Origin of the sequence: Streptomyces sp. RG80, from assembly GCF_040446465.1 — a bacterium.
Taxonomy (GTDB): domain Bacteria; phylum Actinomycetota; class Actinomycetes; order Streptomycetales; family Streptomycetaceae; genus Streptomyces.
This window is the reverse complement of record NZ_JBEAAJ010000021.1, coordinates 57,672-103,835: the sequence shown is the minus strand read 5'-3', so window position 1 is coordinate 103,835 and position 46,164 is coordinate 57,672. Positions and strand designations below refer to the sequence as shown.

Annotated in this window: 33 protein-coding genes and 1 pseudogene (1 of these 34 cut by a window edge); 13 read left to right on the top strand and 21 right to left on the bottom strand. The window is 68.6% G+C overall.

Translation table 11 applies throughout. The features are described 5' to 3' along the window. Nucleotides 1-301: 301 nt before the first annotated feature. A complete protein-coding gene (locus ABKA17_RS46235; RefSeq protein ID WP_353698472.1) occupies nt 302-478 on the bottom strand; it encodes a hypothetical protein in 177 nt (58 codons plus the stop codon). A gap of 295 nt (nt 479-773) precedes the next feature. Beyond that, nucleotides 774-1,589 (bottom strand): NPP1 family protein, encoded by an 816-nt coding sequence (locus ABKA17_RS46230; protein WP_353698471.1) that lies wholly within the window; start codon nt 1,587-1,589, stop codon nt 774-776. A 936-nt stretch (nt 1,590-2,525) separates the two neighbouring features. Here ABKA17_RS46230 and ABKA17_RS46225 point away from each other — a divergent pair. Next, nucleotides 2,526-3,765: pseudogene (locus ABKA17_RS46225) on the top strand (IS701 family transposase). Between the two features lie 362 nt (nt 3,766-4,127). On the opposite strand, the gene ABKA17_RS46220 reads toward ABKA17_RS46225, so the two are convergent. From ABKA17_RS46220 to ABKA17_RS46180, 9 genes are all read right to left on the bottom strand, one after another. Next, nucleotides 4,128-4,817: a helix-turn-helix transcriptional regulator gene (locus ABKA17_RS46220; protein ID WP_353698470.1), complete on the bottom strand. Its 690-nt coding sequence runs from the start codon at nt 4,815-4,817 to the stop codon at nt 4,128-4,130. Between the two features lie 323 nt (nt 4,818-5,140). Next, on the bottom strand, nt 5,141-8,191 hold the full coding sequence (locus ABKA17_RS46215) for a S8 family peptidase (protein WP_353698469.1): 3,051 nt from the start codon (nt 8,189-8,191) through the stop codon (nt 5,141-5,143). A gap of 890 nt (nt 8,192-9,081) precedes the next feature. Continuing rightward, nucleotides 9,082-9,777: a type 1 glutamine amidotransferase domain-containing protein gene (locus ABKA17_RS46210; RefSeq protein WP_353698468.1), complete on the bottom strand. Its 696-nt coding sequence runs from the start codon at nt 9,775-9,777 to the stop codon at nt 9,082-9,084. A gap of 43 nt (nt 9,778-9,820) precedes the next feature. Continuing rightward, nucleotides 9,821-10,552: a carbonic anhydrase gene (locus ABKA17_RS46205; RefSeq protein ID WP_353698467.1), complete on the bottom strand. Its 732-nt coding sequence runs from the start codon at nt 10,550-10,552 to the stop codon at nt 9,821-9,823. A 1,029-nt stretch (nt 10,553-11,581) separates the two neighbouring features. Then, nucleotides 11,582-13,777, bottom strand: coding sequence for an ABC transporter permease (locus ABKA17_RS46200; protein WP_353698466.1), 2,196 nt, complete (start codon nt 13,775-13,777; stop codon nt 11,582-11,584). A gap of 382 nt (nt 13,778-14,159) precedes the next feature. Next, nucleotides 14,160-14,972: an SDR family NAD(P)-dependent oxidoreductase gene (locus tag ABKA17_RS46195; RefSeq protein ID WP_353698465.1), complete on the bottom strand. Its 813-nt coding sequence runs from the start codon at nt 14,970-14,972 to the stop codon at nt 14,160-14,162. Between the two features lie 459 nt (nt 14,973-15,431). After that, complete coding sequence (locus ABKA17_RS46190; RefSeq protein WP_353698464.1) at nt 15,432-16,907, bottom strand: MFS transporter; 1,476 nt, start codon at nt 16,905-16,907, stop codon at nt 15,432-15,434. A gap of 153 nt (nt 16,908-17,060) precedes the next feature. Then, nucleotides 17,061-17,255 carry a ferredoxin gene (locus ABKA17_RS46185; RefSeq protein WP_353698463.1) on the bottom strand — a complete coding sequence of 65 codons (195 nt, stop codon included), beginning with the start codon at nt 17,253-17,255 and terminating at the stop codon, nt 17,061-17,063. Nucleotides 17,256-17,319: 64 nt separating this feature from the next. After that, nucleotides 17,320-18,522 (bottom strand): cytochrome P450, encoded by a 1,203-nt coding sequence (locus ABKA17_RS46180; protein WP_353698462.1) that lies wholly within the window; start codon nt 18,520-18,522, stop codon nt 17,320-17,322. A 112-nt stretch (nt 18,523-18,634) separates the two neighbouring features. Here ABKA17_RS46180 and ABKA17_RS46175 point away from each other — a divergent pair, with 112 nt between their 5' ends. Next, on the top strand, nt 18,635-19,264 hold the full coding sequence (locus ABKA17_RS46175) for a TetR/AcrR family transcriptional regulator (protein ID WP_353698461.1): 630 nt from the start codon (nt 18,635-18,637) through the stop codon (nt 19,262-19,264). Here ABKA17_RS46175 and ABKA17_RS46170 read toward each other — a convergent pair. The 3 genes from ABKA17_RS46170 to ABKA17_RS46160 all read right to left on the bottom strand — a co-directional run bounded on the left by ABKA17_RS46170 (nt 19,231) and on the right by ABKA17_RS46160 (nt 22,454). Beyond that, a complete protein-coding gene (locus ABKA17_RS46170; protein ID WP_353698460.1) occupies nt 19,231-19,824 on the bottom strand; it encodes an SDR family oxidoreductase in 594 nt (197 codons plus the stop codon). The two genes, ABKA17_RS46175 and ABKA17_RS46170, sit on opposite strands and share 34 nt — an antisense overlap. Before the next feature lie 163 nt (nt 19,825-19,987). Next, entirely contained in the window at nt 19,988-21,208 is a 1,221-nt protein-coding gene (locus ABKA17_RS46165; protein ID WP_353698459.1) for a cytochrome P450, read from the bottom strand. A 46-nt stretch (nt 21,209-21,254) separates the two neighbouring features. Beyond that, nucleotides 21,255-22,454 carry an NAD(P)/FAD-dependent oxidoreductase gene (locus ABKA17_RS46160; protein WP_353698458.1) on the bottom strand — a complete coding sequence of 400 codons (1,200 nt, stop codon included), beginning with the start codon at nt 22,452-22,454 and terminating at the stop codon, nt 21,255-21,257. Between the two features lie 380 nt (nt 22,455-22,834). On the opposite strand from ABKA17_RS46160, the gene ABKA17_RS46155 reads away from it, so the two are divergent. The 6 genes from ABKA17_RS46155 (at nt 22,835) to ABKA17_RS46130 (ending at nt 31,273) form a co-directional block, all read left to right on the top strand. Then, entirely contained in the window at nt 22,835-24,274 is a 1,440-nt protein-coding gene (locus ABKA17_RS46155) for an aldehyde dehydrogenase family protein (RefSeq protein WP_353698457.1), read from the top strand. A gap of 80 nt (nt 24,275-24,354) precedes the next feature. After that, nucleotides 24,355-25,095 (top strand): SDR family NAD(P)-dependent oxidoreductase, encoded by a 741-nt coding sequence (locus tag ABKA17_RS46150; protein WP_353698456.1) that lies wholly within the window; start codon nt 24,355-24,357, stop codon nt 25,093-25,095. A 371-nt stretch (nt 25,096-25,466) separates the two neighbouring features. After that, nucleotides 25,467-27,725 (top strand): MMPL family transporter, encoded by a 2,259-nt coding sequence (locus ABKA17_RS46145; RefSeq protein WP_353698455.1) that lies wholly within the window; start codon nt 25,467-25,469, stop codon nt 27,723-27,725. Nucleotides 27,726-27,859: 134 nt separating this feature from the next. Beyond that, nucleotides 27,860-29,179 carry a sensor histidine kinase gene (locus ABKA17_RS46140; RefSeq protein WP_353698454.1) on the top strand — a complete coding sequence of 440 codons (1,320 nt, stop codon included), beginning with the start codon at nt 27,860-27,862 and terminating at the stop codon, nt 29,177-29,179. Then, nucleotides 29,176-29,832, top strand: coding sequence for a response regulator (locus ABKA17_RS46135; RefSeq protein ID WP_353698453.1), 657 nt, complete (start codon nt 29,176-29,178; stop codon nt 29,830-29,832). Before ABKA17_RS46140 ends, ABKA17_RS46135 begins: the two co-directional genes overlap by 4 nt. Nucleotides 29,833-30,007: 175 nt before the next feature. Continuing rightward, the gene (locus ABKA17_RS46130; RefSeq protein ID WP_502994553.1) at nt 30,008-31,273 is read left to right on the top strand and encodes an AI-2E family transporter; all 1,266 of its coding nucleotides are present in this window, start codon (nt 30,008-30,010) and stop codon (nt 31,271-31,273) included. A 79-nt stretch (nt 31,274-31,352) separates the two neighbouring features. On the opposite strand, the gene ABKA17_RS46125 is transcribed toward ABKA17_RS46130, so the two are convergent. Continuing rightward, nucleotides 31,353-32,282 (bottom strand): alpha/beta hydrolase fold domain-containing protein, encoded by a 930-nt coding sequence (locus ABKA17_RS46125; protein WP_353698452.1) that lies wholly within the window; start codon nt 32,280-32,282, stop codon nt 31,353-31,355. A gap of 509 nt (nt 32,283-32,791) precedes the next feature. On the opposite strand from ABKA17_RS46125, the gene ABKA17_RS46120 reads away from it, so the two are divergent. Both ABKA17_RS46120 and ABKA17_RS46115 read left to right on the top strand, forming a co-directional pair. Beyond that, nucleotides 32,792-34,075 (top strand): sensor histidine kinase, encoded by a 1,284-nt coding sequence (locus ABKA17_RS46120; RefSeq protein WP_353698451.1) that lies wholly within the window; start codon nt 32,792-32,794, stop codon nt 34,073-34,075. 83 nt (nt 34,076-34,158) lie between these two features. Further along, a complete protein-coding gene (locus tag ABKA17_RS46115; RefSeq protein WP_353698450.1) occupies nt 34,159-34,719 on the top strand; it encodes an SUKH-4 family immunity protein in 561 nt (186 codons plus the stop codon). A 259-nt stretch (nt 34,720-34,978) separates the two neighbouring features. Here ABKA17_RS46115 and ABKA17_RS46110 read toward each other — a convergent pair whose 3' ends face one another. The 4 genes from ABKA17_RS46110 to ABKA17_RS46090 form a co-directional block, all read right to left on the bottom strand. Then, entirely contained in the window at nt 34,979-36,652 is a 1,674-nt protein-coding gene (locus ABKA17_RS46110; protein ID WP_353698449.1) for a CocE/NonD family hydrolase, read from the bottom strand. 261 nt (nt 36,653-36,913) lie between these two features. Then, nucleotides 36,914-37,282, bottom strand: a complete 369-nt coding sequence (locus ABKA17_RS46100) for a DUF1330 domain-containing protein (RefSeq protein WP_353698448.1) — start codon at nt 37,280-37,282, stop codon at nt 36,914-36,916. A gap of 674 nt (nt 37,283-37,956) precedes the next feature. After that, the gene (locus ABKA17_RS46095; protein ID WP_353698447.1) at nt 37,957-38,970 is read right to left on the bottom strand and encodes an aldo/keto reductase; all 1,014 of its coding nucleotides are present in this window, start codon (nt 38,968-38,970) and stop codon (nt 37,957-37,959) included. 49 nt (nt 38,971-39,019) lie between these two features. Next, nucleotides 39,020-39,649: a ScbR family autoregulator-binding transcription factor gene (locus ABKA17_RS46090; protein ID WP_353698446.1), complete on the bottom strand. Its 630-nt coding sequence runs from the start codon at nt 39,647-39,649 to the stop codon at nt 39,020-39,022. A 137-nt stretch (nt 39,650-39,786) separates the two neighbouring features. Between ABKA17_RS46090 and ABKA17_RS46085 the strand changes: the two genes are divergently transcribed. The 3 genes from ABKA17_RS46085 to ABKA17_RS46075 all read left to right on the top strand — a co-directional run bounded on the left by ABKA17_RS46085 (nt 39,787) and on the right by ABKA17_RS46075 (nt 43,126). Further along, nucleotides 39,787-40,851: a ScbA/BarX family gamma-butyrolactone biosynthesis protein gene (locus ABKA17_RS46085; protein ID WP_353698445.1), complete on the top strand. Its 1,065-nt coding sequence runs from the start codon at nt 39,787-39,789 to the stop codon at nt 40,849-40,851. A 299-nt stretch (nt 40,852-41,150) separates the two neighbouring features. Continuing rightward, the gene (locus tag ABKA17_RS46080) at nt 41,151-42,386 is read left to right on the top strand and encodes an acyl-CoA dehydrogenase family protein (RefSeq protein ID WP_353698444.1); all 1,236 of its coding nucleotides are present in this window, start codon (nt 41,151-41,153) and stop codon (nt 42,384-42,386) included. Then, nucleotides 42,383-43,126, top strand: a complete 744-nt coding sequence (locus ABKA17_RS46075) for an HAD family hydrolase (RefSeq protein ID WP_353698443.1) — start codon at nt 42,383-42,385, stop codon at nt 43,124-43,126. Before ABKA17_RS46080 ends, ABKA17_RS46075 begins: the two co-directional genes overlap by 4 nt. 87 nt (nt 43,127-43,213) lie before the next feature. Here ABKA17_RS46075 and ABKA17_RS46070 read toward each other — a convergent pair whose 3' ends face one another. Then, nucleotides 43,214-43,810 carry a TetR family transcriptional regulator gene (locus ABKA17_RS46070; protein ID WP_353698442.1) on the bottom strand — a complete coding sequence of 199 codons (597 nt, stop codon included), beginning with the start codon at nt 43,808-43,810 and terminating at the stop codon, nt 43,214-43,216. Between the two features lie 204 nt (nt 43,811-44,014). Continuing rightward, nucleotides 44,015-46,164: the 3' portion of a carboxylic acid reductase gene (gene car / locus ABKA17_RS46065; protein ID WP_353698473.1), read on the bottom strand. Its footprint extends 1,363 nt past the window's final position; the window shows 2,150 of its 3,513 coding nt (coding positions 1,364-3,513); its start codon lies off the right edge, out of view; it ends in the stop codon at nt 44,015-44,017.

Here is a 46,164-nt window from a genome sequence, read left to right as displayed (position 1 = left end):
GACTCTGCTCCGCAGGCGGCTCAAGGCGCTGCAGTACCGGCACTGCATCCTCGACGGATTCTTCGCCGAGACGGGCCTCGCTTTCGACAGACCGGACGGACCCTAATACGCCGAAGTCAGTAATCGACAAGGTTAGTGCGTGTTTCTGATCCCTGGTGCTTCGTGCGGCGCGATGCATTCAGAACCGGACCGTGCTTGAGCAGGCGTGACCGCCGAGCCGCAATAGGGGCAGGCAATGGGCATGGACCCTGATTTGCGGAGGCCGTCCGCGTCCATGTATATGGCCGTTTCCTGGCTTCCTTCATGCCGGTTTGAGTGGCAGACCTGAACGCTCGTGCAGGGATTCGAGTGCGGTGTGGTCCGCGGCCGCGACGCGCAAGGTGTCGGCGTTGTAGGGCTGAGCCTCCGCGAAACGCCCACCGAGATCTTCGCCGAGCAGGACGAACCGACGCGCCGACTCCTTCATCAGCCTGCCCACGGTCTGACGTACGTGGACGGATTTCCCAGGCCGCCGCCGAGCCAGCCTTGCGACTCGTCAACGACTCGGGCGACTCCGAGGCGGACCTTGAGCAGTACATGTTTCCGGAGGTTGGCGCGCCTGTCCCCGCCCGCGAGCACGAGACCAATTCCACATCCGACTCCAGCCCCAATCGGCGGCTGGAGTCGGCGCAGAGGAATCCCGCCGGTCCCGGTGCGGTTCGGCGCGGCATCGACACCTCGCGGCCGTGCATCACTCCCGTACGGGCGACCGGCTGGGTACGCCTGTCTGGGTGTCAGCTCCAGGCGTTGAAGCTGATGTCGGATGGCTTGGCCTTGTTCAGGGTGTTGCGGAAGCGGTCGCCTTTGTCCTGGAGCGGGAAGTTGGCCTTGCCCCAGTCCGAGTTCTCCAGCGCGTTCCAGGCCGCTCGCTTCGTGCTCCAGAGGCTGTCGTAGGGAACGAGGGCCGGCCGGTCCCAGTTGTCGGGGCCCCATGCCTCCGCCTGCTCCTGGTACTTGGCGAAGCGGAAGGCGTGCGTGCTGCCGCCGTCCTTGTGATAGACGACCTTGAAGCGCTTGCCCACCCGCTCCACGTCGTTGAAGCGCTTGGTGGTGTAGTCCCCGTGGGCGGAGACGGACACGTAACTGGGCCACTGGTCGTTGCCGTGGTACCAGACCACGGCGGCTTCCCAGTCGTGCCGGTGCCCGAAGGCATCGGCGCCAGCAACAACCTGGTCCTTCTCGAAGTACAGGGTGTAGACGATGCCGCACCAGCCGGTGCCCTTGTCGCACTTGGCCCGCGAGTAGGTGTTGGCGTTGCCGAGGTGGCCGGTCTTGCATCCACCTGTGATCGATCCGGAGTTCTTGAGACCGCCGTTGAGGTTGCCGTTCGCGTCGACGGCGGGCGCCGGGTAGCAGCCGTCCGAGTCGTAGTCGAAGAGCGGCTGGAACATCTCCTGCTTCGGAGCGCCGTCACCCATGTATGGCAGAGGCTTGATCCCTTCGGCGTGCGCGGCACCGGCCAGTCCGAGCGTCAGAGCGGTGACACTGCCCGTGATGAGCGCGGTCCTGAGGAGACGGGATGGTTTTCTGGTCGTGGCTATCTGTGACATGCGTTTTCTCTCCAGTTGCTCGGTCTGTCGGGAGGTCGGCGTTTTCTGCGCAAAGGACGGCCTCGACTTCCCGTGGTTTTCGGCAGGGGTGGAGCGGCCGGTTTGCCCCCCCGGCCGTCGCTTGTGAGGTCAGCCGCACTCGCGGAAGTGGTGCTCGGTGGTACGGACTCCGACGGCGAGGTACCTGCACTGCAGGTCGTTCTCCCGGAGGTCGTCGTCGGCGGAGGACGGCCTGTACGAGACGCCCGCGTTGAGGACGCGCCGGTGCAGGCCGCGTCAGTGAAGGCACGCGCGGGTAAGGGCTCGTCGCCCAGGGGGTAGAAGCCCGTTTTGGTGGTCTTCGAAGCGGTGTTGAGCTTCGAGCATCTCGTGACGCCGTCCCACCGGAGCTGCACTACCGGTGGTCGAAGGCACGTCGGCGTTGATGATTTGTACCTGAGGTTTCCTTGCCTGTTGACGAGGTTTCCTGTCCAGCGTGCCCTCCGGACTGGCGTGAAAGTAGAGGCATTTGACCCCAACACGGCAGAGGAGCTCTCGTCAACCGTGGGTTGGCGGGTGAGGCCGACCGGTGGCTGCTTGTCTCAACTACGCTGGAATGTCGCACGGTCGATGCCATGAGGGTTCCCCTCGTGCGGGCGAATTCTGTGTACCAACTGGAAGAATCGCCACATGCGACGGACCCAGAATTCAGAGGCGACGAGGGACCATCCGTGAACGTTGACGGAAACCGGCAATGCCAAGTGCTCTTTTGGGATCCCCGAGATTGAGTAGCTTTGGGTCTTAGTACTCCGGCAGCACTTTGACGTTTTCCCTGTTCAGGGGCAGTTTGGGTGAGTGTAGTGGGCTGATTGGCGGCCCGTGTCCTCATTCCCGGGCCGCCCCTCGATCGTGTGCAGCCGCCGCTGATAGTGGCAGCGGTCCGGGCAGCCTCCCGGTGTGATCGACGAGCGTGCAGTTGAGATCTGGGACGACGAACTCGAGGAACTGTTCCTGCGTACCGGCCACCGCTTCAGGCGGGTCGAGCCGCGCCGCAGGATGCGTGACTACATCCGTGGACTGCTGGGCCCGGTCGGCCGCAAGAACGGCTGGCAGCTGGCCGAATACGCCGGACACCGCACACCCGACTGCCTCCAGCGGCTCCTCAACGGCGCCCGCTGGAACGCCGACGAGCTCCGCGACGACCTCCAGCACTACGTAGCCGAACGGCTCGGCGAGCCCGACGGCATCCTCATACTCGACGACACCGGCTTCCTCAAGAAGGGCACCACCTCGGCCGGAGTGCAGCGCCAGTACTCACCGCCGGCCGCACCGAGAACTGCCAGATCGGCGTGTTCGCCGCCTACGCCACCACACGTGGGCGCGCTCTGGTGGACAGGGAGTTGTATTTGCCCGAGTCCTGGACCGGCGACCGCGACCGCTGCAGCGCCGCCCACATCCCTGACGAGCGGGCCTTCGTCACCAAGCCCGACCTGGCCAAGGCCATGGTGCTGCGGGCGGTCGCCTCGCCGCTGCCGATCACCTGGGTGACCGCGGACGCGGCCTACGGTCAGGAGTGGCGGCTGCGCCGCATGCTGGAGGAGACCGGCCTGGGATATGTCCTCGCGGTCCCCAAGTCCCAGCAGGTGCCGCACTTCGGACGCATCGATCACCTCTTCTCCCAGGCCCCCGACCAAGCGTGGGAGCGACGCTCGTGCGGTGACGGGGCGAAGGGCCCGCGCGTTTACCACTGGGCCGCCCTGCAGATCACATCCATCGAGGACTTCGACGGCGGGATGCCCACCCACCAGCGGTGGGCCCTGGCACGCCGCAGCATCAGCAAGCCCGCGGAGATCGCCCCTACTACCTCGGCTACGCGCCGCTCGGCACCACGGTCGAGCACCTGGTCCGCGTCGCCGGGATGCGCTGGGCCATCGAGGAGGCGTTCCAGGCCGTGAAGAAGGAGTGCGGCCTCGACCAGTACGAAGTCCGCCGTTACACGGGCTGGATGCGGCACATCACGCTGGCCATGCTGGCGCACGCGTTCCTGGCCGTCATGGACGCCGACGCTGCAGCAAAGGGGGCAGCAGAAACGGTTCCTGCCTCGCGCCCCTCACCGTGGCAGCAGTTCGGCGGCTCCTGGCAACTGTCCACTCACCCACCGGCGTTCACCAACACCTCATCAGCGCACGCGCGTTGAGATGGTCGCACGGGCGCAGACGGCGCCAAGCCGTCGCCCGCGGCTGCCACTATCAGCGGCGGCTGCACACGATCGAGGGGCGGCCCGGGAATGAGGACACGGGCCGACAATCAGCACAGTACACTCACCCAAACTGCCCCTGAACAGGGAAAACGTCAAAGTGCTGCTGGAGTACCAGCCCCGATCTCTCACGAGGGTCCGCTGACGGAGTCGGTGGAACTTTTTATCGTCGGCATGGTGGGCAGGGCTGCTGCCCGAACCGGTCGCACAGACGCAGTCCTGACCGGGGACGCGCCCCGCCCGGTTGCCGTCCAGCGGGGCGACGTGCTGTGGATAGGGGATGAGTGTCGTGAGGAGTGCCCTTAGCTCATGGGCTGATTCAGCTCGCCATCGATGAAGGAGGCTCTCGGCCGAGCAGCGGGTACGGATGGCTCCAGGCGACCGATCCAGTACAGGATCGCCTCAGACTGCCCCCGTACTTCGAGCTTGTGGTAGATACGGCTCAGGTAGTTCCGCACCGACTTCTCGGTAAGCACCATGTGCTGCGCGACCTCGCGGACTTTCATGCCGGAGGCGAGCAGATCCATGACCTGGCCTTCCCGCTGTGAAAGTGTCGAACGCCGGTCCGGGCGGATCTCCGTGACCGGTCGCGGCTGCTTCCTGTCGGATGTCCCTCTCACCGGGCCGGTGACCGACCTCACCCATGCGGCGGCGACGACGGGGTCCAGGAATCCGGTTCCGCGAAAGGTGCACCACAGTGCCTCGTTGAGCAGGAAGGCGTACCGGTTCTCCAGCAGATAGCCCGTGGCCCCATGCTCGAGCGCCAGCGACACATCGTCCCAGTCCAACGAGTGCGCCAGCACCGCGGTTGGTGGTAGCACACCCCCGAGTTCGCCGCAGAAACGCTTCAATTCGCGTGCCATTCCCTGTCCGTAGAACAGTAGGACATCGTCTTCCACTCGGACATCGGATGGTTCGGTGACCAGCCGGACGCAGTCCGCCGACAGATCGTTCGGAACGAGGCCGCTGTCGGTGACGAGCGCAAGTGACAAAGGAAGTCTGTAAGAAGATGACCCAGAGACCTCGCGGGGCGGCATTGCGACTCCAGTTGTGGGGGCACGACGGAGTCTTGGGGGCGACTCACTCCGCCTACAGCCAGAAAGGTTACGACCCCATGCCCTTGCGACCTCGGGTCCAGAGAACTAAAAACCACCTCCTCGACTCCTACCGGAGTACTATCCGCATGACCATCGCCTGCATCACTTCGAAGCAGATGCGCAACCACCGGGAATGTCGCCAGGGAGAAACGTCCGGGGTACGCCGACGCCCGTGAACCTCGCGGGGGTCACGGGCGGGCGCTTTCTGCTGTAGGTGGCTATTGCGGCGTCACGGCCAGCTTCGTCAGCCCCTCGGGCTGGGGCCCGTCGCCATACGCGATGATGCCGACATACCGCTCGCCTCGCGCGGCGTCCGGCCACTGCACCGTCAGCCGGCTCTGGGCGTCCGGCGTGACGGACTGGGTGGTGGGGGTGACGGTGGGCCGGACGGTCGGGGCCGTCTGGCCGACCTTCCACAGACGCAGCGTGTACTGCTGACTGTCGGTGCCCGTCGGCGTGGCGTACTGCACCACGTAGACGTCGTAGTCGCCGGGCGGCAGGTCGATGTAATCCTGCGAGCCGATCTGCGGCTCGGGAGACACTTCAACTCCGTTCTTGTCGAAGGCGAAGACGTCCACGATGCTTCCGGGCGCATGGTCCGCCGGGTCGACCGCGACTCGGGTGAAGGGGGCGCCTTCGGGGACGTGGACGGGGATCTTCGCGTCGGCGGAACTGGCTCCCGGGGCCGAGAAGAAGTCCTGGTCCTCACCGGTGACGGTGCCGGTGATCTTCTCGGCCTTGTACAGCTCCGCCCGCGCGGTCAGCTCTCCCTTCCAGCTAGCCCGTACAGTCAGTGGAAGGGACTGTTGCCCCTTGAGGGCGATCTCGCCCGGTGCGGCGACGCGGGCGGCGCGCAGTGCGATCGGGCTGGTGACCCGGTGTTGGCTGTGGGCGTCGCTCCAGGCGAGGGAGCCGCTGGAGAAGACGCCGTAGGGCGCGTTGGTGCGAGTGAAGGTGACCCGGTACGTCGCTGAGGCTCCCGGGCGCAGGGTAAAGCTCTGCGGGGTGACCCTGGCCTGGTAGCCAGGTGGTGTCCGGAGCGTCGCCCGGTAGGTAGCGGTGTCCTTGCCGACGTTGGTGACCGTGCGGGTGACCGTCTGCCGGGCGGCCAGGTCACCGACGGCGATGGACGGGTAGTTCAGATCGCTGGGGTCGAGGGGACGGGCCTTCGCGCAGGCGTCGACGCCGTCCACGGTGGTCGGCCGCTGTATCCCGCAGAGGTACGCCGTCCAGTCGGCGGACGTGGAGTCGTAGACCAGACCCGGGTCGGCGGCGAGGGTGGCTCGGGGAGAGCCGCCTCCGTAGTCGAGCGGGGTGGCGGAAGCGGTGGCCTGCCGGCCGATGGGCTTGCCCTCGTTGTCGGTGGTTGTCGCCGTGGTCATCAGCGCCGACTTGACCTCCATGGGCGACCAGTGGGGGTGCAGCTGTTTCAGCAGAGCGGCGAGGCCGGATATGTGCGGGGTCGCCATCGATGTCCCGTCGAAGAATCCGAAGCGGTCAGGGGAGTCGTCGTCAGGTACGACGCCCGCCAGGATGCGTTGGCCCGGGGCGGCGATGTCGGGCTTGAGCAGGTCGCCTCCGCTGTAGAGCTCGGGGCCCCCGGAGGAGAACGAGGTGACCTGCGGAGCGCGTACCTGGACGGTGCCCGAGACGAACCTCCCCGTGGCACCTGCCCTGGCCGCGTACTCCCTGACCGCCTTCCCCTCCTCCTGGCTCAGTTGGACCGAGGGCACGACGTAGTCGTTCGGGAAGATGTCCTGGGCACTGGTGGGTGTGTTCGCCACGGCCATGCCCACACCTCCCGCATCCGCGATCTCCCGGCCCTTGTCCCAAATGGCCACCCCGCCCCGGTCGCAGATGACGATCCGCCCCTTCACCTCGGCGGGGTCGAGCGTGCCCGGCGCGCACAGCGTGGCCTGCGCCGCGTCCGCGTCCGGCTTGCGCACGTCGTCAGCGGCGACCAACGGGGCTGTGGGGACCGGGGCCTGCAGCCTGACGTTGGTGAAACGGCGGCCGTCGCCCAGGATCAGCGTGGAGTCGTAGCCGGAGTCGTGCGTCTCGGCCGCGACGGTGGTGATCCATGGCGCGGTGTTCCCCACCGTCTCGGGTCCCCCGTTGCCGGCGGCCGCGGAGACGAACACGCCCGCCTTGGCGGCGTTGAACATGGCCTCCATGGATTCGGAGGTGGTGAGCCGTCCGCCGATGGAGTAGCTGATGACGTCCACGCCGTCCGCCACGGCCGTGTCGACCGCCGCGGTGAGGTCCGTGTCCCAGCAGCCGTCGTGCCAGCACGCCTTGTACGCGGCCACCCGGGCGGCCGGGGCGATACCGCTGACCTTGCCACGCATCCCCAGCTCCGGGAGCTCCACGGGGGTGGCGTAGTTGCCGGCGGCCGTAGTGGCGGTGTGGGTGCCGTGGCTGTCCAGGTCCCGGGGGGACGGAATGTCGTCGGAGGTGGGGTCAGGGACGCCCTCGCGGAACCACCGGGCGCCGATGAGCTTGTTGTTGCAGGTCACCTTGTGGGCGGGATCGTCGCCCGCGTCGCAGGTGCCGTGCCACTTCTCGGCGATGGCGTCAGCGTCGGGGCGGGGTTCGGAGAGGGAGGCGAGCATCGGGTTCGTCGGGTCGATGCCGCTGTCCACGACGCCGATGATGCTGCCCTCGCCGGCGTGTTCGGGGCCGCCGAGCTTGGACCAGAGTCCGTTCTCACCGCCCAGACCCAAAAAGCGTGGGATGTCGGGAGGGGAGACCGAGCCGTCGGCCGTGTTTGTGCTCTCCTTCGGACCAGCCGTGCGGCCTTCGGCGTCGGGTGCGGATCGCCGATGTCGGGGATGGTCGGCGCGGGCTGTCGCCGGGGTATGGGCGTCCCACGTCGCCGCCGCTGACGTGGACAGGTCGGGTGCCTGGGGCAGTGGGACGGCCTTGTCGGGGGTCAGTGCGACCACCCCGGGAGTGGCGGACAGCTGCGCCGCCTGGCGGGCGGTCAGTTTCGCGGCGAAGCCGTTGAAGGCGTAGCTGTACTCGTAGAGCTTCCTGACGCCGGGGACGTCGTCGAGCACGTTGTCGCGGCGGTTGTCCAGGTGCCGCACATAGGCCTTCACTGCGTTCGTGCTCGTCCTGAGGCGGTTCCCGGGAGACGGGGCGGTGCGGGCCAGACCCTTCAGACCGCCCTGGTAGGTGGAGACGGGCGGCTCTGCGAGCTTGACGACGTACATGCGGGCCTCGGCGTCGCCGGGCGTGCCGTTGTGGTCGGCGTGGGCGGGCGCCACCGTACAGACGATTGCCAGGGATACGGCCAAAGGTGCCGTCAGGCGTTGAACAGTCGACCTGCCGTGCCTGTCGCTGCGTTTCAACTCGGTTCCGTTTTCGTTGACTTGGGATTCGGACCGCTGCCCAGCAGGCACGCTCGGGACCTGAGCGGCGACCACTGTCCAGTGTTGGTCCAGGGGGCGTGTCAACCATGTCTTTCGCAAACGGATCCGCACTAGGGGCATTTGCCCCCAACATCAACTCCTCTTCCCCGTAAGGAGCGTTGAGCACGGTCCCCTCACATCCAGGTGCATCTCGTGTCCGGCCCTGGGCAAGGCCACCGAGCCGGCTGAACGGGTCCGCTGACGGACGACATCGGCCCAGCCCGAACCGGCGTCGAGGCGTTTCCGCTTGAACACCCCTCATGGCCTCCAGCTCGTGCCCGGGGAGATGCCGGAGCGGCAGCGCCAGTTCGACGCAGTAGTTCTCCGTCCCGCAGACGGCTGCGAACGCCGGTGCGGTGGCCGCGTGCACCGCGCCCTACGCTCGTCCGCCGCCTGTCAGCGAGGTGGCGCGCCGTTGTCGCAGCCGTCGGGAACGAGTCCCGGCCGGTAATCCTTGAAGGCGTCTCGGGCCGCACGCTTCGCGCCCCGATCTGGCGCGACCAGGCCGACGCCCGGCTCGGCGCCAGGACTGTCACGGGACACGAGGCGATCTTCGAGGTGTCAGCCGGCCGCGACGCCTCACACAGCCAGGCGGCCGCACTGCTGTACGGCTGCAGCATCGAACGGTGGTTGCGGGAACACATCGAGGCCGGCGGCTTTCCCTGCTTTACCCCCGCGAACTCCGGCTGAGAGCGGACAGGCCGTGCCTGGAGCTCGGGACGGTCGGAGGCGCATGACGGCGGTTCTCATACCAGGTGTCGGACCACTGCCTCGGCGACGGCCCTGGCGCTGCTGGGGTTCTGGCCGGTGATGAGGAGGCCGTCCTCGACCACGTATACGTCGAAGGGCTTGTCCGCGGTGGTGTAGGAAGCGCCGAGTTCCTTGAGCCGGTCCTCCAGGCTGTAGGGGACGGCGTCCGCCCGCTGGGCGAGTTCCTCCTCCCGCCAGGAGAACCCGGTGACGTTTCTGCCCTTCAGCAGGGGCTCGCCGCTCCTCAGTGTCACGTCGAGCAGACCGCACGGCCCGTGGCAGACGGCCGAGACGATCCGGCCGGTCTCGTAGAAGCGTGCGATGAGCGTCTCCAGGGCCTGGCTCTGGTGGAAGTCGAACATCACGCCGTGACCGCCGGTGAGGTAGATGGCGTCGTAGTCGTCGCTGGCGACCTGGGTCACGGCCAGGGTGTCCTTGAGCCGGTCCATGAACCGGCGGTCGGTGTACCGCCTGGCGGTGCCGAGGTCGCCGAGAACGGTGTGAGCGAGGCTCTCCGGGTCCAGGGGCACGGGCCCGCCCTGGATGCTGGCGATGGTGACGTCGAAACCGGCCTGTTCGGCGACGTCGTAGAAATGAGTGAGTTCACCCAGCCAGAGACCGGTGCGGTATCCGACCTTCTCGTACTCGCCGATGCTGGTGACGATCACGAGGATGCGGTTCGTGCGGGGCATGGATTTCCCTTTCGGGGACGGAATGCATGGATGGTCCGTGCCGTCAGGCGGAAGGCGCACCGGTCAGGACTTCCACACGGCCGGTGTCGAGAGAGTAGTAGGCGCTGACGACAGCCAGATCGCCCTTCTTCACGAGCGGCGCGAGGTCGGCGTTGGTCCGCAGGTCCGCGGAGGTCTGCTTGGTGTGGATGCGGATCATGGCGTCGACCGGGTCAGCGTGCTTGGCCTTCGCCGTCTCCTCGTACGCGGGCCGCAACGCCTCGACGATGGCCTGCAGGTTGCCGGGCAGCGGCTTGTTCTCTTTGAGCGCCTTGTATGCGGCCTTGATGGCGCCACAACGCTGGTGCCCCAGTACGACGATCAGCGGCGTCCCCGACGTCATGGGGCCGTACTCGACGGAGCCGATGACCACCGGTTCCACCACCTGGCCGCCGGTGCGCATCACGAACAGGTCGCCGAGCCCCGTATCGAACAGCAACTCCGGAGGCACGCGGGAGTCGATGCAGGAAAGGATCACACCGTAGGGATCCTGCTCCTCGGCGACAAACTGGCGCTGGCTGGGGTCCCGGTCGGGGTGCAGCAGTTTCCCGTCCACCCAGCGCCTGTTGCCATCCATCAGGCGGGCGAAGGATGTCCACGGCGAGTCAGGCCGATCGGCCGAAGACGAACCCTGGGTGGTCGGGGACGGCGAAGAGTTCTTCGCCGCATCCGCGTTTTCCGTCTTTGTGCTGTCCGTCTTCGACGAGCAACTGGAAAGCGCGGCCACGGTGGCCACCAGTCCTCCGGCAAGTATGGATCTGCGCATCGGCTGTCCAACCCTGCTCATTAGCTTTTCCTTCCGTTCTGCGCCTTTCTGGCACTGGCGTGTATCGAGGCGCGAGAGTGAGATCCTGTTCAGGACCCGGCCCCAATGTAGGAGTGATTTCCCGGCCGCCCCCGGTACCCCGGAAGTGAATTGGGATGAAGCGGTTGCTACCGGAGTAGCAGCGGTCCCCATCCGGAAGACCCCGGCACGGGAGGCCACTCGCTGGATTTCGGCACAAAGGTGCGCAGGTTCTCCTTGGCGATCCAAGCCGTCACAGGCGTCTGCCCGCTGGGCCTACCGTCGCGAAGCTGATGGTTCCGAACGCGGTCTCGTCGCCCGGGTGGTGAAACACCGAAGCGGGCTGCGCAGGCCGGGAAACGGCACCATGCAGCGGACTTCGTCAAGCGCGGCAGTCTCTTCCGCGCCGCGATGTCCCAGTCGGGTGCGGGTCATGTATCCCCAGCGCCGCAGGGACGGTCTTGCCATCTCAACCCTCATGACCGAGCGCGCGCGGGCCCCCCGCCCCGCCACCGCACTCCGCGACCTCACCGGTGACGAACTGCTCGCCCTCCAGGTGGTGCTCGCCGCCTTCGTCGACGGGGAGTTGGTTCCGGTCCCCGTTCCGACACCTTCGCCGACGCCACGGCCGCGGGGGGTCCGGTCACTGCTGCTCGGGTTCACACAGAAGGAGTTCAACTCCCTGGCTCCGGCCTCGGCGCCGACCGAAGCCGTGCATGCAACGCTGGCGGACAACGGCCTCGTCACCGAAGCTGTTGCCGCGTACGCCGTGCTGAGCGCACAGACACCCACGCCCGCCACGAACTGCCCGCCTGGATTAACCACTTCGCCTGGGGCAGCGCCGCGCACTGCATCGACATTCGACATTCCCTTCGCCGTTGACCTCTGCGACGCCGAGCGCGGCACGGCCGCGACGGGCCCGCACCCGCCGCAGTCTCCGTGTCGGTGCCGTTCCGCAGTGCGCCCAGGATCGTGGCCTTGTCAGGAACGTGTGCGCGCGGTCCGCCGTCCGCGGCGGGAGGGTTCGGCGGTGTCCTCGGCTCCGACCAGGGCCAGGGTGGTTTCCTGGCCGGAAACGGGAGTACCGGAGCCGCCATCCGCGTCCGTGTCGGCCCTGAGGTCACGGCGGGCCAGCCACCTGTCGATTCCCACGTTGAGCAACAGGCAGACAGCCCCCCAGCCGATAATCGTCGTCAGGTGGCCGCCCATACCCGCGCCGTCGAAGTAGACCGCGGCGCGGGCCACGTCGACCGCTGCGGGCAGGGGCAGGACGTCGTTCAGGTCGCGGAAGACTTCGGGGACCATGTACAAGGAGATGGCTCCGCCGGAGGCCGGGACCCCGATCATCAGGGCGATCACCAGCACGGGAATGATGCCGGCGATGCCGAGGGTGCGGGTGAACACCGCGGTGAACATCGAGATGCTGAAGATCGTCAGTGCTCCGAAGCCGACCAGCGCCCAGCCGTGACCGTTGATCGCGCCGATCAGGACGTCGAACAGCACCCACAGCCACACGGCCATGCCCACCGCCCAGCCCGCCAGCATCGGCAGGAGCTGGCGCAGCCGGTTGATCTCCGGCGCGCCGCCGCGCAGCGCCGCCATGATCACGAAACCGGACATGATCCACGACATGGCCGCGTACATGCTGTTGCTGCCGTTGGAGTCGGAGGCGTTCAGCGGCTTGATGTCGGTCACTTCCAGCGGCATCTTCTGGCTCTGGGCGATCTGCTGGAACATCCCCCGCAGTGCGTTGTGCTGGCCGGCTCCCGCCGCCGAGGAGGTGTAGAGCTTCGCTTTGCCGCCCTTGGAGGTGGGCAGCACGTACGCGCCGACGATTTCGCGCTCGCGGATCTGATCGGTCGCCTTGTCGAGGGAGGTGCTGGTGGTCAGGAAGACCAGGTCGCCCAGGCCCTGCTGAAGGCCCTTGGTCGCCTGCTCGGTCTGTGCCTGGGAAGCGCCGACGACCACGACGGGCATGTCGCGGATCTCCGGCTGGTGCAGGGAGGCGCTCATCATGCCGACGACGGCGGTGAGGATGGCCAGCGGGAAAGCGGCTACCGCGAAGTACCGGACCCGCTTGGAGCGCACCGGGCCACCGGCCATCGCCGGCCGCGGCGCGTCGGGGTTGTCGGACTCCGGAACGCTCGCGAGGGCGGCCCCCTTGCGGCGCTCCATCAGGAGGGCGAGCGCGAGAGCGGCGACCATCCAGATGGCGAGCGTCAGCAGATGCTTGCTCACCCCTCGGCCGTCGAAGTAGATGACCGACCGAAGTGCCTCACCCGCGGCCGGCAGGGGCAGCACGTTGTGCAGGAAGCCGAAGAAGTCGGGCATCGCGTGGATCGGCGTGGCGAGGTTCGAGGAGGGCACGCCGAAGACGACCCACAGCAGCATGCCGGGCAGCACCGCCAGCCCGCCCAGGGTTCTGGCGAACAGCAGCTGACCGATGCCCACGGCTCCCGTCGCCAGCAGGCCGATCCCGACGAACGCCAAGTAGTGGCCGTCGACCGCCCCCACAATCGGCCCCAGGATCAGCCATGTCACGGTGCTGGTCACCACCGCCCAGCCGGCCAGCAGTGGCAGGAACCTGCGCAGGACGAGCAGGTGGGGTGCCGCCGTGAGCATCCCGCTCAGGGGGACGTACCCGACCATGATCATGCCGATCGCGGCGAGCAGCACGGCGATGCCCGCGCTGTCCCCGGAGGGCAGCGGTGCGATGTCCTGGGTCTTTGTCGTCCAGTCGTGGCCCGCCGCCACCGGGGCCAGGATCTGCTTGACCATTCCGGCCTGCGAGGCGCCGGCTCCCTGGGCGGTGTAGACGGTCGCCTCCCTGGCGCCGTCCGCAGGAATCAGCAGTACACCGGCGACGTCACGGTCCTTGAGCAGGTCGAGCGCCTTGTCGCGGTCGGCGACCAACCGGGGGTCGGCGGCGCCGTCCTGAACCGACTTCAGCTCGTCGACGACGGACTCGGCCACGGCCCCTGAACCGACCACGGCGACGGGCATGTCCCGGGTCTTCGGTGCGTGCATGGTGCCCATGTAGGTCGCGTACATCATCGTGACCATGACGAAAGGAATGAGGAAGAGAAAGACGCGCTTGGCGATCTCTCGCTTCCGGTCCGCCTCGAGCGAAGCCGGCTCGCGACCGCTCACGTTGGCGACAGGGGTCGGTGTTTCCATGACGTGCTCCTGATGTGCGGACTCAGAGTGTGGAACGTGAGCTCTTGCCCGTTTTGTGGTTGAGGTGGGGGCATGACCGCTGGTTGTGGGTGGGTCCCGATCGGCAGGTCGAGGGCTGCGCAGAGGTTGCGGGCGCGTGTACGGGGGCTCGCGTCGGCCAGGGGGTGAGGAGCTGCTGTGAGGCGGCGGCAGGCATCCTCGGACAGGCACGGTCGGCCCGGGGGGCCGCAAAGCGTCGGCCGTGGTCGAGCGCCTCGGGCAGGGCGATCCCGGGCATGCGCAGCTCGTACTGCCAGAAGGCGTCGTCGGTCCGCGCTGCGCGGAGCGGACCCGGCCGGCGTCTTTGTGATCCTGGAGGCAGTTGGTGGAGATTCGTGCGGAGTCAGCCCGCGGCGATGTCGGCGAGCAGGGCCGTGACGCGCGCCTGCGCTCGCTCGGCGACGTCGCCGCCAGGGGCGACGTGAACGCGGTCGGCCTCGATGGCGGCGATCGCCGAGACCGCGACATCGCGGGGAGAGAGCTTCTCGCCGAAGTACGCGGGGGCGCTCTGCATCGAAAGGGGAGCGGCGGCCTGCAGGTCGATGGCGCCGAGCGCTGCGGAGTTCCGGCCGAGGGGCGTGTCGACGAGCCCTGGGCAGAGCACAGTCGCGCCCAGCGTGGGCGCCACGCGCTTCAACTCCTGATCGAGCGTCTCGGTCAGCCCCACGACCGCGTGCATGGTGGTGGTGTACGGCGTGAGGTCGGGGAGGGGCGCGAGACCTCCGGAGGATGCGGTGTTGAGGAAGTGGCCCGTGCCCTGCGCGATGAGCAGGGGAGCGAAGGCCTTTACGCCGTGGACGACTCCGAGCACTTTGACGCCGATCATCAACTCCCAGATGCGGGCCCCTTGTTCCCACATGGGAGCGGGAGGGCAGACGACGCCGGCGTTGTTGCATACCAGGTCCACTCGCCCGTACGTGGCGATGGTCCGGTCGGCCAGTGTGCGCACTGAGGCCTCGTCGCTTACGTCCGCCACCACGGCGGTGACCTCGGCCCCGGCGGCCATCAGCGATGCCTTCGCCTTGTCCAGGCCCTCCTCGCGGATGTCGGAGATAACCAGCCGCACTCCGCGGTCTGCGAGGGCTTCGGCGAGGCCGTAGCCGATGCCGCTTGCCCCTCCGGTGATGACGGCGACCTGATCGTTCGCGATGCGCATGCGTACTCCTGCTTTTGTCTGCGGCTACCAGAATTGAAGGACATGAGAACCTGATTGCGGCAGGCGGGTAACTGACGGGCGGTTGGAATTCGTGGATCAAAAGGGGCTGCAAATCGTCCCGTCGCGGTTGCAGTCCCATGGTGCGTCGGCTTGCGTAGTTTTGCCTGACGCTGAGGCTGTGGCGATGATTACGCAGGTGGCGGCTACCGCGGCGAGTCCTGTGGCGAGCCATTTGAAGAAGGACGATTTATTGCTTCGAATGGAATTCACGGAAATATCCTTTCTCTGGTTTCCACCCCATTCTAGGAGTGGTTTCCCAGGCGTCCCCTGTACTCCGGAAGTGAGTTGGGAGGCGGCGATTACTACTGAAGTACTACCGGACCTCATCCGGAGGATTCGGGCGTCTGGTGGGCGGGCGACAAGCCGCGCGAAAGGCCTGGCGATGCCGTGCGCCGTAGGTCAGGAGGGGGTCTTCGCCGACTCCGACGGCTTGGCCGGTGTGCGCGCCGGGACGGTGCCGTCCTGTTGGCCGGGCAGGAAGGCGGCGAGTGCGCAACACAGCGCGGCGGCGCCGGCGCCGATGGCCAGGACGGTCCTGAAGGCGTTCTCCGAGGGAAGGGAGTGGCCCGCGAAATCGGTGGTCAGCTGTGCCAGGACCACGCCGACGACGGCACTGGAGAAGGAGGTGCCGAGGGAGCGCATCAGGGTGTTGAGGCTGTTGGCGGCGGCGGTCTCGGACACCGGTACGGCGCCCATGATGAGCGCGGGCATGGCGCCGTACGCCAGCCCCATACCTGCGCCGACGACGCAGCCGACCATGACCAGCTGCCAGATCTCGGACATCAGCACGATGCCGGTCCCGTAGCCGACGGCTACGACCAGCGCGCCGATCATCAGGGTGACCTTGGGGCCGCGTGCCCTGGTGATGCGCGCGGAGAGCGGGGCCGTGGCCATCATCACCAGGCCCATCGGCGCCATGCCCAGACCGACTGTCAGCAAGTCCTGGCCCATGCCGTAGCCGGTCGGCTTGGGCAGTTGCAGCAACTGCGGCATGACCAGGGACAGCGCGAACATCGAGAAGCCGATGGCGACGGACGCGAGGTTGGTGAACAGGACCTGGCGGCGGGCGGTGGTGCGCAGGTCGACCAGCGGCGCGCTGACGCGCAGTTCGAAACGTCCCCACAGGAGCAACACGATCGCCGCGGCGGCGAACAGGCTCAGGGTGGTTGTGCTCCTCCAGCCCCAGTCGGCTCCCTTGGACACGGCCAGCAGCAGACAGATCAGCCCGGCTGAGAGCCCAGCCGCACCCACTAGGTCGAAGCGGCCGCCTGTGCGCACCTCGGATTCGGGGACGACTGTCACGACCAGTGCGACGGACAGGACGCCGAGGACCGCGGAGGTCCAGAAGAGCACGTGCCAGTCGAAGTGGTCGGCGATCAGGGCGGCCGCGGGCAGCCCCAGAGCGCCGCCGATGCCGAGGGATGCGCTCATCAGGGCGGTCGCGCCGGGCAGCCGCTCGGCGGGCAGTTCGTCGCGCATGATGCTGATGCCGAGTGAGACGGCGCCGGCGGACAGCCCTTGAAAGACCCTGCCGATGATCATCGGGGTCAGCGAGTTGCTGAGGCCGCAGACCGTCGAGCCGGCCACGAGGAGAGCGAGGCTGACCAGCAGCATGATCCGCTTGCCGTACATGTCCCCGAGCCGTCCCATGACGGGGGTGGCAACCGCGCCGGCGAGCAGTGTGGAGGTGACGGCCCAGGTCGTGTCCGCCGGGGAGGCGCTGAGGAGTTCGGGAAGCTCGGGAATCAGGGGGATGACAAGGGACTGCATGAGTGAGACGACGATCCCGCCGATGGCCAGGACCGCCACGACGACGTTCGCTCGCGGAGCGGAGGACGCCTCCCCGGCGCCCCGCCGGGATGCTGCTGCGGACATGAACGGCCTCTCAGGAGGGTGGGCGGGGCACAGAGTCTGCGAACTCGGAGGAGTGGTACGGCACATGGGGGAGGCGGCGCTCCCGGGCGAAGGGGGGGGGAGCGCCGCCCGATCCGGGCGGCAGCCCAGCTGCGGGGGAGGGGGAGTTTCGGGCTACTCCTTCACACGGATGGCAGCAGCCGGACAGATCGCCGCGGCCTCCCGCACGCCCTCGTGCAGATCGACGGTGGGGTTCTCGGTGAGCAGGATGGCGATCCCGTCCTCGTCACGCTGGTCGAACACCTCGGGTGCGGCCACGACGCACTGTCCCGCGGCGACGCACTTGGGCTCGTCGAATTCGATGTGCATGCTCTCTCTCTTCTGGTGTGAGGGTGACTGCTGTGGCGGGGGAGCTGGGGTCGAGACGGGCAGATCAATCGCGGTCCCAGGTGATGGGCAGGCGTTCCGGACCGCGGGTGAGCACTCCGGACTTCCAGACGACGTCCGCGTCGGACTCGTGGAAGCGCAAGCCCTGGAAGCGGGTTAGCAGGGTGCGCAGGGCGACCTGCAGTTCCACCCGGGCGAGCGGAGAACCGAGACAGTGGTGTGTGCCGTGACCGAACGCGAGGTGAGGGGCCTCATGGCGCTCCAGGTCGAGCCGGTGGGGGCAGGTGAACACGGACTCGTCCCGGTTGGCCGAGTGCAGCGCGACCATGACCGCCTCGCCGGCCCGTACCGTTACCCCGCCGACCTCGATGTCCTTGAGGGCGTAGCGCGCGAAGGCGGTGCCGATGGACAGCGGGACGAAGCGCAGGAGTTCCTCCACCGCCTGCGGGATCCGGTCAAGGTCGGCGCGCAGGATCGCGAGCTGTTCGGGGTGGGTGAGCAACAAGTACACGAAGTCGGTGATCTGCATGGCGGCGGTCTCGAAACCGCCGACCAGGATGCCGGAGAGCATGGTCTGCAGCTCTCCCTCGGAGAGCCGGTCGTCCTGGTCCCGAGCGGCGACGAGGTCGCCGATCAAGTCGTCACGGGGGTTCTCGCGGTGTTCAGCGATCAGGCCGGCCATGTAGGCAGTCAGGTTTTCCCGGTGCTCGGCCGCCTCTTCTGCCGTGTACTTGGTGGTGGAGATGAATGCCTCGGCCCAGACGTGAAAGTCCTCCTGGTCCTCGAAGGGCACTCCGAGCAGGGCGCTGATCACCGTGATCGGTAACGGCAGAGCGAAGTCGGTGACCAGATCGGCGGGCGCTCCCTTGGTGAGCATCCTGTCAACCAGATCGTCGGCGATCTGCTCGATCCGGGGCCGCCAGTCCTCCACCCGCTTGATGGTGAACGCCTTGGCCGCGAGTCGGCGGAGACGGGCGTGCTCCGGCGGATCCATGATCATGAGAGCGTCCGGCGGGGTGCGGAAGGACCGCATACGTGGCTCGTCGCGGCGGATGCTCTCGTTCCGGCTGAAGCGGGGGTCACTGAGGACCAACCGCGCGTCCTCGTAGCGAGTGGCCAGCCAGGCGGCCTCGCCGTAGGGGAGCTGGACCCGGCTCAGTGGCTGCTCCTTCCTGAGCGTGGAGTACAGAGGGCTGAGGTCGAGCTTTTCGGCCATGAACGGGTACGTGGCGGGCCGGGGGATCGGCATGGTCGACTCCTTGGTGGGGCAAGGGGGTCTATAACTGAGAGCATGCTATCGATTGAATGATCGTCCTATTCCACTCAACAGATAGTTCGGTATCGGTTGCTAGGGTGGAACGGTGACTGATGAATCTCCGCGTCGACTGCGCGCCGACGCCGCCCGCAACTCCGAGAAGATCCTTCGGGCGGCGCGTGCGATTTTCGCCGAGACCGGCCCCGACGCCTCGCTCGAGGAGATCGCCCGTCGCGCCGGTGTCGGCATCGCGACGTTGTACCGACGGTTCCCGAACAAGGAGCAACTCGTCCGGGCGGCGCTGGAACAGAAGATCACCGAGGAGATGTCGCCCGCGATCAGCCGAGCGCTCGATGACAGCGATCCCTTGCGGGGGCTCGCGACCCTGTGGGAGGCCTCGGTCTCCTTCGCGGCACGCGAGCGAGGCATGCTCGGCGCGGTGAGCCATGCCGGGTCCTTGGCTTCGGAGCTCTCCGCACCGTTCTACGAGGCACTGATCCTGGTGGCGCGAAGGGCACAGATCGCCGGACGTGTCCGTGCTGACCTCGTCCCCGACGACCTCCACCGGATCACGGTGATGCTGCTCAGCGTCCTGCACACGGTCCAGCCCGACAGTGACGGTTGGAAGCGCTACATCACCCTGATGCTCGACGGCCTCGCTCCTGTGCAGCCCACCGTGCTTCCGTCGCCGGAGCCGCTCAGTCAGACGCTGACGCGGAGTTCCCGGCCCGCCTGACAGAGAGCCGTGTCCACGGCTGCCTTCGCTCCCGCAAGCTCGCGCCACCGCAGACCGACCACATCTGGCCGTTGACCCACTCTCCATCGTCGGAGAGCAGCAGGGCCACCGTCGCGGCGATGCCGGCGGTTCTGCCCGAATCGGGTGCATCGGAAGTCGTGTCCCGGCTGCGGCGCGGAGGTGCCTTGGCGTGGCAGGGACTCGGTCATGACCCGTCCCGGCGCCACCGCGTCGCAGCGGAGCCCCTCCCGGTCCCAGCGCGAGGCGATGTGCCGGATCAGGGCGTTGACCCCGGTCCTCGAGGGGGAGTGCGTGGGCAGAACGGCCAGGCCGGACCACGCCCCTCCGGAGGAGCAGTTGACGATGCCGCCACCGCCCGCGGCGAGCAGATGCGGGATGGCTGCCCGGCAGACCACGGTGTATCCGAGGAAGTCCATCTCGAAGGCACGGCGCCTGATCTCCACATCCATGCCGAGCAGGTCGGTGTCCCGGTCGGGCACCGCGTCCGGAACATTGGCACCCACGTCGAAAGGGCCGTCCAGCCCGCCGAGTTCGGCCACTCATGTACTTCTCCTGGGTCTGTCCGCTGGAGGGGGCCGTGGGCCCGGCGGTCGGGGGTGGCGCGAACCGCCGGTCCCACGGTGCGCCGCCTGACCTGTCCCTGGTGTGGCGGCGCTGGGGCCTCCTCCGCTGCGGAGGCGGCCCGTCTGTGGGTTCCCTCGCCTACCAGGTGACCGGCAGCTCGTGGACGCCAAAGGCGGCCATGGTGCCTCGGAACGGGACCTCCTCCAGGGGTACGGCCAGGCGGAGCCGGGGCAGCCTGCGCAGGAGCCGGGGCAGCGACTCAGTCAGTTCGACACGGGCCAGGTTCTGGCCGAGGCACTGGTGGATGCCGTAGCCGAAGGCAATGTGGCCGCGGGCGCTCCGGGTGACGTCGAGGGACCCGGCGTCGTCCATGAACGACGGGTCGTGGTTGGCCGCAGGCAGATTGACGGCGAGGATGTCGCCGGCCTTGACCTCCTGGTCGCCGATGACGAGGTCCTCGTGGGCGGCGCGCCAGATCATGTCCTGGGCGATCGAGAGGTAACGCAGCAGTTCCTCGATGGCGTTCGCGACCACCTTGGGGTCGTCACTGTCCCGGACCACGGCCGCCTGTTCCGGATGCTCCAGCAGGGTCAGCGTGCCCAGGCCGATCATGTTGGCGGTGGTTTCGTGGCCGGCGATGAGCAGGACGAGGCCGTTCATGGCCACTTCCTCGGGCTTGAGCTCCCCCGTCTCGACGCGTTCTGCGATCAGCCGGCTGATCAGGTCGTCGCCGGGCTCGCGCTGCTTGCGCTGCACGAGCTCCATCAGGAAACCGAACAGCTCGGCACTCGCCTGGCTCTTCTCCTGCGGGGTGACGTCCGGCTGGTTGATCGTGATGCTGTGCTTCTGGAAGAACTCGTGGTCCTCATAGGGCACCCCGAGCAGCAGGGAGATGACCAGGGACGGCATCGGAAGTGCGAAGGCCTCGACGAGGTCGGCCGCGTCGCCCTTGGAGGTCATCTCATCGATGAACCGGTCGACCAGCGTCCGCACCTGGGGGCGCATCGCCTCCACCCGCTTGACCGTGAAGTCCTTGGTCATCATGAGGCGGATGCGGGCGTGCTCGGGGTCGTCCATGCGCGGGAACGCCGGGACCTGCATCTGTTCCGCGCCCGGGTGCATCCGGGGGTAGCGGATGGTGTCGGCGCTGATGCGCTGGTCGGACAGCACAAGTTTGACGTCCTCGTAGCGGGTGACCACCCAGGCGGTCTCGCCGTTCCACAGACGCACCTTCTGCAACCCGTCGCCCAGTCGCCACTGCTCGTACTCGGAAGGCAGGTGGAGCGGACAGCGCGAGGAGCGGGCGGCGGGGTAGGTCGGCAGATCGAGGTTGCCGGTCGGATCGGTGGCCGTGCTCATGGGTCCTCCAGTGGGGGTGGGGGTACGGGGAGTCGCGGGCGTGGGGTTACGCGACGGGGGCGCCGATGACGGCTTCCGTCCAGGCGGTGCCGGCTGCGACGAGTGAGCGCCAGGCGCGGACGGCCTTGGGCGGCAGCCCTGCGGCGAGCACGCCGGTCAGCAGTTCGCCGCGTCGGTAGACGACGAGAAGACGCCGCGCGTCCTCGGCCTGCAGGACGAGCGCCTCGTCGTGGCCGCGCAGATGGCCGTAGGCGTGGATCTTGACGTCGTACTGGTCGGACCAGAAGTACGGAACCGGCGCGAACGGCCGCCGCTGGTCGTGGGCGAGGAGGTTGCGGGCGACGGTCATGGCCTGCTCGGCGGCGTTCGTGCGGTGCTCGATGCGCATCGATGCGCTGAAGAGGGTGTTGTGCCAGCGGGCCACGTCGCCGACTCCGTGGACGTCGGCTGCGGCGGAGCAGTACTCGTCGCACACCAGCCCGTCCTGGAGGGCCAGGCCGCTGCCCTCCAGCCATTCGGTGTTGGGCAGGGAGCCGATGGCCACGAGGACGTCGTCGGCGGGCAGGACGCTGCCGTCGGACAGCAGGACACCGGTGACCCGGCCGGCGGCGCTCTGGACCGCGCTGACCGAGGTGCTGGTGCGCACGTCCACGCCGTGGCCCAGGTGTATCCCGGTCAGGAAGCGTCCGGCCTCGTCACCCACGGCCTGGCCCATGGGGACCGTGCCCGCCTCCAGGAGTGTCACCGCGATGCCCAGCGCCCGGGCCGTGGCCGCGACCTCCGCCCCGATGAACCCGCCTCCCACGATCACCAGCCGCCGGCCCGGCCGCAGCCCTTTCCTCAGTGCCAGCGCGTCCTCGACGGTGCGCAGCACATGCACGCCCGACACGCCGTCGCAGCCCGGCAGACGGCGTGGACGGACACCGGTGGCGACGACCAGCGCGTCGTAGGGCAGCAGGCTGCCGTCGGACAGGTGTACCTGGCGGGAGTTGCGGTCCAGAGCGACGGCGGTCGCTCCCAGGCGCAGGTCGAGGCTCAGGGCGTCGATGTCCGCCGCCGGGCGCAGCGCCAGACGGTCCGGTTGCCAGTCGCCCTTGAGGAGTTGCTTCGACAGGGGCGGGCGGTCGTAGGGGGTGTGGCGTTCGTCGCCCACGAGGGTGATCGCACCCTCGTAGCGTCCTCGGCGCAGGGCCTCCGCCGTGGCCAGTCCGCCCGCCGAGGCGCCGACCACCACGGTCCGGTTCACGAGACTGCCTCTCGGCCTGCTGTGCCGATGTCGGCTGTCAGTTGCATCAGACGTCTCCTTTGCTGAGCCGTTGCGTTTAACCGCTCGACCCTTGGTACTGATAGCTACTCTCACCTAGTGAGGGTCGTGGAGCAACCTACCTGAGAAGTAAGTGGCGTTGGATCCGTCATCCCTGGGTTGTATCCGCAGGGACCAACTCAAAAGAGCCACGTGAAGTGGAGTTTTTGCTCGTTGACGCCTGCTTCCACAAAACGATAGCGTCCAATCGTTTTAGCGGCTTCAGGCCTTGGACGTCATGACGTGCGCCCCTGCGCCACATGGCGTTTCGCCCCGCTCTCTCGTGGGCCTGAGGCCAGTTCACTCCCGGAAAGAGGCGAAGCATGACTGAGGCGTATCGGAACCTGGTCGGCGGAATGCTGCGACCACCGCAATCGGGGCGATGGCTCGACGCGGAGAACCCAGCGACCGGTGAGGTCTGGGCGCGGATCCCAGCCGGCGACCAGGCAGACGTGGACGCCGCGGTCGCCGCAGCGAAGGAAGCCTTCCCCGGCTGGTCGGCGTTGCCGGCGGCGGTCCGCGGCTTCTACCTGCAGCAGGTGGCGATGGCCTTCGCCGAACACGGTGAGGAACTGGCCCGTCTGGAGACCCGCGACAACGGCCGTCTGCTCGGCGAGAACATCCAACGCGCCGGAATCGGCATGGCGTTCGTGTGGAACCAGGCCGCAGGCCGAACGCTGGAGGCGGTCACCGGCGACAGCGTCGTGCTGGACCCGACCAGCCTCGGGTTCACCCGGCGCGAGCCCTACGGAGTCGTCGCGGCGATCGTTCCGTGGAACGCGCCGCTGGCGATGCTGTGCAACAAGGCGGCCATGGCGCTCGCCGCGGGCAACACCGTGGTCGTCAAACCCCCGGAGCAGGCGAGCGTGTCCTCGCTGCGATTCGCTGAGCTCATCGCCGAGGTGCTGCCGCCCGGGGTCCTGAACATCGTCTCGGGAAGCGGCGACGAGGTGGGTGACCCCCTCGTCCGACACCGGGACGTTCGAAAGGTCACCATGACCGGGTCGACGGAGACCGGCCGGGCCATCCAGCGCGCGGCAGCCGACACCCTCACCCCCAGCATCTTCGAACTCGGCGGGAAGTCCCCCAACATCGTCTTAGCCGACGCCGACCTCGACGCCGCCGCGCAAGGCGTGACGGTCGAGTCCATCTTCACCGGCAACGCGGGACAGGTGTGCGTGGCCGGATCCCGGATCCTCGTCCAGCGGCCGGTCCTCAACGAGATGCTGAAGCGCATCCGCGCGATCACCGAGGGGATCGTCCTCGGTGATCCGGCCGACGACGCCACCACCATGGGCCCCCTCATCTCCCGGGAGCAATACGACCGCGTCGTCGGCTACCTCAAGTCCGGTGCGGAAGAAGCGGAGTTGGTCTTCGGTGGCCGGCACGGAGCCGAACTGGTCCCCGGACTCCCGGGCGGCTACTGGGTCGAACCCACCCTCTTCACCACCACGGACAACTCACTGAGCATCTGCCAGGAGGAGATCTTCGGGCCCGTCGCCGTGGTCATCCCCTTCGACACGGACGACGAGGCCCTCGCTCTCGCCAACGACAGCCGCTACGGCCTGGCTTCCGGGGTGTGGACCCGCGACCTGGCCCGCGCGCTCCGCTTCGTCCGCGATCTGGACACCGGCAACGTGTGGGTCAACGCCTACCGCCAGACGCGGTACGAGCTGCCGTTCAGAGGCGTGAAGGACAGCGGCTACGGCCACGACGCCGTCCTGGAGTTCACCCGGGAGAAGGCCGCCGTCATCAAGGCCTGACGCCCCGGCGCAGATCCGTACCAAGCCTGCCGACGAGCGCGTCGGCAGGTCTGCCCCCATCACAATGAAGGAGAAAACTCATGGGTGACATGGACGGCAAGGTCGCAGTCATCACCGGCGCCGGCGCCGGTATGGCCAAGGCCTGCGCGGAGCTGTTCGTCCAGCACGGTGCCAGGGTCGTCGCCGCCGACATCAGCGGAAAGGAGAAGTACACCGCAGCCGAACTCGGCGAGGCGGTCGTACCCGTTCACTGCGACGTCTCGCAGGAGGACCAGGTCGTCGCGATGTTCGAGACGGCGGTACGCGAGTTCGGCCGCGTGGACGCCGTACTGAACGTCGCCGGCATCGCCGACGGAGCGCCGCTCGCCGACTCCACGCTGGAGATGTACGACCGGATCATGGCTGTGGACCTCAAGGGCGTGTTCCTCGGCACGAAGTACGGAATCCGTACCATGCGCGCCACCGGCGGCGGCGCGATCGTGAACTGGGCCTCGCTGGCCGCCCTGGCCACCTCCGGCGCCTATGCCAGTGTCTACTCGGCCGCCAAGGCAGGCGTCATCGCATTGACCCGGGCAGCGGCGACCGAGTACGCCACCGACGGGATCCGTGCCAACTCGCTCTGCCCCGGCATCATCCTCACCGACATGGGCCAGAACGCGGTTCAGGCGGCACCGGAGAAGCTCCAGAAGCCGGCGATGCAACGCGGCGGCACCCCTCAGGAAGTCGCCGAACTGGCACTCTTCCTCGCCTCGGAACGCTCCTCTTATCTCACAGGGCTGGCCATTCCGATCGACGGCGGCTGGGGCTCGCTGCTCCGCTGAGCGCACCCGTCATCTGGCAGAGCGCGGTGACGCAGGGGAGCCGTAGGGCGAAGCCTGGGGGTTTTCCGGGAGTCGGAGCGTTCCGGCACATGCGGTGGACGCTCCGGCTCGGGGCGCCGAAACACAGCGGAGCATCACGTCGCTGAGTACCTCCACTGATCCCCCCACATTCAACGAGTGGCGCTGTTGCAGGGTCTTCGCGTGCTTCGGTAGGAGGGCGCCTCCTACCGAAGTAGGAGGCGATGACTGCGTATTCGCTTCCCCGGTGCCGTGGGCGGCCCGATTTCCCCGCCTAGCTTGAGGGACGGGTCACGCAGACCCACCTAGTCCATACCGTCCATCCCGTTGTTTCCCAGGTGGGAGTAACTCCTGTGGCCACCTTCCTCTACAGACTCGGCCGGTTCGCGTTCCGACGACGCCGCCTCGTCGTGATGCTGTGGATCGCCATCCTGGCTGCCGTGGGCATCGGCTCCGCGAGCGTGTCCGGCACGACGTCGGACCAGTTCACCATTCCCGGCACCCAGTCCCAGAGGGCGCTGGACCTGCTCGACAAGGAGTTCCCGCAGGCGTCTGCCTCAGGTGCCACCGCTCGTGTCGTCTTCGAGGCCCCCGGCGGGCAGAAGCTGACCTTCGGGGCCAACAGGACCGAGGTCGAGTCGCTGATCGCCGACCTCAAGAAGGCTCCCCAGGTGGCGAGTGTCAGTGACCCCTACGCCAGTCGTCTGATCAGCCAGGACGGCACGATCACCTACGCCCAGGTGACGTACGGGGTTGCCCAGGCCGACGTCACCACCGAGGCACGGGACGCCCTGCACGCCGTTGCCGACAAGGGCGAGAAGGCGGGCTTGGCGGTCAACCTGGGCGGCAACGCCGTCAATGAGAAGGAGGGCGCACACGCCGGCGAACTGATCGGTCTCGCGGTGGCCGCTGTGGCGCTGGTGATCACTTTCGGATCCCTGCTCGCCGCGGGTCTGCCGCTCCTGACCGCACTCCTGGGCGTCACTATCGCGATCCTGTCGATCACCATCGCGACCGCCATATGGGGCATGAGCGGCTCAGCGTCGACGCTGGCGCTGATGCTGGGGCTGGCGGTCGCCATCGACTACGCCCTGTTCATCGTCTCCCGCTACCGCAGTGAGATCAGGGCGGGCCACGAACCCGAGGACGCCTGCGGGCGAGCTCTGGGGACGGCCGGATCAGCGGTCGTTTTCGCCGGTCTGACCGTGGTCATCGCGCTGGCCGGTCTCAGCGTCGTCGGTATCCGGCTGCTGACGGACCTGGGCCTGGCGGCGTCGTTCGCGGTCATCGTCGCCGTGGTTGTCGCCCTGACCCTGCTGCCCGCAGTGCTGGGCTTCGCCGGGACGCGCATCATGAAAGGCAATCTCCAGACCAAGCGCATGCGGGCGCTGGAGCGCGGCGAGGGCGAGCCGATGGGCGTGCACTGGGTGCAGCACGTCATCCGTCACCCATGGCGGGCGCTCGTGGTCTCGGTCGCCGCCCTCGGTGTGCTGGCCATCCCGGCGCTGTCGATGCGCCTGGGCATGCCCGACGACAGCACGGCTGCTGCGGGCACTACCCAACGGGTCGCCTACGACACGTTGAGCAAGGGATTCGGCCCGGGCTACAACGGCCCGCTCACGGTCGTCGTCGACGCCCGCGACAGCAAGGACCCGAAGGCCGCCGCCGAGCAGACGGCGACCGCGCTGGGCAAGCTGCCGGACGTCGCCTCCGTGAGCCCGGCGGTGTTCAACACCTCTGGTGACGTGGCCCTGATCCGGGCCGTCCCCAAGGGCTCCCCGAGCAGCCAGGAGACGGTGGACCTGGTCGGGGAGATCCGTGACATCACCGCCCCGGCCATGCAGCGAGCCACGGATGCCGAGGTCGTGATCACCGGTACGACTGCCCTGAACATCGACGTCTCCGACAAGCTCGGAGACGCTCTTGTGCCCTACCTTCTGGTGGTCGTCGGCCTGGCGCTGATTCTGCTCCTCCTCGTCTTCCGCTCCATCCTGGTACCGGTCAAGGCGACGCTGGGCTTTCTGCTCAGCGTGGTGGCGACCCTCGGCGTCCTGGTCGCGGTCTTCCAGTGGGGCTGGCTCAAGGGCGTCTTCGGCGTCGACACCACCGCTCCCATTGTGAGCGTGATGCCGATCTTCATGATCGGTGTGGTCTTCGGCCTCGCGATGGACTACCAGGTCTTCCTCGTCACCCGGATGCGGGAGGAGTACGTCCACGGTTCCGAGCCCACCGAGGCGGTGGTCGCGGGCTTCCGGCACGGCGCCCGTGTGGTGACGGCCGCGGCGATCATCATGATCTCCGTCTTCGCCGGATTCCTGCTCGCTGATGCCGCACTGATCAAGTCGATCGGTCTGGGGCTCGCCTCGGCCGTCCTCTTCGACGCCTTCGTGGTCCGTATGACGATCGTGCCCGCGGTCATGGCGCTACTGGGCCGCCGGGCCTGGGCACTGCCTCGGTGGCTGGACCGAATCCTGCCCGACGTCGATGTCGAGGGGGAGAAGCTGCGGCACGTCCTGGACGGGCCGACCCGGACGACCGGGCTGGACGGGGACACCGGGCTCAGAAGCGCGAAAGGCAGGCTGCTCACGTCCGCCCGCCGTGGCCAGGACTGACCACCGTGCCGCTTACAGTAGCCCGGCGCATGTGATCCCACGGCAGTGGGAGCGCCCCTTCAATCGCTGTCCGCCGGTCCTCACTCCCCCCAAGGGCCGTCGGACGGTCCGCCGGTATCTCGGAGACACACGCCGTGACCTCAGCATCGAACAACTCCCCAGCCGAACCCGGCACCCTGCTGGGTAGCGCGGAGGACCGCACGGTGGTCCGGGTCCTGGCTCTGCTGGCCGCCTTGGGCCGGGCGGACCAGGCACATCCCCGGGTCAAGAGGTGGGGGATGCCGATCCTGTGCGCCGTGCTCGGCCTCCAGCCTCTGATGGAATACCCCGGCCCGGGACCCGCCCTCCCTGTCTCACTCGGCCTGCTGGCCGGAATCACCGTCCCGCTGCTGTGGCGCCGGAGTCGTCCGGTTCTGGTGTTCACCATCATCACGGGGTTCTCCGTGGCGCAGGCCGCCTCTGGCGTGCTGACCAACGCACACTTCCTTGCCCAGCTGATCATGCTGTACAACCTGGCTCGCTTCGCCACGCCCCTCGCTCTGGCCGGGGCCGTGTCGGTCGTTGTACCCCAGACGGTGATCACCACTCTCGCCTTCTCCTCCGACATACAGCTCAAGCGCATCACCACCGCCCTGGCACTGGCCGTCATGCTGTCGCTGTGCATGCTCGCGATGGCGGGACTGGGGCTGGGCGGCCGGGTCGCGCGCCTGTACATCACCGTTCTGCAGGACCGGGCGGTGCGGCTGGAGGTGGAGCGCGACCAGCGGGTCCGGCTCGCGGAAGCGGCGGAGCGGGCCCGCATCTCCCGGGAGATGCACGACATCCTTGGCCACACCCTCGCCGTCATGGTCGGTCTCGCCGACGGCGCGACCGGACTGACCGAGGCCAACCCCAAGCGGGGTGCCGAGACGCTGCAGATCATCGCCGACAGCGGACGCGGCGCCCTGGCGGATCTACGCCGTCTCCTTGGCACCCTCCGCCAGGACGGTACTGCGTCGTGCGACTCCCCGCTGGCACCCCAGCCGGGCCTGAGCAACCTCGACGCCCTCCTGGAAAGGGTGCGGGTCGCCGGCCCCACCGTGGCCCTGCACACCGAGGGGGAACTCGCCGGCCTCCCCGCAGGACTCCAGCTCACCGTTTACCGCATCGTCCAGGAAGCACTGACCAACACCCTCAAGCACGCCACCCTCGCCACGACGGTCGACGTGACCGTCGTGGCGACCTCCCACGCGGTACGCGTCGCCGTCGAGGACAGCGGCCCTCCGCGTACGCCGCGCGAGCGCCCTCACAACGACGGGGGACAGGGACTCCTCGGTATGCGCGAGCGTGCCTTGCTCTACCAGGGGACCGTGACCGCCGGCCCGAACTCCTGGGGCGGCTGGAGCGTCCGAGCGGAACTGCACCTCCTCCCACCCACCGACACGACTACGCCTACGGAGAAGAACCCGGCATGACCACTGTCCTCATCGTCGACGACCAGGCTCTGCAACGCCTCGGCTTCAGCATGCTCATGGAACAACACCCCGACCTGACCGTCGTCGGCGAGGCCACGCACGGCGCCGAAGCGGTACGTATGACGGCCGAACTCCACCCGGACGTCGTCCTGATGGACGTACGCATGCCCGGCATGGACGGCATCGAGGCGACCCGCCGCATCGTCACCTCCGGTGGCCGTTCCCGCGTGCTGGTCATGACCACTTTCGACCTGGACGAATACGCCTACGACGCCCTGCGCGCCGGAGCCAGCGGCTTCCTCCTCAAGGACGCCCTGCCCGAAGAACTCCTCGCTGGAATCCGCGCGGTCGCGGCCGGGGACGCCGTCATTTCGCCGGGCCTGACCCGCAAGCTCATCGACGCCTTCACCACACGCCTACCCGGCCACACCCCGGAGCAGACGCGACAGCTGGAAGCCCTCACCGAACGTGAGATCGAGGTTCTCACCGCAGTCGCCACTGGCTGCAGCAACGCCGAGGTCGGCGAACGCCTGCACTTGGCCGAGACCACCGTGAAGTCCCACGTCAGCCGCATCCTCGCCAAGATCGGTGCCCGGGACCGGGTCCAGGCGGTCATCTTCGCCTACGACGTGGGGCTTGTACGGCCGGCATGAGCAACCGCCGCGATGTGGGGTCACGAAGCCAGAAATAGGGCCGTGGTCGCCTGATCCGGCCCTGTGCGAGCGGAGAAGAAACAGAGTGAGTACGCACAAAGGAGAGCCCCGAAATCTTTCCCCCGGAGCAGCGCGCAGCCGACGGCGCCGACCGCTGTACCGAGCGCGTCCGGTGATCAGAAGCACGAGTGCGCCCGCGAACAGACAGGCATGGCCCGAGCGGCGTCGGACGCTCCAGCGGCACGACCCACTCCAGGGCATCGCGCGGCGCGTGGCCGTGGGCAGCGTGCTGATCCTCCTCGCCAGCGGGGCCATCTCCGTGATGGTGTGGTTCTGTGTCGCGTTCCAGACCGTCGTGACGCCTGTTCTGCTCGCACTACTCGGCGCGGCCCTGCTCGGTCCGCTCTATCGCCGATTGATCGCGATGAGAATGAACAAGTCGCTCGCTGCCGGGCTGACCTGTGCCGCTGTCGTCGTGGTCATGGGCGGGGCGGCATACATCGTGGTGACCGCCCTCATTGACAGCGGTGACCAGATCATCTCCTCCCTGCGCAACGCCGCCGCCTCGGTCGAGGAGCGGTTCGGCCTGGCGGGGACGTCCTTGGACGATGTGGCCGCGAACGCGAAGGACCTGCTGTCGAAGTTCGGCGGCACCGCCGTCAACGGCCTCTTGAGCGGGGTGAGCGTGATCGTGGAGATGGCCGCGACGGGCACCCTCGCGATCCTGCTCATGTTCTTCTTCCTTCGTGACTCCGACCGGGCAGTCGCCGCACTGCACTCGCTCGCCCCTCGGGGCTCCGGTGCGAACCTTGAGGTGATGGGCCGTCGCGCCTTCCAGGCGATTGAGGGATTCATGCGCGGCACCACGATCGTCGCCTTCATCGACGCCGTCTGCATCACCGTCGGCCTGCTCGTTCTGGACGTACCGGGGGCGGTCGGGCTCGGGGCCCTGGTCTTCATCGGCGCGTACATCCCCTACCTCGGTGCGCTCCTGTCCGGCGCAGTCGCGGTCCTGGTCGCTTTCGCCGACGGCGGCCTCGGGACCGCGCTGTGGGTCCTGGGCATCGTCTTCGCGGTGCAACTCCTCGAAGGCAACGTGCTGCAACCGATGATCCAGAGCCGCACCCTGCAGATGCACCCCGCGGTGATCCTCGTGGCACTCACCGCCGGTGCCTCGGTCGCCGGAGTCCTCGGCATGCTCCTGTCCGTGCCCATGACCGCGGCGGTGTTCGGCGTGTTCTCGGAGTTGAGGGGGCGGTACGAGGAGACACCGGCAGCTGCCACGGCGGACCAAACGGAGGTCGTCGACGACGTCCGTTCCGATGAGGACGAGCCACCGCGCCGGCCGGGACGTCGGTCTCGGCGACTGGCGAGTGTTGCGGCCACAGGCATGTCTTCGCGTCTGCCGCGCAGGCTCAAGGACACGGTGTCCGGAGCCTGATCCGTGCATGCGAGTGGGGTACCAGCCACAAGCAGTTGGCTGGTACCCCACTCGTCGATTCCGGTCGGGCGGTACGCGATCAGTCGGAGTGCACGGCCTGACGCATGTGTTGGGCTATCAGGCCGTAGATGCCTCTGGCCGTTTCGGCGTCGTTCTGGTCGTAGCCGTGGTCAGCACCCGGCACGTCGAGGTGGTCGTAGAGCGCCCTGACGCCGCGCAGCCGCTCGGCGTAGCGAGTGCCCTCGGCACGGAGCAGGTCGTGTTCCGGGGTGATGACGAAGGCGGGTGCGATGCCGGTCAGGTCGGCGGTGTCGGAGGGATGGGCGGGGGAGACCAAGGGATCGCCGCGCAGCGTCGGGTCCGGCACGTAGGAAGTGTCGAAGATGTCCGCCATCCATGGGCGCAGCAGCGGCTTGGCGATGACCGAGCGCTTGTCCCTGGCATCGGTGACGAGGTCCAGAGGGGGATAGTGCAGGATCTGGAGAGCGATGGAGGGACCGCCCTTTTCCAGTGCCTGACGGGCCACCGCCGCTGCGAGGGCCCCTCCGGCGCTCTGACCGCCCACCGTGAGGAGGCTGCTGTCCCAGCCGTGTTCGGCGCCGTGTTCGGCGACCCATGCGACAACGTCGTACGCCTGGCGAGGTGGCGCGGGAAACGGGTGCTGCGGCGCGACGACGTAGTCCACGTTCACCACCACCACGCCCGCCTCGGCCGCGAGGAAACGGCACAGCGGGTCGTCCAGTTCGACCGGCGGCAGGACGAAGCCGCCACCGTGGAAGTTCACATGGACTGGAGGCAAAGGCGCGCCGTCGGGACAGTCGGGGACGTACACCACAGCGCGGGCCGGGGCGATGGAAGTCGGGATGGTCAGCTCGTGTGTGTTCCGGGGGTATTCCGGAAAACGCTTGTGCAGAGAGGACGCGACGTGTCGGTCCGCCAGCAGCGCGTTGAGACGCTGCATCACTTTGGCGGCGGGTGAGGCCAGCGCCGGCCGGGCCAGGAGGGACATGGCAGCTCCGTTCGATGGGGTGGCGCGCCGGGCTCGCCGCTTTGAGGGACTGTCATGCGCAAAGCCCTGCTCTGGCGGACCCGCCGGTAGTGCCCTGTGGCGTGTGTCCAGGCTAGTGATCTCTTACGGGATGAGCAGGGCACCGAAGAAGCGAAAACGGCGGGTCTGATTGGTACTTGAGTAGGAGGGGCCCTGTCCGAAAGGGCAGGTGGGAGCTACGGCGCTCGGAGTGTGTCCCTTCGGAGGAAAGAGCCCCCTACCGTGGTAGCAGCTGCCGTCCTGGTTTTGGGTTCTTCGGTGCTGCGTGTTGTCGAAGCGACGCCTATACCGTGAAATACGGCCCGCGCGACGGCCTCTTCACACTTCTTCCGCGACGAGAACGGATCGCGGGCGTGAGCCGCTTCCTGTCAGCCGCCGTCCGCCGTTCCTGCCCACTCAGGGGTGGCTGACGGTCCGCATGCATCCCGGAGACGTATCCAGTGACCACCACTTCCCCGAGGGCCCGCCCGGTGGAACCCAGTAGCCTTCTGGGTGGCCCGGAGCACCGCACGGTAGTGCGGCTGCTGGCGTGGCTGATATCGATACAGCGAGCCGGTCAGGAGCACCCCCGGGTCAGGCAATGGGCGGCGCCGCTGGTGTGTGCGGCTCTCGGTGTCCCGGGTCTTGTCGACAGTGCGGCCGGGGCCGATCCAGGTTTCCTGGTCGCGCTGGTGGTGATGATCGGGTTCACTGTCCCGCTGCTTGCGCGGGATCGTCATCCCTTCCTAGTCTTCGCCGTTGTCACGGCCTTCTCCATGGCTGAGGCCGTGTCCGGGGTTCTCAGCTACGCTCATTTTCTCGCGCAGCTGATCATGCTGTACAACCTCGCCCGGTTCGCACCGCCCGTCCAGTTGGCTGTCGCCGTCGCGATAGCCGTCCCCCAGACCATCGTGACCATCATGACGTTCGCGCCGGACAGGCAGATCGAACGGATCGACAGCCCTCTGGCGGTGACTACCGACCTGGTGCTCTGCATCCTCGCGATAGCAGGCCTGGGGCTGGCCGGCCGCGTGGCGCGCTCGTACATCACCGCCCTGGAGGACCAGGCGGTGCGTCTGGAAGTGGAGCGCGACCAGCGGTCCCGCCTCGCGGAGGCCGGGGAGCGGGCACGCATCTCCCGGGAGATGCACGACATCCTCGGTCACACCCTCGCCATCGTGGTCGGTCTGGCCGACGGTGCGGCGGGGCTGGCCGAGACCAAGCCGAAGCAGACCGCGGACACCCTGCGGATCATCGCTGACAGCGGGCGCGGTGCCCTGGCCGACCTGCGTCGGCTCCTCACCGGGATTCGTGAGGAGGGAGTTCATAAGACGCCCTTCCGCCCCCAGCCGGGTGTCGGCGATCTCGGCGCTCTGCTGGAGCGGATCCGTGTGGCCGGCCCCGACGTCGGCCTCCATACGGCCGGCGACCTCGCGGGCCTGCCCGCGGGACTGCAACTCGCCCTGTACCGCATCGTCCAGGAAGCTCTGACCAACACCCTCAAGCACGCGGCTTCCGACACCACGATCAGGGTCTCCTTGATCGCGGAGCCGGATGCCGTACACGTCACGGTCGAGGACACGGGTCCGCTCGCCACGGCACTGGATCATTTCCGGGAAGGCGGCGGGCAGGGGTTGCTCGGCATGCGTGAACGCGCAGCGCTCTACCAAGGGACGGTCACCGCCGGTCCCAACTCCGAAGGCGGCTGGAGCGTTCGAGCCGTTCTGCTTCCGAATCCGCTTACAAACACCTCCTCAGACGCACACCCGACATGACCTCCGCCGACTTGGCCCGCCTTCTACCCCCAAGGTCGGCTCGGTAGGGTCAGGGCCGGCAGCTGACTGAAGAGGGCCTCTCGATGACGACGTTTGACCAGCTGACGGGGTGGGCCGGTCTCGGCCATGTCACGCGAGCCAGACGGGACCTTGTGGCCGGCTGGCGGATCCCGGACATCATGAAGGTGCAGCTCGTTGAGGTGGGTATCCCGGTAGCTCCGCGTGTCATCGAGCGAGTCGTGATCCAGAGCGAGGTTGAACCGATCCTGTTCACGTCCCGGGGACCGCTCTACCGGCTCACCGAGCAGACGGACCCCGACGAACCGGGCGAGCCGTCATCGTTCGGCGTGGAGCCTGAGACCGGGGCGGTCTACTTCGTCATGCCGGACGGGGAGGCGTGGTTCGCCAACTCGAGTGTCGATGTGTGGCTCAATGTCCTTCACCGTTACGGGCGTTGGGTCACCGCCTCAGACCTTCTCAGCGAACCGGACGGCCCCGACGACTACCTCTCGGAAGAGGAGGAAGAGCATGCTTTCGCCGAGCTGAACCGACTGGCCGAGGAGCTGAAGGAGATCGACCCTGCGGCCTTCGGCGGCTACGAGGGGTTTCTCTGGCCCGGGCTTCTGGATCGATGGCTCTACTGATTTTGACCCGCTCGCTGGCGGACGACCCCTGACCTGCCAGGTCGGGGAGTCGCGCACGGGCCTGGACAGCGTCCTTGACACCCACCGTCTGCCGTGGGCGGGAGCGGCCGAGGTGCCCTGGCCCTCCTCTCGGCGTATACGGCGTGGGGCCCCGGGATGCCGTGAACCTCGAGTGGTGCGCTTCGGGCATGGTGCCGGCGCGGCGGGCGGCGCCCCTGTCGCCGCCTCACCGACCGCCCGGCACTCCCGCCGCTGCCTGTCAGCCCGGGACCACCGGCAGGACGATGCGGGAGGGCCGGGCGGGGTCGTGGAAGACCTGTTGGCGGGCCACTCGGGCCGTGGTCGCGCACTCCTCGGGGTCGCCCGTATTCAGGTTGCGGTCCCAGCGCGGGAAGTTGCTGGAGGTGACGTGGACGCGAATGCGGTGCCCTGCCCGGAAGACGATGCTGGTCGACCACAGGTCCACGACGTGCTCGGCGGGCTCACCCGGTGTGGCTTGTCGAACCCGCACGATGCCGTCGGTTACATTGCGGGAGACGCCGTGCTCGTCGACGTCGCACAGGCGGGCCACCCAGTCGGTCGACGACCCGTCCGTGGCGGCGAAGAGGACCGCCCGCACCCGGCCGGTTACCTCGACGTCCTCGGTGAGTGGTTCGGTGGTGAAGACGAGGACGTCCGCACGCGCTTCCACTGCTGTCTGGTCGAGCGGCCCGGGACGGAACTCGTCGGTCAGCAGCAGTGCTCCGCCGGTCGTGGGCGCCGGGTCCATCGGGTCGTAGGTGAACTCCTCGGGCTGCTCGGTGGCTGACGGTGGCTCAGGGGTCAGGCGTCCGTCCGCGCGCAGGTGGAAGTCCGTGTCGACGGCCCGTGACAGCGGCCATTCCGTCTCCTCGCGCCATTGGTTGACGCCCATGACGAAGAGGAGAACCTGGCCCGTGTCCGGCTCCAGCGGCTCGCCGTCGCCGATCGTGCGCTGGTACCAGTCGAGTTGGAGGCCGTGCAGAGGTCCGCGCATGCCCATGAAGGCGGAGTTCGCGGCGAACCCGAAGTTGACGTCGCCGATGACGTGCTGCTGGTTGGCGTGGCTCCACGGGCCCATGACCAGGGTGGCGGAGCGGCCGGCGCGGCGCATGGCGGTGAAGTTGTCGAGCGTGCCCTGGGTGAAGATGTCGTACCAGCCACCGACCTGGAAGGTGGGCAGGTCCACCTCGTCGTGTCGGCCCTCGACCCGGCAGGCCCGCGCCCACTCGGGCTCCCGCCGGGACCGCTCGTAGCCCAGCTCGGGAAGGTCGTGCCGGACGAACGCGGGGAAGTGACCGGCGGGCAGTTCGCGGTAGCCGCCGCCGGCCAGACCGTCGAAATCCTGCACGAGCCCGCCGAGGCTGCCGACGAGCGCGGCGGGGTCGGTGCCGTGCCGGCGCATCAGCGCGTCGGCTCCCATCATGAGCGTCCAGGGCGCGGTGATTCCGAGCTCGATCGCACCGCCGCGTGTCCACAGCCCGTCGTCCGGGTCGGACCACGTGACCACCGGTGCGATCGCCTTCAGCTCCGGCGGCTTGGACAGTGCAGCCATCCACTGGGTGTTGCCGAAATAGCTGGCGCCGATCATGCCGACGGAGCCGTTCGAGCCGGGAAGGCCGGCGGCCCACCGTACGGTGTCGTACCCGTCGCTCTCCTCGTGCGTCCACGGCTCCCATTCGCCCTCGGAGGCGAACCTGCCACGGGTGTCCTGGAGAACCACCATGAAGCCGCGCCGGGCCGCCGCCAGGGGATCGAGGACCGCGATCGCCAGGGCCATCTGCTTCCCGTACGGCAACCTGCTGAGCAGGACCGGCCACGGTCCGCTGCCGCCGGGTCGGTAGACATCCGCGCGCAGCACCGTGCCGTCACGCATCTTGGCGGGTACGTCGCACTCGATCTGGATCTCCGTCATGTGCTGCTCCTTTGCCTGCCACGACGCCTTCGCGAGGACATGGTCGATCGGTTCTCAGCCCACCCGGCACCCCCGAACGGGGGTGACCCGGCGGTTTCGGGGGCTCAGGTCGGCGTTCAGCAGGTCGGGCAGTACGTCGGGCCGTTCCAGGCCGATGAAGTGGCCGACCTTCGCCAGCTGGGTGAAGTAGGCAGCCGGCAGCAGCCACTTGTTGGCCGCCCGGTCCGAGACCCGGGACCAGGCTCCGCAGTGACGTGGGTTTCAGGGCTTGAGGACCGCCAGTACGTCGTCGAGCGAAACGTTGGCGGGGTCGCTCATCTCGACGCCGTCGAACGTCTGCCAGATGTAGGACGCCGTCCCGTCCTCCCGCAGCGGATGCAAGTCGGCCAGTTCTGGATCGTCGCGGAAGCTGTTGAATGCCTGTTCGGAGTCCCACTCGACGACGAACAGAACCTGTCGCGGCGTGAGGTCACCGGTGACGCTGTCCCGGAAACGGCCGAACGTCACCATTCGGCCGCCGTATCGCGGGGCCACTTCGGGCAGGCGGCTGAAATACGCGACGTACTTCTCCACGTCGACCACGTTGAACATGTTCAGGGCGTAGAACTTCTTCGCTGGGCGTTCGCTCATTGCCAATGCTCTCTTCAGCCTCAGGGGGAACCAGTGCGATGACGTCGGTCGCGCCGCACAGGATGGGAAACCGATCGGTTTCCATCACTGTAAACCGATCGGTTTCTCTCTCGCAAGTCCCGGTCAGGGCACCCGATGTGCGTCAGTCCAGCGTCGTCACCGCGACTCGCTGGTAGGCGTAGGGCCGTCGGATCCGGTCCTTGTCGAGCTCGCCCGCGCTCGCTCTCGGGATCTGCTTGACCTACGCCCAGCGCTCCGGGAGTCATCAGCGGGCGACCCCCGCCGGTGAGGAACTCCCGCAGTTCCTCCGGGGTGACGGTCGCCCTGTCGCGCAACGTCATGCAACCTGCGGGTCCGCTTGGCCGGCTTTCCGCCCGGTCACGAGCCCTGAGCACGCTGCGGTAGAGGCCGAGCACATCTACGGCAGCCACCACCTCTCCATCGGCAAGGCGAAGAGCCTTCGCGGCTACGCCCCACGCCGCGATCTCGAGTCTGCGGCACTGGAGTACATCTCCTGGTGGATCGACCACGACGAGCTCACGGTGACGCCCAGACGCCCAGACGCCGAGCGAGGCCAAGCGGCACGGTGGAAGCGCAGTGACTCAGAGCCACGTTCACGCGCACGCCGACAGGTGGGGAGTCGGCGGTTCAGCATGCCGCCGCCGGGCCGCGGGTCACTCGCGGGCGGTCGCAGTGGTGCTCATGTCCGCGTAGCGGGTGCCGGACACCTGGGCCGCCAGCGGTTCGAGCGCGGAGAGTTCGGTTGCGGAAAGGGTGAGCGCCGTCGCCGCGGTGTTCTCCCGCAGCCGGCTGGGCCTGCGGGAGCCGGGTATGGGCAGGACGGTGAGGCCGTGGACGCGGGACTGTTGGTGGATCCAGGCCAGCGCGATCTGGGCCGGGGTTGCGGCGTGGTCCTCGGCGATGGCGCGGACGGTGCCGAGAAGCGCGTGGTTGATGCGGGCGTCCTCGCCGGTGAACCGGGGCATCGTCAACCGGGCGTCGCCCGGGCTCAGTTCGCTGGTGCCGGGGAGCGCGCCGGTGAGCAGGCCACGGCCGAGGGGCGAGTACGCGACAAACGCCACGCCGAGTTCGGCGGCCGTGGGGACCGCCGATGTCTCGACGTCGCGGCTGAAGAGTGACCACTCGGACTGCAGCGCGGCGATCGGGTGGACGGCGTGGGCCGCGCGCAGTTCGGGACCGGTCACCTCGCAGAGTCCCAAGTGGCGGACCTTGCCCTCCTGGACGAGCTCCGCCATCGCGCCGACGGTCTCCTCCAGGGGGACCGAAGGATCACGGCGGTGCGCGTAGTACAGGTCGATCGTGTCGATGCCGAGGCGTCTGAGACTCGCGTCGACGCACTGGCGGACGTAGGCGCGGTCGCCGCGGACCTGGTTCCAGGTCTGTCGGCCCCGCTGCCTCACGATGCCGAACTTCGTGGCGAGGAAGGCCTGTTCGCGGTGGGCGCGGATGAAGGGGCCGAGGAGCACCTCGTTCTCGCCGTGTCCGTACAGGTCGGCGGTGTCGAACATGGTGACGCCCGCGTCGAGGGCGGCCTGGAGGGTTTCCGGTGCCTGAGCGGGTGCGCTGGGGCCGTAGAACTCGCTGAATCCCATGCAGCCCAGGCCCTGGGCGCCTACGGACGGGCCGCCGGTGCCGAGAGGGACGACCGGGAGGGTTGAGGCATGCATGGGCAGGACTCTCCTCGTGTGGCGGCGGGTGGGCGGGAGGTCACCGACCTCACGTGTGGTGGGGGAGGATGACGTCGATGATCTCCTGGACCCGTTCCGTGAGGTCCTCCCGGTTGTGCTGGACCCAGGAGATGTGCTGGCTGCCGAAGAAGGCTGCGACGACGACCCGGGCCATGGGGGCGACGTCGGTGTCGGCCCGCAATGTGCCCTCGTCCTGGGCCTGTCCCAGGAGCTCGGCGATGAGGTGGGTGAACTCGCTGAACGGCGTTGGCATGTCGGCGTTGACCAGGTTGCGCTCGATCTGCAGCCGGGCACCGGCCTGCATGACCGGGTTGTCCCGCAGGGCGACAGCGGTCTGCAGGAGCAGTTCGGCGACCGCGTCAAGCGGCGGCAGCTGCCTGGCTGTGACCGATTCGCCAATGGTGGGCAGCTGTGTGTAGAACTCCTCGGTGACCGCGACGGCCACCGCCTCCTTGTTCATGAAATGGAAGTAGACGGCTCCTTTGGTCACCTCGGCGAGGTCGGCGATGTCCTGGAGCGTGACGGCGGGGAACCCCTTTTCGGCGAAGGCCGTCGCGGCGGCGTCGAGGAGCTGCCTCCGGGTGCGGCTGGCCCGTTCCTGCTTGAGTTCCCGCGGGGTGGTCTTGGCTCGGGCGGGTGTCTGCAGATGCCTGCTCATGAGTCCTCTTCCGTGCTCTTCGGCGGTGCCTGGTGAGCATGCTCCGCGCGACATGGTTCCCTTGCAAGATACCTCTGCGAAGGTATATTTTCACATCGCGCCACCACGGTATTCCCGAACCCAATGGGGGAAAGACCATGGACCAGTTGAACGAACTGTCGACCAGGGTCCCAGGCGAACCGGGCACGGCAGTAGTAGTCGATGCCGCTCTGAAGTTTCTCCAACCAGTCTCTCGGCAACTGGTCCACCGGGCCGCGGTCGCCGAGGTCTTCATCACGGACGCCCTGCAGGTGGGCGAGGACCGGTTCCTCGTGGGAGCCCAGTGGCCTCGGGACCATGCGCTCTACTATCCCGACGCTCAGGGCATGTGCGACCCGCTGCTGCTGACCGAGACGGTGCGCCAGGCCTTGGTCTATCTGGCGCACGAGTACTGCGGGATCCCGCTGGGACACCGCTTCGTGGGCAGCGACACTCACTTCGAGATCACGGACCACGAGGCGCTGGTGGTGGGCGACACCCCGCTGCACGTCACCCTGGACGTCCAGTGGTCGTGGGTCGCGAACAGGCCGCCGCGGCGCTTCGGTATGCGGGTGGACGCGGTGGTGTCGGTGGCCGGGCGTGAGTGCGCCCGGGCCGGGCTCAGCGTCTACGCCGTCGACGAGGGGCTGTACCGGCGGCTGCGCTGGCGGGGGGTGGAGAGGCAGGAGCCTGACGAGGCCGCTCGCGTCGAGCACTGCGCCGCAACTCGCCTGTCGGCCGCCGACGTCGGCCGACTGCGGGCCAAGGACAGCGTGCTGGGCCGCACGGAGGCGGGGGAGTGGCGGCTTCTGGTCGATCTTCACCACGCCGTCCTCTTCGATCACCCCGGAGACCACATACCGCTGATGGTCACCTTGGAAGGCGCCCGTCAGCTGGGGTACCGCCTGCTCCACCGTCACCACGACGCCTGCGCGGGCGCGGTGCTCCGCGCCGTGCGGATGGACTGCCCGGCCTTCGCCGACCTCGACGAACCGGTGCGGCTGTGCGCCGAGTTGCAGCCGCCGCCGATCGCGTCGGGGGTCACGGGGCTGCTCATCAGGGCGGTGCAGGGGGAGGACACCGTCGCCACGGTCACCATGGAGTGGCTGCCGCGGGGCCTGCCCGACGCGTCCGATGAGGTCGCCTTCTCCCGTGGCGCGATCGGCTCCGGCGTGGCGGTGTAGCGGTGCGCACAGATCTGCGGGCCTGTCTCGACCGCGGTCTTCGATGTACGAGGGAACCAAAGGCCCACCGCGCCCTGGCGGTTGTGCGGATGGGGTCGGCCGGCTGACACCCGGACTCGGAGCGGCATCGAACAGCGGGACGGACCTCGCGGCCGCCCGTGCCTCCCGTACCGGGATACGCGCCGACGCGTGCGTGCGCAGGGGGTGTTCCTGCTCTCGCGGCATCCGCACCCCCAAGTAAGAAACCGTTGAGAAAGTATTTTTACACATCCCCGTCCGGCTCGACAAGGAGCTCAATGATGCTCGATCATGCTGAGCCGCAAGAAAAGCAGCGATTCGGCCTTTCCCTCCCGGAACGAACAGGCGGCGCGCCCGCCGAGGACGCCGTACTGCGGGCCGCCCGGGCGGCAGGGTGTGCCGCGCCGGCGGCGGACCGGGACCGGCGGCTGGCCCCCGCGGTCGTGACCGGGCTCAAAGAGGCTGGATTCGCACGTCACTTCGTGCCCCGCCGATGGGGCGGCCGGGAAGGCGGCTTCGCCGACCTGATCACCGCCACGGCGCTGATCGCCGGACAGTGCCCCTCGGCCGCATGGTGCGGCATGCTCTGGGCCGCGCACGGGCGGTACGCCGCCAGGCTGCCCGAAGAAGGACAGCGGGAGGTGTGGGGGAGCGGCCCCGACACACTGATCGCCGCGGCCCTGGCCCCGCCGGCAGGAACGGCTCGCCCGGTACCGGGCGGCTGGCTGCTGGACGGCCGGTGGGACTGTGTCAGCGGCGTGGACTTCTCCCACTGGATCCTGCTCGCGGCCCCGGTCGACGACGCCCCGCTCGCGGCCGGTGCCGCCCCCGCCGGTCCGGCGCAGGGAGCGGCACGGGTCCTGGCGGTGCCGCGCTCCGAGGTGATCGTGCGCGACACCTGGCGCAGTACCGGGCTGCGCGGCACCGGCAGCAACTCCGTCGACGTACGCGGGGTGTTCGTCCCCGACCGGCGCGCCTGCGCGCTCGGCGACATGCTGGGCGCCGTGGTCGAGCCCGGCGCCTCACCGGCACGCCAGGCGTCCGCGCTCGTGGCCGGCGGCCCGATGCTCTGCGCGCCGGCGCTCGGCGCGGCCCGGCTCGCTCTGCGGTCCTGGACACGCTGGGCGGCGACCCCGCCCGCCGGGGGCTCGACGGCTCTGGGCGACGCGGCCGTCCAGCGGGTGCTGGCGCGCTCCGCCGCCGAGATCGACGCCGTGGCCCTGCTGCTGGACCGGGCCGGAGCCGGCGCCGACGCCGAGCCCACCGCGCCACGCGTGGAGGCGGTCAACCGGCGCGACGCCGCGGTGGCCGCCGAGTTGCTGGTGGAGGCCGTGGAACGGCTGTTCAGGACGGGCGGTGCCCACGCCCGGGACGACACCAGCGAGGTCCAGCGGGCCTGGCGGGACACGCACACGGTGGCGGCGCACGGCGTCCTGCGGCTCGACGCCTCGGCCGGCGCCTATGCGGCCTGGGGCGAGAGCGAGTGGGCGGCTCCGATACCCGGGGGAGCCCGGTGAGCGGGCCGGTCCGCCTGGTGTTCTGCGATGTCGACGAGACGCTCATCTCAGGGAAGTCGATGTTCGACTTCCTCACGTACTACTTCCGCCGCACCCGCGGAACGCGAGGCGCCCGCCTCGCGGCCGACGTCCGACGGAACCTGTCCCGACGGACGTCGGCCGGCGCACCCCGGGAGGCCATGAACCGCCTGTACTACCGCAGTTGGGCGGGTGAGCCCGCCGCCCGGGTCGTGGAGCTGGCCGAGGCCTGGTACGCCGAGCGGTCGGAGGCACCCGGCTTCTACCTGGCCGCCACCCGCCGGGCGCTGGAACTGCACCGCGGCACAGGGGACATGGTGATCCTGGTGTCCGGATCGTTCCCCGCGGTCCTCGCGCCCATCGCCGCCGAGGTGGGGGCGACGCGTCTGCTGTGCTCGGTCCCCGGGGTGCGTGACGGAGTGCTGACCGGCGAACTGGTGGGCGATCCGTGTATCGGAGCGGCGAAGCGCGCGGCGGTCCGCGACATGCTGCGGCGCTGCCCGGACGTGGACCCGGCGCGGTGTTACGCGTACGGGGACCACCTCTCCGATCTGCCGATGCTGGCGGAGGTGGGGCATCCCGTCATCGTGGGCGGCTCGGTGGAACTGGCGGCGCGGTTGCCGCGGGCGCGAGTGCTGCAACCGCACGCCGCGCTCGACGTCCCTGTCCTGCTCTCTCCCGTTCCGGCGGTCGGCGCCGGCCCCCGCAGGGACGGCGTCTGACCGGCCGTACGGATGATCGTGTGTCGTCGGCCGGGCCCGCCCGACTCCACCGGATCCGGACGGGCCCGGCCGGGGGATCACCAGCGCTCAGCGCTCTTGAGGGCCGGTGCCGGCCCGTCGGGCCTTCGGCGGCCCGGACACGGCCGCCCACAGGTCGTCGAAGCGTCGCGCGGCGTCGGCGTCGTCCTGCGGGACGGGATGAGGAACCCCGAAGAAGACCGTCACCAGCAGGCGGGCCACGGCTTCCGGGGGGTAGCCGCCGGTGCTCCCGTCACCGGCCTGGGCCTCCTTGACGGCACGGGCGAGTTGCAGACAGATCCGCTGGACCAGCCCGAGGTCGTGCCGGTCCAGATGAGGGCTCTCCACGGCGAGCCGCAACGCGGACCGGGCCCGCGTGTCCTGGCGGAGATGCCGGGCGAGGTCGAGCACGGTCTCGCGCAGAGTGCGCCCGTCCAGCTCGCCGGCAGGTGCCGCGCGCGTGCTCAGCTCGTTCCCGGCCTCCTCGATCAACGCCGCCGCCAGCTCCTCCTTCGAGGAGAAATGCCCGTACAGCGCGCCCTTGGTCATGCCGGTGCGTTGGATCACGTCGAGCAGCGTCGTGCCCATGTAGCCGTGCGCGGCGAACTCCTCCGCGGCAGCGTTGAGCACGTGCTCCCGGGTGCGGACCGCACGCTCCTGAGTCACACGGATCCCCTCCAGAGAAAAAACCTTCACAAAGGTATGTTGTTCGATCGGCGCGCCTTGACGCCGACGTCGAAAGTGATCCTATCCGCGTACGACCCGATCGCGTGGCGGCGGCCCGCTCCGCAAAAGCCTGGGCATCGCCGCTCGGCCGAAACCCGTCGCCCGGGCCGACCCGGCTCGGGCGACGGGTGTGCGTCCGACGCCCTAGATCAGACCCAGGTGCCGCAGGTCCGCCACGTACTTCTCGACCAGTGGCCGGGACAGGTGCGGAATGTCCTGATCGGCACCGAGGCCGGCCGCGCGCACCGCTGTGCGGAACCGTTGGGCGGGCAGCGCCGACGCCGTGCGAGGAATGAGCGGCTCGCGCCAGGCGGCTATCAGTGGCAGCAGGGAGTACGGTCGCTGCGCCTGGGGCAGCGCCTGCAGCGCGGCCTCGAACTGCTCGCACCACTTGCGGTGACCGCCGACCCGGCGGACGGTGATCCCGCTGTCGGCCAGCCAGTCGACCACGGTGTCCAGCGAGATTCCGTCGTCGTGCGGATTGACCACGTTGAATGTCCGGAATCCGTCGCTCCGGAAGCCCAGGGCGGTCACCGCGGCGGCGACGAAGTCCCCCGGCAGCCCGTCGTAGTGGGCCCGCGGACGCCGGACGCCCTGCGCGCCGCTGTAGAACGACTCGGGTGCGATCCCCGTGGCGATCAGGCTCAGCAGCAGGCGGGTGAAGGTGTCGGGCACATTGAGCTGACCGGCGTACCGGGCGTGCGCAAGGATCATGCCGGAGCGGAACACGGTCACCGGCAGCCCGCACAGGTCGTGGGCCTCGCGCAGCAGCACCTCGCCTGCCCACTTGCTGGTCGCGTAGCCGCTCGCGTGCCTGTCGTCGATCGCACGCTGGGGGCTGTCGTCCCTGATGTCGGTGTCCTCGTCGGCCGTGGCCGCGGCATGTGCGGCCACGGCCACACTGGACACGAACACGACCGGTTTGAGCCGGGTGGTCAGGGCGGCGCGGACGACCTCGGCGGTGCCGACCACATTGGGCTCGAACAACTGCCGGTACGGCAACACGTGGTTGACCAGGGCCGCCGGGTGCACGATGAGGTCCACGGTCGCGGTCAAGCGCTGCCAGTCCTGCTCACCGAGGCCCAGGTGGGCCGTGCCGATGTCGCCGGCCAGCACACGCAGCGCGCCGCCCGCCGTCAGTTCCTCGAAGCGGCTCTTGAGCGCGGTGTCCCCGCTGTCCAGGGACTCCTCCAGACGCTGTCGGGCGGCCCTGTCGTCAGCGGCGCGCACCAGGCAGACCAGTGTGCCGCCCACCGGGGCCAGCCGCTGAAGCCACTCCAGGCACAGCAGGCGGCCGAGGTAGCCGTTGGCCCCGGTGAGCAGCACCGTGCGCGGCTCGCCGACCGGCCGGGGCAGTGCCCTGCTCGCGGACAGGGTCGCCGCGTCGATGAACTTGTCCAGAGTGAGCTCGTCGGCCCGCACCGAGGGGGCGTGCTCGTCGTGGACGGCGGCGAAGGTGGCCCGCCGGGCCGCGGCGGCACCGCGCAGCCGCTCCACGTGGGCAGTGATCTCACCGAGGGTGTTGGCCGGTCCCAGGACGGTTCCGACCGAGACCTCGATGCCGAAGATCTCCCGCAGCAGGTTCGCGAACGACAGTGCCGACAGCGAGTCTCCGCCGAGATCGGTGAAGCGATGCTCCGGACCCGGTTCGATCTCGAGCCCCGGCAGCAACGCCTGCGCGGCGCGGGCGACCGTCTCGGCCACCGGGCGGTCGTGGCCTTGCCACACCGCGCGCAGCTCCGCGGTCTGACCCGCGGCGAGTTCGGCGTAGCGCTGTTCGAGCCGTTCGCCGTAGCGCTCCTTCAGCCGCGGGCGCAGCTGTTTGGTCGAGTCGGTCAGCAGACCGTTGCCCTGGCTGAACGGCACGGTCTCGACGATCAGGTCGCGCGGGACCTCGTACGGCGCCAGTCCGGCCTGCGCGGCGACGCTCTGCAGCGACCGGCTGACCGCCGCCTTCAGTCCCGCCTCGTCGCGGGCCTGGTCGATCGCCTCGGCGGTGGGCACCACCACGGCGAGCAGGAAGGCGCGGGAGCTGTTGCCGTAGACGAAGATCTGCCGCACCAGCGGGCTGGCGACGAGCGCCGCCTCCACCTTCGACAGGGCGACGAACTCGCCCTGGGAGAGCTTGAGTACGTTCTTCCGGCGGTCGACGTAGACCAGTTCGCCGGGCGCGGTCTCGGCCATGATGTCGCCGGTGCGGTAGTAGCCGTCCTGGTCGAACACCTCGGCGGTGTCCTGGGCACGCCGGTAGTAGCCGGGGGTGATGAGCGTGGTCCTGACCAGCAGTTCGCCGC

Excerpts from the sequence above, each read along its gene's own strand:
- ABKA17_RS46230 (WP_353698471.1), bottom strand. The coding sequence starts at position 1,589 with ATGTCACAGATAGCCACGACCAGAAAACCATCCCGTCTCCTCAGGACC.
- ABKA17_RS46210 (WP_353698468.1), bottom strand. The coding sequence starts at position 9,777 with ATGCCCCGCACGAACCGCATCCTCGTGATCGTCACCAGCATCGGCGAG.
- ABKA17_RS46200 (WP_353698466.1), bottom strand. The coding sequence starts at position 13,777 with ATGGAAACACCGACCCCTGTCGCCAACGTGAGCGGTCGCGAGCCGGCT.
- ABKA17_RS46195 (WP_353698465.1), bottom strand. The coding sequence starts at position 14,972 with ATGCGCATCGCGAACGATCAGGTCGCCGTCATCACCGGAGGGGCAAGC.
- ABKA17_RS46190 (WP_353698464.1), bottom strand. The coding sequence starts at position 16,907 with ATGTCCGCAGCAGCATCCCGGCGGGGCGCCGGGGAGGCGTCCTCCGCT.
- ABKA17_RS46185 (WP_353698463.1), bottom strand. The coding sequence starts at position 17,255 with ATGCACATCGAATTCGACGAGCCCAAGTGCGTCGCCGCGGGACAGTGC.
- ABKA17_RS46180 (WP_353698462.1), bottom strand. The coding sequence starts at position 18,522 with ATGCCGATCCCCCGGCCCGCCACGTACCCGTTCATGGCCGAAAAGCTC.
- ABKA17_RS46165 (WP_353698459.1), bottom strand. The coding sequence starts at position 21,208 with ATGAGCACGGCCACCGATCCGACCGGCAACCTCGATCTGCCGACCTAC.
- ABKA17_RS46155 (WP_353698457.1), top strand. The coding sequence starts at position 22,835 with ATGACTGAGGCGTATCGGAACCTGGTCGGCGGAATGCTGCGACCACCG.
- ABKA17_RS46150 (WP_353698456.1), top strand. The coding sequence starts at position 24,355 with ATGGGTGACATGGACGGCAAGGTCGCAGTCATCACCGGCGCCGGCGCC.
- ABKA17_RS46135 (WP_353698453.1), top strand. The coding sequence starts at position 29,176 with ATGACCACTGTCCTCATCGTCGACGACCAGGCTCTGCAACGCCTCGGC.
- ABKA17_RS46125 (WP_353698452.1), bottom strand. The coding sequence starts at position 32,282 with ATGTCCCTCCTGGCCCGGCCGGCGCTGGCCTCACCCGCCGCCAAAGTG.
- ABKA17_RS46115 (WP_353698450.1), top strand. The coding sequence starts at position 34,159 with ATGACGACGTTTGACCAGCTGACGGGGTGGGCCGGTCTCGGCCATGTC.
- ABKA17_RS46110 (WP_353698449.1), bottom strand. The coding sequence starts at position 36,652 with ATGACGGAGATCCAGATCGAGTGCGACGTACCCGCCAAGATGCGTGAC.
- ABKA17_RS46100 (WP_353698448.1), bottom strand. The coding sequence starts at position 37,282 with ATGAGCGAACGCCCAGCGAAGAAGTTCTACGCCCTGAACATGTTCAAC.
- ABKA17_RS46095 (WP_353698447.1), bottom strand. The coding sequence starts at position 38,970 with ATGCATGCCTCAACCCTCCCGGTCGTCCCTCTCGGCACCGGCGGCCCG.
- ABKA17_RS46090 (WP_353698446.1), bottom strand. The coding sequence starts at position 39,649 with ATGAGCAGGCATCTGCAGACACCCGCCCGAGCCAAGACCACCCCGCGG.
- ABKA17_RS46085 (WP_353698445.1), top strand. The coding sequence starts at position 39,787 with ATGGACCAGTTGAACGAACTGTCGACCAGGGTCCCAGGCGAACCGGGC.
- ABKA17_RS46080 (WP_353698444.1), top strand. The coding sequence starts at position 41,151 with ATGCTCGATCATGCTGAGCCGCAAGAAAAGCAGCGATTCGGCCTTTCC.